The organism is Colwellia sp. KU-HH00111 (assembly GCF_040362745.1).
In the GTDB taxonomy this organism is placed as follows: Bacteria; Pseudomonadota; Gammaproteobacteria; order Enterobacterales; family Alteromonadaceae; genus Colwellia.
The window spans coordinates 1-57,671 of the sequence record NZ_BAABWO010000013.1; the positions used below are offsets into that span (position 1 = coordinate 1).

Consider the following 57,671-nt stretch of genomic DNA (forward strand, 5'->3'; position numbering starts at 1 on the left):
AGAATTGGTTGCGGGAGCCAGATTTGAACTGACGACCTTCGGGTTATGAGCCCGACGAGCTACCAGGCTGCTCCATCCCGCGTCCGAATGACCTGCTGTAAATACAAGCAAGGTAAGCCACAATAGTTTTACTTCATATTGTAAGAAGTCTCCAAGGATGTGCTCCCTGAATTCGAGGCGTATAGTAAGGATAGCGCCTAAATAAAGCAAGCCCTTTTTGAAAAAAAAACTCAGATAGATTAAATGTTCTACGTTATGGGTTAATTATAGGCTATTTAAGTAGATTAGCTTTAACTTTTGTTTATGTGTGAGTATACATTCGTTATAATCGCGCCATCGTTTATTCTGGAACCACACCATGTCAGACCCCATGCAACAATTTTTAGCCCTAACCTCACCCGGTATAGAGGTATTACTCGCCGATGAAATAAAAAACTTTGGCGCAGAGCAAGTAATACAGAAACCTGAAGGCGTATACTTTACGGCTTCTTTGGCGCTAGGCTATAAAGTTTGTTTATGGACACGTTTAGCTACACGCGTAATGCTAAAACTAGGTGAAGGCGAAGCAAAAAATAAGGATGAGCTATTTAAAACAGCCAGTACCATCAATTGGCTTGAACAGTTTACTAGTGACACCTCGTTTGCCATTGACTTTGTTGGCTACAGTGAAGAGATACGAAACAGTCAATTTGGTGGTTTAACCATTAAAGATGCTATTGTTGATCAATTCAGAGAGCAAGGCCTAGAACGACCAGATGTTGACAAAAAATCACCTCAAATCAGTTTTCAAGCACGCTTATTAAGAGATCAAGTTAGCATTTATTTAGATTTTTCTGGTCGAGGGTTATTTCAACGTGGCTATCGTGAACACTCAGGTGCAGCACCACTAAAAGAAAACCTAGCCGCAGCGTTAATTACCCGCTCAGGTTGGTTGTCTGACACCAGCAAACCATTAGTTGACCCCATGTGTGGCTCTGGCACTATTTTAATTGAAGCCGTTGCTATGGCGACCAAACAAGCCCCAGGTATCAACCGTGAAACTTGGGGATTTGCTACTTGGTTAAAGCACGATGATTGTGTATGGCAAAACCAGTTGAATAGCGCCATTGAAAGCTCAGCAACAGCGCTTGAGCAAGCTAATATTAACCGTTTAAAAGTGTTTGGTATTGATCTTGACGCTCGGGTATTAAACACAGCGCAACAAAATGCCCGAAACGCCAAATTACAACGTTTCATTGAATTCAAATGTCAAAACACCAATGATATTAATAATGTCTATGGCTCAAACACGAATAGTTCGGGTCAAGCAGGTACGATATTGTTTAACCCACCTTACGGCGAGCGTATTGGTGAGTTACCTGAGTTAGTCGAAAATTTTGTATTATTTGGTAAAAAACTAAAAGCACAATTTGTTAATTGGCGCGTTGCCATTTTAACCGCCAATATTGAATTACTAGCCATGCTGAAGCTTTCAAGCTTTAAACGTTACAAGTTTAAAAATGGTCCTATTGACTGTCAGTTAGCGCTTTATAATGTTGACGAGAAGCAACTCGAAAAAGATGCGGTTAATCCTCAATCGGCTTTTGCAGAACAAGACAGCGATTTTGCCAATCGTTTAAAGAAAAACCGTAAAAGCCTAAAAGGTTGGCTTAAATCAAATGCCATTGAATGTTACCGCCTCTATGATGCTGATATTCCAGAATATAATGTTGCTATTGATATTTATGGCGATTATTTAGTTATTCAAGAATATGCGCCACCAAAAACAGTGGACAGCGATAAGGCGACTAAACGTTTACAAGAAGTTATTTATTGGGCGCCTAAAGTGTTAGCTGTTGCTACTGATCACGTGATTTTAAAAACCCGTGCAAAACAAAAAGGCAGCAATCAATATCAACGGGTTGATAAATCTAAGCAATCTATCACTGTGAATGAGCACGGCGCATTATTTAAAATCAACTTGTGGGATTACCTAGATACCGGTTTATTTTTAGATCATCGAAAAACACGGCAAATAGTTGCTAAAAAGGCGAAAAACAAAAGCGTATTAAATTTGTTTGCTTATACTGGCTCAGTATCAGTACAAGCCGCTTTGCATGGTGCAGGTTCTATTACAACTGTTGATATGTCAAATACCTACCTTAATTGGGCGCAAGATAACTTTGCCTTAAATAAACTTAATGGTCATAAATATCAATTTGTGCAAGCCGATTGCTTAGAGTGGTTAAAAAATAACACCAATAAATATGATTTGATTTTTATTGACCCCCCGACCTTTTCTAACTCAAAACGTATGGAAGATAGTTTCGACGTGCAGCGTGATCATATCGCTTTACTGACCGATGCCTTAAAATCACTTAATCGTGGTGGTGAAATATTGTTTACTAATAACAAGCGTAATTTCAAAATGGATTTTGATGCATTAGAGCAATTAGGCTTACAGGCAACCAATATGTCAGATATCACCCGAGACAAAGATTTTGCTCGCAACAAGCATATACACAATAGTTGGTCTGTTAAACGAAAGCCACAAGAGTAATCACGTATGACTATTTATAACTTATATGGCAGCGAAGGTTGCCATTTATGTGAACAAGCGCTGAGCCTGTGTTTACAGGTGATTTCTGAACAGCAACTCAAACAAATTGATATCGTAGATCAACCCACCGTAGCACACGAAAGCAAAAACTTAGTAGAGTTATATGGTGTTCATATTCCAGTGATAGAAAAATTAAATCCTGAGAACTCAGCCTTAAATAAAAAGTTGTTTTGGCCATTCACCCTAGAACAGCTTACACAGTTAACACAATAGAGTTAAAAAACTGATGGAATTATTAAGAATAGCCAATGGCGAACTTGCTTTTGGTGAAGATAAAATTTTAGATAAAGCGGACTTAAGTGTTCAAACGGGCGAACGTATTTGTTTAGTTGGCCGCAATGGCGCCGGAAAATCAACATTAATGAAAGTATTAATGGGGTTACAAAACCTTGATGATGGCCAAATATTAAAGTCTAGCACCATGCAACTGGCTATGTTAGAGCAAGATCCGCCTGAATCTTCCGACTCAACGGTGTTTGATTATGTTGCCCAAGGCGTGAAGGAAAATGCCGAATTAATCAGACGCTATCATGGTTTGATTCATTTAATCAGCGAAGATCCTAGCGAAAAAAACTTGAACAAACTCTCCAAGGTGCAAGACGAACTTGAGCAGGCAGGCGCTTGGCAAGACGAACAGCGCATTGAACAAGCCATGAGTACTTTGTCATTAAATCCAGATTCAAAAATTTGCGATTTATCAGGTGGTTGGCTTCGTAAATTAGCACTGGCAAAGGCATTGGTGACCAATCCAGATATTTTATTACTTGATGAGCCCACTAACCACTTAGACATAGAAAGTGTGTTATGGCTGGAACAATTCCTCAAAGACTTTGCTGGCACAATTATATTTATCAGCCATGACCGTGCTTTTATCCGGGGTTTATCAACACGAATTTTAGACCTTGACCGAGGCCAACTTAAAAGCTATCCCGGTGATTACGACTTATACATCGAACAAAAACAGCATGATTTACAAGTTGAAGAACAACAAAATGCGCTGTTTGATAAGCGTCTTGCCGAAGAAGAAGTATGGATTCGCCAAGGCATAAAAGCACGTCGAACCCGTAACGAAGGTCGAGTTAGAGCCTTAGAGAAGCTGCGTTTAGAACGCAAAGCACGTCGCGAAGTACGTAACCAAAGCACCATGAATATTACCCAAGGTGAGCGCTCCGGCAAGTTGGTTTTTGAAGCTCAAGATGTCACAGTAGCATTTGATGACAAGGTGGTTATCAACAAGTTAAATTTACTGATTACGCGAAATGACCGTCTTGCATTAATCGGCGCTAACGGTACCGGTAAATCGACACTGATCAAGCTTATAATGGAAAAGCTGAAAGCAACCAGCGGCAACATGCGCTCAGGGGTTAATTTAGAAATAGCCTATTTTGATCAACACCGTGAAGCGCTTGATCTCAATAAAACTGTGCAAGAAATTGTAGGTGAAGGCAAACAAGAGGTGATGGTGAATGGTCGTTCTCGCCATGTACTGGGTTACCTGCAAGACTTCCTATTCAGTCCTAAACGCGCTCGCACTCCTGTTAGAGCATTATCTGGCGGTGAAAAAAATCGATTATTACTGGCGAGGTTATTTTTACGGCCCAGTAACTTATTGATTCTCGATGAACCAACCAATGATTTAGACATTGAAACCTTAGAGCTTTTAGAAGAAGTAGTTGCAAATTATGCAGGAACCGTTATTTTAGTCAGCCATGATCGAGATTTTGTAAATAACTGCGTGAATACCTGCTTATACTTTGATGGCACTGGGCATATTAATCAGATCGTTGGTGGTTATGATGATGTCGACAGTTATTTAGCGTTAAAAAACGAGCAGCGTCAACAGCAGCTCTCTTCGGGAAAAAACAAAGCAACACAACAAAACACCGAATCGCCAACAAAAAGCAAGCCTCAACAAGAGGTTAAAAGAAAACTTTCGTTTAAAGAAAACAAAGAACTAGACGAGTTGCCCGTGATCATTGCTAACCTTGAAGATGAGATTGCTCAACTACAAGAACAAGTAAATCAAAGTGACTTTTTTAGCAAAGAAGAGCAATACACCAAAAATATATTGAACCAGCTTAGCGAAAATGAGTCAAAACTCGACCTTGCCTACACAAGATGGCAAGAGTTAGATGAAATTTAGTCAATGAGCTTAGTATACCCCCAATAACAAACAGAAGAGTTAAGTAATAGAATGGTCAAATTAGTTAAAAATATCATAGCGTTAAGTATTAGCAGCGCACTAAGTTTAAGTTTTATTACCCATGTTAATGCGTCTACTTACCAAATTGATGATAAAGGTGAAGTAAGCAACCTAAAATACACCTATGCTCAGCAACAAAATAGTAGCGCAGACATGGTGATATCTGGCACCAATGTTTATAATTTTCCTATTCAGTTTCAATATCTTGATGATGATGATTTTACCGCGATAGAACGATTTGCTAATTATTATTATCAAGGTGTGCATTCTCTTGATGATATTGAAGATGCTGAAGCGTTAAGAGCTGGCACCCCAACAGCAAATGATTTAGCTTGGGTAGTGCGTTGGTTACAAAGTACCCTTTCAACAGGAAAAGGCAAAAATATTGAATACCAAAAAGTTGGCGACACTCTAGCTATTACTAATATAGACGGCGTTAGCCAGGATTTTTCTTTATGGGATACAACCTTTGAGGGCACAGACACATTAACACGTTCAACCACAGATATCATCAGTGGTATTACCAACACGGGTATTTTATATGGCACAGCTACGGCTCCTTATTTGCCGAGTGATGTGTTTACCAATGACGCTGGCGAAGAACATACCTATTGGCTAAGAGAGCACGGTATTAGAGGCTTCTTCGCTTTTGATCAAGGCTCACAAGTCTATCAGTTAATTCCTATTGAGTCAGGCTACGGCGGTGGCACATCAGCAATAGTAGATGCTAACGACGCTGGTGTTGCAGTAGGCTTTAGCAGTTATAAAATGACACAATCATACCTTGAAGCAATTGAAGGCAGATCTGATCCAGACAAAAGCGATGAAGACAACAAGAACAATACTTGTGCTGATCCTGATATCGTACCTGGTGATATGACACTTGAAGCATGTATAGAAAAATTGCACATTAACGCGACCAGCGCGCCATATCACTCCATGGCGATTAAAGCGACCTTCGATACCAGTGGTGCGGTGGTAATAGAACAATTAGGTTTATTAGCAACGCCACATGAAGACGATGAACGGGCTTATTCAAGCTATGCTCTAGCAATCAATAATGATGGCGTAGCAGTTGGTTATGCTGATGGTTTTTATGATGAAACAGTAACAGAGCCTAAAGTAAACGAAGCAAAATATTATCAGTATGCGGTTCTTTATAAAGGTGGAGAAGTAATCGACCTGAGTGGCGATCATTCGCTGTCTAGAAACTCTAGAGCTTATGATATCAATGATGCAGGTATTGCAGTTGGGCATATCACTAAACAAACTGATGGCAAATATATTCAAAAGTTTTTTTATGCAGACACTAGCGTGCCTAAAGAAGAAATTAACATGGTCACCCCTGATGACTATTTTTCAGGGTCAGAGAGCACAGTTCGCGCCATCAACAACAATAACTTAATGGTAGGTGAAGGCGAAATTGAAACTCATAATGAAAGCTCTAGCAACCCGCGCAGAACCGCTGCTTTTGTTTATGATATGAACGATGATTTATTCAAGAACCTTAACGACACTATTCCGTGTAATTTACGTCAAAAATACGATATATTTGAAGCTCGCGACATTAACGATGATGGTATTATTTCAGCAACAGCCATAGTTAAAGTTGAACGCCGTGATGCCAAAGGTAATATAATGTTAGATGATAATGGCACACCATTAACTGAAGATGTAGTAAGAGCCATTAGCCTAACACCATCGCCAGAAGACGGTGAAACTTGTAGTGCAAAAGAAGAAGACAAAGTGATTCGTCAAGGGGCTAGCATTAGTTTTGGTAGCCTATTGTCAGTCATGGCACTTCTGGGCTTTCGCCGGAAATTTTTTAAATAACGTTACCCAGAGGTATTTAATACTATTCCAGTTATTAGACACCTTTAGCTAAACTAATTGAAATAATTGAAAAGCACCTTGATGGTGCTTTTTTCATTTCATCCTAAAATAAATATCACTATCTATCAAAAACTTAATATATTTTTATAAAAAAATTGCGTTTTAACATTGTTTTTTAGTCATTCATTAACTACGTTTTAGTAAGAAAAGATAATAAGAAAGGAGCGTGCATCTATGATGAAAAGGCAAAAACGAGACCGCCAAGATAGGGCTCATACACGAGGTTACCAAGCAGGTATATCTGGACGCTCAAAGGAGCATTGCCCATACCAAAGCACTTCGATAAAGTCGCAATGGTTAGGTGGTTGGCGTGAAGCCATAGAAGACAAACAGCAAGGCTTGTATAAATAAACAACCTAATGATTTATTTTAAATATATGTCTTGAAATCAGCTCAGCAAAATGAAAAGCCTAGCCCCGCTAGGCTTTTTCTTACACTATTTTTGTTAGTCTTTTTTCGCTAAAGGGTTAACTCGACCACCGGTTGTTTTATCAGCTCGCCCTTCTAGCTTGGCTTTTTCAGCACGACGCTTTCTGACTTCTTTTGGATCGGCAATAAGCGGTCTATAAATTTCAATTCTATCGAGATCTTCTAACACCGTTGACAACTTCACCGCTTTATTCCAAACGCCAACTTTATTAACCGTTAAATCAATTTCAGGGAACAGCTCAAGTATTCCTGATTCACTAATAGCACACTCTACAGTGGTGCCTTGATTTACCGGTAATGACAGAAGCTTTTGCTTATGAGGTAATCCGTAAGCTATTTCAATTTGAATCGCATCAGCTTGAGGTTGTGTCGTTTTCACGTATCATTGCACTCCATAAATAATTTTAGCGCGTTGGGTAAATGCCTGAACCATATTATTGGTTAAATGATCAAACACTCTACCAAACGCTAAATCAAACATTTTATTCGAAAATTCATACTCAAGTTCTAAACTAACCTTACACGCATCTTCAGATAATGGTGTTAATAACCAATGCCCTTGCAACTTATTAAATGGCCCGTCTACTAACTCTAACTGAATTTGCTGATTAGAGATTAAAGTGTTTTTAGTCGTAAACCATTTTTTCAAGCCCGCTTTAGACACTAATAGTGATGCTGTCACTGAGTTTTCATTCTCAGCAATAATTTTACTATTACTACAATCAGGTAAAAATTGAGGGTAAGCAAGAACATCATTTATTAATTGAAACATTTGATCAACACTATACATAACCAGTGCACTACGACTTAAAGACGGCATTCTAATTTTAACCTCGACAATATTATGGCGATATCATACCAAAACATACCAACAATCACATTATTCAGATGATTTTTCTACGAATGAGACAATTTCCCATTTCAAAGCACGTTTTTACCCGTATAATACCCGCAAGCAAAAATGGAAAAGATAATGGCCAAGAAAAAATCAAAAAATAAATCGAACAGCAACACCATTGCTTTAAATAAAAAAGCAAGGCACAACTACACCCTAACCGACAAGTTTGAAGCAGGGATGAGTTTACAAGGCTGGGAAATTAAAAGTATACGTAGCGGTAAAGTCAATATTTCAGATTGCTATGTGCATATTAAAGACCGAGAAGCCTATTTATTAGGCTCGGAAATAATGCCGCTTAATGCTGCGTCAAGTCACGTTGTATGTGATCCTAATCGTGATAGAAAACTACTACTTAACCGTAGAGAGTTAGACAAGGTCATTGGCGCTGTTGAACGTGACGGTTACTCTTTAATCGCAACGGCAATGTACTGGAAAGCATGTTGGGTAAAATTAGAGTTTTATTTAGGTAAAGGTAAAAAAGACCACGATAAACGTGCCGATATTAAAGACAGAGAATGGGCTGTTGATAAAGGACGACTAATGAAAAACAAAAACCTTGACCGTTAATTGGTTAACAATTATTACGTTGTTTAATCAATAAAATCGCTGTACAATGCGCTTTATAGGCTAATTTAGTCTATAATTAAATTGAAGAACTTTGGGGCGGATCTAGGATTCGACAAGATTCATGAAACCCAAGGTGCATGCCCAGGGGCGGTTGGCCTGGTAAAAAGCCGCAAAACTATAATTGCAAACGACGAAACGTTCGCACTAGCCGCTTAAGGCTAGCCATCACCTCATAAATTGTCCTGTTGTTTCGAGGATTGATGGTCACCCCAAATAGGATAGCGAGGGAAGCACGCTTAAGGCTGAACCGCGAAATAGTATTAAGCTCACCATGACGAAGCCTGTCGATTGGCGTCTAATTGGTTAAATAAATAATCGACTAAGCATGTAGTACCGAGGATGTAGGCTTTTTGGACGGGGGTTCGATTCCCCCCCGCTCCACCAAATTGAGTACTGATGAAAGTCAGTTAAATCAAGCCATAGGCACTGGAAACAGTGGTTGTGGCTTTTTTGCACCTGATACCCAATGGGTCTCAGATAGTCCTAAATGGGCTACAGAATGGCACCGTTTTGACACTTTTTTGCCATCGTCGACAAATAACATTGGTACACGTGAATGTTATTCCTTCCGTAAAAAAATATTTGAACGTCATCCTTACTTAGAAAACGCATTAAAAAGTAACTATCTAAAACTCTATCATCAAAAAAACTTAAGAGAAGCTAACCTCTTTATACATAACATAGATAAATCACTCGTTATTCATGATTTAAACCTATCTTTTGCAACACCAAAAATTAGAAGTTTTTGCGAAAACATGTCACGAAAATGCGGGTTAACTGTTGCTGAATTTGGCGAGAATAAAACTTCATATCAAATATGTAGCGGTATCGCTAAAAAATACACTATCCAAGTTGATGCTTTTGATACTGATAAACCATTTATTCCTACATTAAACAAACTGAGTTGTGCCGATTGGTGGTTTCGTAAAATTAATAAAATACGTCTACAGCATGTTGAACAAGTACATAGAAAATTAAGCTTAGTCCATAAAGATGCAAGTTGCTATGCGAGTAACTTTGCATTAGAAAACAGGAAAACTCAGCTTATAAACTCATTTGACTATTTATCAGCTAATCAGATTGTTAATGAAGATGGTCAAACGTATACATTGCTTGATGTATATAAAAATTCAGTATCAAATCCTAGAATTCGTAAAGCCGAACTAATGACTCGCATACGTGGCTTTGAAGAAGTTGCCACACAAATGGGTCATGCAGGTGAATTTTATACCCTAACCTCACCTTCAAAGTACCATGCTTACTCAAATGGTAAAGCAAACCCAAAATTCAATGGTTCAACACCTAAAGAGGTAAATGATTATTTTAATAATAACTGGAAACTCATTCGCTCAGCTTTACAGAAAAAGAACATTCACCCTTATGGCTTTCGAGTTGTAGAACCACACCATGACGGAACACCGCATTGGCATTTATTATTGTTTATGCATCCTGATGATGTACAAACTACTCGCTCTATTTTTAGTAAATATGCTTTGCAAGAAGATGGTAATGAAAGAGGCGCTAAAGAGCATCGTTTTGATATGACCTCAATAGATCCTAAAAAAGGAAGTGCGGCTGGTTATATTGCTAAATATATTTCAAAGAATATTGATGGTTCAGACCTAGATGATGATTTATACGGGAATGATGCAAAGCCCGCAGCTTCAAAAATTGATGCTTGGTCTTCTTTATGGGGTATTCGTCAATTTCAGCAAATTGGTGGCCCCTCTGTTACCGTTTGGCGTGAACTCCGTCGATTACAAGAGACCGAACAGCCAGATGTCGTGCGAGCGTTTACCGCTGCCGACGCTGGTGATTGGGCTGCTTATGTTATGGCTATGGGGGGAGCAATACTTCCAAGACGTAACCGCCCTATTCATCCCTATTATGAAACTAAAATAAACGAAACTGTTGATATTGAAACTGGGGAAATAATCCAGAACAATTTAACTTACTACGGTGATGTTAAAGCTCCATCATTAAAAGGCCTTATCAATAAAAACGTTATCAATTTAACTCGTACTCGATTATGGAAAAGAATAACGCAACCGATGACGACTTGCGGTTCGAAGTATGAGAGCGGCAATAAGGAATTGGTAAAATTACATCCTATACCGATATAGCAATATGCTCAGGCGCGGAAGCTGCGACGACGAGGGCGAAGCCTGAGCAACGAGGAGAAGCGCGAAGCGCCCTTGGACTTGTGTAAATAACTGTACTAACCCTAATACGAAAAATGGAGACAACAAAAAATGAATATAGAAACGTTTGGCTTTGGTGACCAATTCACCTTAAACGATGCCTTTGAATTGCTTAACTGTCATGTAGTTAAAAAAGGAGATGAAAAAAAATCAGAATCAACCATTGAAGTGATTGGCTTTGTTGCAGGGGTTATAACGCTAAATGATGAAATTGAGGTAATGATTAAATTCCCTAAAGAACTGGTACAACTAACGAAATCAGGTTTTTCTGACAATATCACGCTATTGGAAATGACTTAATAGCGTTTAGCTTTTTTATAAGCTTGCTCTTTAATAATTTGGATTACCCGCAGTGAAGTATTATGACTTTTTTCTTCTAACTAGAATTTTGATTAAAATGCCGAATATATATTTGTGTGTTTTTTATACAAAAAATACACTCTTTAGCTTTGACTTTTAAAATTTGTCCACTACTATCAAGTACGAGTGTTAGAAAATTCAAAAGGAGTTGATATGAAATATACAATAATATTATTAGCCTTAGTAGTACTCGTGTCATTTAAAGCATCTTCTGAAAAGAATTGTTCATATATAGATTCTTATGGAAATTACTACTGCATATCAAGGGTTAATCTTATGGCAGTAGTTGATGCAACATTTGATCAGCAATATCAAAGTCAGTGGTGCTGGGCTGCAAGTCTTTCGAATGTATTTGATTCTTATAATCACCCTGTATCTCAACAAAGAATCGTTGAAGAAGCATATGGCGGGCTAATTAACCTGCCAGCTCAAGGCTTTCAAATAGCTCAACAGTTAAATAAAACATGGATAGATGATTATGGAAACTCTTTTAGTGTACGTTTAACAGGAGCATACGATTATTATAAAGGTGTTTATTCATTAAATAATCAAATGATAGTAGACAATCTAACTCAAAATAAACCATTAATAATTGGTACTAATGGTCATGCCATGACCTTATATGAAGTAGCTTACTATGAAACATTTAACGGGCCAAACTTTATAGGTGGTAGCGTTTACGATCCTTGGCCTAACAGGGGTTGGAGACAGCTTACAACTGCTGAATTTACTCCAATAAACCTTGGTGGGCAAATGCAATTTCTTGTTACTGCTACTTTAACTAGCATCAACACAAATAATAATAATGATTCAGTTAGCACTTCCAATGACGATAGTGGTGGCACAACTGGCGTTTTCTTTTTGCTACTCATAACGATTGGCTTAATAAGAAACAAGAAATGGTGACCCTTAGTTAACCTTTACTTCTGAGATAAGCACCCTTTTTAGTTATATGATCAAAGCTAAAAAGGTGCTCATAACGAGCTTCTTGGCACTGTCCTATTAAACGTTGATGAAATTCCTTACCACTTTGAATTACATCAACCTTACCATTACAAATAGGGCAAACGCCTTCATAAACTACCGTTCTAATTTCACGGATAGTACTACCATTTTTCCGTTTTTCTCCTGTGCTAACTAGTTCTATTTGCGCTGAAAAAGTATTCAATGTTAATAACCATTGGGGTGCTTGTACAACACTACGGTCTAACAGTTTAAAATATGGTACAAATAAATAAGCGATAAAACCAAATAATGAAAAAATGATAATTGACGGTGATAACCAAGCTTTAGATAGCCAACCTGAGATCGAAAATAACAAGCTAAGAAAAGCGATATAAGTTAGAGCGATTAACAAAGCAGGAGCCCAACGCGTCAAACCATCAAATTTAAAATTCGCAAAGGGTTTTGCTAACCATGGCGTGTCTTTTAGTTGGCTCACACGATAAATAATAGCTGTTGAGTCTGTATCCATTTCAGTTGATATATTTTCGATTAAATTCAATTGAGGGAAGTATTCATTTCTCTTTTTCCCACTTGATTCATCTGGCACAAAACATAGCCAAGAATTTGCATCAGTATCTTTAGCAAACTCCTTAAATTCAACTATGTTTTGTTCCATGAATTCTTTTAGTTTTTTAAGGTGCCTAGCTAAAAAACGTCTCGATTTATCACTATCAGTTTCATCTGATTTACATAACTGATACAAGTAAATTGCATCATAAGATATAAGGTCAGATAGCTATATCATTGATAGAACAATGCTTAGGCCAAGAGATGCAATTAATTTTGTAAACCTATGTTTAGCTGAATGTAATGGTGAAATAGAGTTAAATGAAGATATTGTTCTAGAAGCCGAAGAGAAATTTTACTCAGTAAGGAAAACAGCTTTAGCTAAGGAATGGGGAAGCATTTTTTTTCACATTGATGAATATTTGGATAGTTTGGAATTTTTGACTACTATAAACTTTAAAATAAAAGAATTAACAGTACAAGAAAAAGATAGTGTGCTAAATTATTTAATGGATAGGCCGAACATTCAACCTGACAATGAAGAACATAATAATAGAATGCTTAATTTTGATGAGCTTGTTAAAGTTTGGTTCACTGTTGGCGTTATTGGAATACAAAAATCGGAAACTTTGGTAATTTATTCGTCCTTTGAAAAGCCTGAATTAGACATTACAGATCTAACTAAGAAATTTGTAATACACCCGTTATTCTTTAGGCATTAAGCTAAATTATATTTACCTGCATTATAGATAGAAGTCTAACTCAAGTGACATGCCTGTGTCACTTTCATAAATAAGGTATTGATTAAAGTATGATTTACAAATGTTCGACTCCCCCCCGCTCCACCAAATAAAGACCTTTTTAGTCTGACCGTTATACCTAGTAACGCTTAGATTTGGCGATAAATTGATAACAATTTATGTTAAAAAACCGCTTAATAGCGGTTTTTTTATGCCTAATGGTTTTGCATGATCTAATTACAATGCGAGCAGTAATATTTCACGACTTACTTCTAAGGTAATATCATTATGTTCGCCCAGTGAAGTCATACCATGTTGCTGTAATCTGTTAATGACCAAATCAACATCTTTGCGTTGAAGATTAACATCAGATAAGCGAGTTGGTACTTGCATTTGTGTGAAAAACTGCTCGGTTAACTCGATAGCTTGGTCAATACGAGCATTATCTTCCCCTTCAGTTATCTGCCATACACGAGTCGCATATTGTAAAAGTTTTTCACGTTTTTGCTCTTTTTGTACTTTCATTACCGCAGGTAACACAATAGATAAAGTACGTGCGTGATCAATACCAAAGGCGCCAGTAAGTTCATGGCCTATCATATGAGTTGACCAGTCTTGTGGCACACCCGCTCCAATAAGACCATTTAATGCCATCGTCGCCGACCACATAATATTGGCTCTAACCTCTAGATCTTCCCTAGTCTCTGCTCGTAAGGCTTTTGGTCCTTCTTCAATTAAGGTTTGCAACAAACCTTCACTGAAGCGGTCTTGTACCTTACCATTCACACTGTAGGTTAAGTATTGTTCGATGGTATGGATAAAGGCATCAATAACACCATTACTTATTTGCCGATCTGACAATGATAAGGTCACACTAGGGTCTAGCACCGCAAATAGTGGACGAACCAAAGGACTATTGAAAGCTAGCTTATTACCATCTCGTGTTACCACTGAGTTGCCATTACTTTCAGAGCCTGTTGCTGGTAAAGTTAAAATTGCCCCCATAGGTAATGCTTTAGTGACGGTTTGCTGTTTTGCAAGAATATCCCAAGGGTCACTGTCTTTAGCACCTTCACTTTCTCCTTCTCTTTCTCCTTCATATAAGGCAGCAGCGGCAATAAATTTAGCACCATCAACCACAGAGCCACCACCAACAGCAAGTAAGTAATCAATACGTTCCGCTTTAATAATTTGCTGAGCCTGCATTAACGTGTCGTAACTTGGGTTAGGTTCAATACCTGAGAATTCAAAAAAGGTGTGTTCATCTAGCGCCTTAATCACCTGTTGATAGACGCCATTATTTTTTATGGAGCCTCCACCATAAACCAATAAAACTCTTGCATCTAACGGAATTTCTTGTGAAATAGCCTTAATTTGTCCTTCACCAAAATGGATACGGGTTGGATTTTGAAAACTGAAATTTAACATTGCGATATCCTAACGTTATTTAAATAATTTACAGGTGCGTTGTTTAAGCAGAAAGTTGAGCGAGTAATTTTTCAGCGGCTAATGCTGAACTTGCTGGGTTTTGACCAGTAATAATAAGACCATCTTGAACGGCGAAGGCATGCCAATCGTCTGCTTTTTGGTATTCACCACCACGCTTAATGAGTTCATCTTCAAGTAAAAAAGGGACTACTTCTGTTAATTGCACCGCTTCTTCTTCGCTGTTAGTAAAACCGGTAACTGCTTTGCCTTTAATGGCAAACTCACCAGATACTTGTTTTACATTTAATAAAGCTGCGCTGGCATGACAAACTGTTGCAACAGCCTTGCCTGCTTTTAGAAAGCCTTCTATCAAGCTGATTGAGTCGATGTTTTCGGTAAGATCCCACAATGGTCCATGACCTCCTGGGTAAAATACGCCATCAAAATCATCTACGTTAAGGGATGATAACTGCACTGTGCTAGCAATTTTAGCTTGTGCGGCAGCATCACTGTCAAATCGTGCAGTTGCTTTGGTTTGAAAGTCTTCAAGCGTACTTGTTGGGTCAATTGGCGCCGGTCCGCCTTGTGGTGAAGCGAGAGTTACCTCAACCCCCGCATCAATAAATACATAATAAGGGGCTGCAAACTCTTCTACCCAAAAACCGGTTTTTTGGCCGGTGTTACCAAGTTGATCATGTGAAGTTAGTACCATCAATATTTTTTTAGTCATCATCATTTATCCATATAATTGTGTCGGTTAATGTAAGCGCATTTGCGTGTGTGCTTATTTCAATAAGCTCAGTATATGCAAATATAACTTCATGAACAATGCAGATAAAACTGACAACATTGTATCAATAATTAAAACAATGTAAGGTTAAGTATGTGTTTTGGTTGATTAGGTAGTATTAGTGGATATTTCATTTGAACAGCTTAAAAGTATGGTTGTATTTGCTCAGGTTATTGACCAAGGCAGCTTAAGTGCGGCGGCTAAACATTTAGGACTATCTAGAGCCGTTGTCAGCTATCATTTGAAAAAGCTAGAAGCACAACTTGAGGTAAAACTGCTAAACCGCTCAACACGTTCAATTAATCTTACTGAAGCTGGCCAAGCCTATTATGAGCGCTGCCGCGTCATTGCCGAGCAAGCAGGTGTGGCTAAACAGCAAATTGAGAATTTCAAAAATGAACCTATCGGGTTACTTAAAATAACCTGTCCTGTCAATGTTGGCTTGCAAACTGTTGTGCCTGCACTCAATGAGTTTAAGAAAATTTATCCTAAAATTGAGCTTGATGTCATGCTAACTGATGAAGTGGTGAACATTATGAAAGAAGGAATAGACCTAGCGATCCGTGGTGCACCATTAGCTGACTCTGGTTTACAAGCAACTAAACTTGCTACCTTAGAAACGTGTCTGTGTGGAGCCCCTGAGTACTTTCTTCGTTATGGACGCCCAGAAAAACCTGCCGATCTTTGTGAACATCAATGGGTGATCTACAAGCTGACTTCCGGCGTTTTAACCTTAAAGAAAGGTAGCCGAACATTCAGTATTGTCACCAAAGGAAGCATTAGTACAAATAATGCAGCTGCACGTACCGCTTTTGTTGAAGCGGGGCATGGTTTAGGTCGCATCCCCATATACGATGCTCTGCCTAAAATAAAAGCAGGAACGTTAGAAAGGGTGCTCGGTGATTATAGCTTTAACGATATCAATGTTTATGGTGTTTTCCCTCCGGGCACAGCCAACTCTAAAAAACTTAGACTACTACTTAACTTTTTGAAAGAGTATTTTACCAGCCAAATAAGTAGAAAAGTCGCCTAAAATATACTTAGCCATAGCAATAGAGTAGCATCAATTATGGATGCATTGGTATGCTATTTATAGCAACATTAACCTTGACTAAAGCCGTTATGATACCTTTAGTTACCATCTCTCAAAAGGAGTTCTATGTTGAGTTCTGCCACAGTAGTTGACTTTATCAACAGTATAGAAAACATAAACAGCAATGATTGGCATAAGTTAAATAGTTCAACTTGTCCTTTTCTTGGTTATGATTTTTTTGATGCTCTTGAAAAAAGCGATTGTGCAACTAAAAAACAAGGCTGGCAAGCTCACCATTTAGTTGTAAAAACTAATAATAGTGTGTCAGCTGTCATGCCAATGTATCTGAAAAACCACTCTTGGGGTGAATATGTTTTTGATTGGGCTTGGGCTGATGCTTTTCAACAACACAATATTGAATACTACCCTAAATTGGTTGGGACAATTCCTTTTACACCAGTTTCTAGTAATAAATTACTCTCTTCAACACATCAGATAAATGATTTGTTTCAACCGCTAATTGAGCATTGCCAGCATAACAATATAAATAGTTGGCATATTCTATTTTGTAATGAAGTGGCAACGAGTTTGCCTGAAGACGTATATCAACGTAATACTGTTCAATTTCATTGGTTTAATCGTGATTATAAAAATTTCGATGATTATTTAAACACATTCACCTCGCGTAAAAGAAAAAACACTCGCAAAGAGAGACAATCAATTAGCCAACAAAAGATACAAACTAGGCTACTGACAAATGATGAAATTACCCCAAAAGATCTTAAATTTTTTTATTTAACCTATCAGCTTACCTACTTAAAACGAGGTCATCAGCCTCATTTGAACTATGATTTTTTTGAGCAGCTATTAAATAGCATGAGAAATAATATGTTGTTGATCATTGCCAACGATGAACAAGAAGATGTTGCCTGTGCTTTATTTTTATATGATGACTCACACTTATATGGTCGCTATTGGGGCTGTACTAAAGATTATAAGCACTTACATTTCGAGCTTTGTTATTATTTAGGTATTGAGTTTTGCATTAACAAGCATTTAACCGTTTTTAATCCTGGCACTCAAGGTGAGCACAAAATACAAAGAGGTTTTGAACCTGTGTTAACACACTCATATCATTGGATCAAACATGTAGAATTTAAAGCAGCTATTAAAAGTTTTTGTCTAGAAGAACAAAAACATATGCTATCTTACCAACAACAATGCCAACAAATGTTACCGTTTAAAAAGTAAAATTAATAACATATGATAAATAAACCTTTTTCCCAAGCATGTGAAAATAACAAGCAACCAATTTTAACTATTTTGACTCAGGTATTTTCAAGCAAAAAGCATGTGTTAGAAATTGGCTCTGGCACCGGCCAACATGCCTCTTTCTTTGCCCAACACCTTACACATTTAACATGGCAAACCAGTGATTTATTAATCAATCATGAAGGAATTAACCTGTGGTTAGAGGAGTCAAAGTGCCCTAATATAAAAAGCCCTATTGTTATTGATTTAAATAATGTATGCGCAGCCACTCTAACTAACTTACCCATTAACGTTATAGATGGAATATATACCGCTAATACACTCCACATAATTAGCTGGCCATTAGTCGTCAATTTTTTTCACGATATTGCAAAACACATAACGTCAAAAGCAAACGTTTGTATTTATGGTCCTTTCAATTATCAAGGAAAATTCACTAGCCAAAGTAACGCAAATTTTGATTTATGGCTCAAGGCAAGGGATGTAAACAGCGGAATACGTGATATTGAAGCAGTATTATCATTGGCCAACGAGGTTGGCCTTAAGTTAACTGACGATCATGAGATGCCAGCGAATAATCGTCTTTTGGTATTTTCAAAAACTTAATTTTACCACTGATTACTTTGCTTTAGCCGGCTCTACATTAAGCGCTTTCAAATGCTTAGCAATATCTTCTGCCGCGGTTTTAGTATTAATATCTTCATCTATTTTTAATATCTTGCCTTCTTTTGATATATAAAAAGTGACTCGGCTTGCAACTCTCATAATATTCAACACATCATATGATTTAGCCACTTCTTTTGATGGATCACTTAGCATAGGGAAATCTGCGCCCGTTTTCTTGGCAAAAGCTCTGTTATCATCTAAAGGATCAACACTAGCCATAAAGTAGCTGGCGTTAAATTCTCTAATTAAATGGCCATTGTCTACGAGTGATTTACATTCAAAGGTACATCCACGTGTATTAGCCATGGGGTACCAAGCTAATACAACGACTTGTTTACCTTTATAGTCACTCAATTGGTAGAAATCCCCCGTGGTTGCTTGTAGTTTAAAGTTTGGTGCTATATCACCAACGTTTAAATCAGTTGCTAATAAACGAGTACTCGAAAATACTGCTAATAAGATACAAACTAATTTGAGTGTTTTTATCATGGGTTTTACCTTTAGAATTAAATATTTGTGCATGTTACTGTACTATACCTTATTTGATCTGGTGACTGGTACTAGAATCAAACAACGATAATTAACTAAAAATGAGTAATGAACAAGCAAATATCGAACATATCCTCAGCTTTTGGTATTTCTCTGATATAATCAAGTCAGTATTAACCTGCAATTACAACAAATTAGATGAAAAACACTATAGACTATTACTTTCCGTCAAACTTTCTGTCAAAGGACTTTAAGTGAGGTGGTTAAAAGTCACAATAGCGACTTTATTAATAACTATATTATTAATAAGCTTAGTTTTTTTCGCCCGAAAGCCGCTGGTTTCCTATACCCTAAACCACTATTTACTAACAGATGAAGCTCAGCTAAGTTGTATTGATTTTCACTTAACCTCTTCCCTAAATATTGTTATCAGTAAAGCATGTATCAGCACACCACAGGCAGATATAGCCATTATAAATACGGGTGTGCAATTATCTTCAAGTTTTCAAGTAACCGCTATAAATATTGAAGGGTTGACAATTAATGCCAAGGCCAAATTGTTAGGCACAAACAACACTACCTCAACCTTGATTACAGCTGATGTTTTTCAACACTATTTAGCAAAAGTAGCACAAGTATCTTTACCTTTACCCATCACAATTGAAGAACTCACCTATCAACCTTTTTACCAACAAAAACACACCGCCACAACGCTATATTACGGACAATTAAACGCCGTGAATAAAACCATTGAGTTCGCCTTAAGAAACAGTAAAAAAGCACATATTGTCTGCGTAGAGCTGATCGCAAATGGCGATAATTTCACAGCAAAATTAAATACAGATTTATCACAGTTAACTCAATTTCTGAGTAGCCATCAACTCTCACTGCCTGCAAATATTGCGAAACGTATGGCTGTTTCAGGTGTGTTATCTACCCAACTGCAATGGCAAAATGAAACATTAACCGCCAGCAGCATACTAAATGACTTTTCACTCGATAGCCCCGAGGTTTTAGCACAAACGGGGCTAATTAATATTAACGGCATGCTTTCGTGGTTAACAACAATAACGGCCAATACCGCGGTGTTTACTATTGATGAGCAAAGCGTCATAAAAAGCAACGTTAATAACCAACAACTGCTTGACTATTTATCAACTAAAAACATTTCCGATAGTATTATTTCTTTCATTAAGGCTAACCCTATCAATGGCCTAGTGATTAATCCACAAGGGATAATAAAGGCAGAGTTTAACAAGCAGCAAGCATTGATTTCAAAGCTTGAGTTCACATTAAATAATGCAGCTAGCCCATTAAAAATAAGCGTTACTGATACCTTATTAACTTATCAAACTAAGCACAGTATTCGCCCCAAACTTAATCATTCAAATTACTCGATTGACGCAAATTTAAGGATAAAGGCCTTACAACCGCTAACAAATATGCCGGTAAAAATAACAGCACTCGGCACTATTAAAGAGAGTGATTTAGGCTGGAAAATTAGCGTATCCCCCAACACAAAATTAGAACTATCAAAGTTAGCTTTGCCATCCCCTAACACCAATTCAGCAAACACCAAGAGCCAAAAAAGTACTGCGATAAATAATATAGTCAGTATAGAAAAGCTCATTACAAACGCACAGGGAAAAGTTAGCATTGATCCGCATGGTTTAGCTGATGTCTCATTACAACTTGATAGCTACGCATCAACACTACATGTCACAAATTTAGCGTTAATTAAGCAATTGGAAGTCAAATCAAAATTCACCGGCAACCTGCAAAATATCGATATAACAGCAAATGCAATTGCCGATGGAGTTCCATTCGCCAATATAAATATCAGTGGCGATATCGCACAGCCAAAATTTGATATTAATGCTCATGACTTGGCTTTAACTGATCTGTTATCGTTAACACTTAACTTACCTATTGATATATCACTGATTGATGGCAAGGTAAGTTATCAGCTACTTGGTCAATTTACAGATAGTAGCAACTGGTTGAACAATTCGGCTAACCTTTCTCTATCAATACAAGCATTAACGGGGGAAATTGAGGACACGTGGATTCAGTCTCTTAACTGGCAACAAAGATTAGTGCTAGGAGATGGTGATCTTAAAAGTACTCACGACGACAACACCGTCAAAGATAACTTAACCATAGCTAAAATTGAAATAGCGCCACCATTAACCAACCTTTCAGCGCAAACCACACTAGATTTAGAAAATGATCAATTAAATATCAATCTCAACAAGGTTAATGCCGAGCTTTTAGGTGGTAGTGTTTTTATTGCCAATGCGCAAGTTCCGTTTTTAGATAGTCGTTCAGTTGATGTTAAGCTAACTCGTGTAGACTTAGAAGAATTACTCGCATTAGATCCAAAACAAGGCATTATAGTGACAGGCAAAATTTCAGGTAACTTACCTGTATCAACCAACGGCAAAAAGTTTACCATTTCAGATGGCGAGCTGCATAATGTTACTAACGGTATAATTAAAGTGGCAAATAACCCTGCGGTAGAACAACTAAAAAAGAACGACCCGCAATTAAAACTGGCATTTGATGCGATGCAAAACATACATTATCACCAATTATCTTCTAAGGTATCCATGGCTAATGATGGCTATATGATATTTGATACTATCATCCGAGGAAGAAATCCCGATCTTGATAATGATGTTAACTTAAACCTAAATCTTAGTTATGATTTATTAGGCTTATTAGAGTCATTAAATATAACCAAGGAATTAGAACAACAACTTATCGACCGGTTACAAAAAACTAAGGAGCATTTATGAATAAAGTACTCGCAATAGCATGTGTTGCTATTCTACTTAACGGTTGTACCCACAAAGTAGAAGTCAGTGCTAAAGAGCCCATTACCATTAACTTAAATTTAAAAATTGATCATGAAATACGCGTAAAAGTTGATAAAGAGCTTGATAGTATTTTCAGTGAAAATAGTGACATATTTTAAGGAGCAACTATGTATACATTAATAAAAAAAATTAGCTTAGCACTGATTGCTTTAAGCATAACCTTCTCTGCATGGGCTATATCGCTCAACCAAGCAAAACAGCAAGGATTAGTAGGTGAAATGGCCAATGGTTATTTAGGTGTGGTTGTTACCAGCCCTGAAGTAAGCAGTTTAGTAGAAAATGTTAACAACAAACGTAAGCAAATTTACCTTGATCTTGCACGTAAAAATAAATTAACCATGAAGCAAGTAACTGCTTTAGCTGGTGAAAAAGCCATCAGCAAAACACGTTCAGGGCATTTTATCAAATTGGCTTCAGGCGGCTGGATAAAAAAATAGCACGACACCACTGAAGATCGCTTTGCCAATGCGTTCAAGATTGACATATTGGCTGCTATTACTCTCATTCACATAGCAGCCAATGAAATGAAATAAAAAACAGAAATTATTGATATAAATCGCGACATCCTGTTGCCGATTATGTTCAACTGACTCACATCTCTTAAATTAATTAGTTTGCTTAACCTCTCAAGCAAAGAAACGTAATTCCTATGAATAAAACAGCACAAATATTATTATTAATACTGGCCACATTCTTCTTCTTTATTGGTATTAAAAGCTATCAACACTCAACTGCTTATACCGAATTAACTAATATACAAACAACTAAAGGCACTGTTTTACAATTACATTGCCCGCCTAAAGGCGCTGCGGCATTGAGTCTTAATAGCTCTGATGCTACTTATAATTTGTCGATTAAATTTAGAACAGACTATTGTGATAACGACAAACCTCAAGCGTTGGTAGGTAAAGACATCACCATGAAGTATGTGCAAGTAAATGACAATTTTTACCAAGTTTATCAACTCACAGAAAATGATCGTAAAATTCTCAGTCCTGAAGAAGTTGAGGCCGATCAATCAAGTGCCACTTTTGGCTTATTTCTCCTAGCCTTTTTAATTATTGCTTTAGTTATATATAAGCGTCGATTTGCTAAAAAGCCATAATTAAGCGCATATTTCACTTATGGTTTTTCGAAAAAGCACCAACGGGTCATTTAAATTAAGATGTTGATTGTTAACTTGGTATCTGTGCGTTTTGAATGAGCGCTTTAACCATATGCAAGTCAACATCCCCCTCCCTTCAGTCACAAATATATTATATTGTTTGTAAAGTTGGCGATAATTCGTAAAATAGCGCTGTCATTTATATCGCCTGAGCGCTGTTCAAGGAGAAGCTCTTGTTTTTTGAAGGCTCTGAAAAAAAAGCTGAAATCATAGTTAATAACAACACATTTTCTTTGTTAACCGACCTAGATGATGGCTTTTGGCAAGCATTAGTCGCGCGATGCAACGCACAAATACTTTCTTGCATTGACAATGAATATTGCAAAGCCTTTTTGCTTTCTGAGTCAAGTTTGTTTGTCTGGAACGATCGATTTTTGATTATAACTTGCGGAGTAACAACGTTAGTTAATGCGATTGATTATTTTCTTGAAAAAATTGATCAACGTCATATTCACCATGTTACCTATCAACGAAAAAATGAATATTTTTCTCACGCTCAATTAAGTTGCTTTGATGAAGACACTAAGCTATTAGCTCAGCGCATTAAAGGTAAAGCTTATCGGTTTGGTGAAATGGACAGCCATCACAATTATATCTTCCATCAAGACAATCAATATCTAATTCCTGCTGAGGATAAAAGCTATGAGTTATTGGCTTACCAGATCAGTAGCCAAGCAACACAGCTATTAACTACGCCTGGGCTCTCACCACAATGTATTAGGGATTTTTTGGGTATAGACAACTTATTACCCGGCTTTCTCATTGATGATTTTGTATTTAACCCTTATGGGTATTCTTTAAATGCAATTAGTAAAACTGAGTATTTAACTATTCATGTTACGCCACAAGCACAAAGTAGTTATGTTAGCTTTAAATCAAATATTAACTTAATCATGCTAGTCCCCCAAATTCTAGCCGCATTGCAACCTGCTTCTTTTGATTTGCTCAGTTTCAATGAATTTAATTTTGCTGACCAAATTCAAACAACCATTAATAAAGAGTATATTAGTAAGTCTCTGGTGAGTGATACACTAACAAATGGTTGTTTTGTCTGCTTTGCTAACTTTATCAAACCACAACATCATTACACTAAGCCAGTCTCCCTTGGTTTAACCCAAAACAGCCACGCACTATGATATTCAATAGAAAGTTACCAATGAATATGGATAATAAGCAAGATTCAACTCAATCAATGAAGTTTACTTGTCCTATTTATATGACTCTCATTATTATTACCTTATTCACAGTAACAAAGATTCAAGCTATTGTGATACGCCACGACGTGGATGATAAACATTACCAAACACTAGCAAAACAATATAAAAAGGCAATAACATATAATGATGGCTGCGTAGGTACTGTAATTGCGTCCAAATGGGTGCTAACTGCTGCTCATTGTGTCGCACCTGAACAAAAGCGCCCTTTTTTTATTGAGCACCTAGAGAAAAAATATCCTGTTGAATTTATCAGTATCCACCCAAAAAATGATCCGAATACAAATAACTATGATATGGCATTGCTACGTTTAAAATGGCCAATGCAGCAAGCTCAACCAGCGATACTCTACCCATATTCAGACGAGCTTGGTAAACAGGTCACTTTCGTTGGTAATGGCAACTTTGGTGACGGGATTAATGGCATCACCAATACAAAAGCAACACTTAGAGCTGCCACCAATATCATAACTGACACTAGCCAGAGTCAATTATCTTTCATTTTTGACCATCCAAAAAATGCACTGAAGCTAGAGGGTATTAGTGGGCCTCATGATAGCGGTGGCCCTGCGTTCATCGAACAAGATGGTAATATTTATATTGCTGGTGTTAGTTCTTGGCAAAAAAATCAAGGTATTGAAGGTGTTTACGGCGTCACTGAGTATTATGCCAGGGTATCAACCCAGCAACAGTGGATTACCGATACATTAATAAAGCATAAGCCTCAACCTACTAAGCCGCATTTATTATTAACAGCTGTTCAAACAGCGTCAGCAGACTCGCTCAAAAAGCAATTCTCTTTATATCCTAACTGGACAAATAACACCGCCTTAACAACGGCACTATTGCTAGAGCTTATTTATCAATTACCAGCCAATAGATCTCAAATAGTTATAGCCGCTATTCCTGAATTGGCAAAATTGACAATCAGTAACCTAAGCCTTCCTTGGTATGTTATTGAGCAGGGTAATTGGGGGTTATTTGAATATTTGATTGGTCTAGATATCAATATTAATGAGAAAAACAGTTATGGCGAATCTTACTTAGCACAGTTATTGATGTTCCCCCCTGAAGACGCAATATTCACTCAGCTTGTCAACCAGTTAATAAAAAATGGCTTAGATATTAACGCTAGAGATGAGCGAGGCAATACCGCTTTGGCATTAGCGACTTATTTAGCTAATCGAGATAATAATTTGCAACATGTGCAGTTGTTACTTGCAAACAAGGCAGATCCTAACCTCGGTGATTTCGCTAACTTTACCCCTTTGATGTACATAGCGAGTGTTGGCAATGTTGAACTTGCTGCACTCTTTTTAACACATGGTGCTGATATTAGTTTAAGAGACAGCGAAGGAAAAACAGCTCTAGAGTATGTGCAAAAGCATAACCGAGAGGAAATGTTACGATTATTAGATGGAACAACAAAAAATAAAGGGTAATAACATCGCTGCTATTACCCTGTTTATTATTCAATGTATCTGAATCTATTTAGTGATTCTCTGAGACCATATTGATGGTATGTTCACTTTAGGACAAAAATTTGTAATTTCAGTAGAGCGCCTGCTGAAATATTTAATGGCAAAACGCCTCTTGGCAAAGCTAAACTTGTAACCGCTTGGGACTATGTTTTATCTGGTTATTATTTTCCTGACTAAAAATAAGATAACTAAGTAACGAAAGTAACAATTTAACGTTCATACAGAAACCTAATTCTTTTAGGTTGAAAGTAAAAATAAACGAAAGATTGCCTATTTATCTGTAAGTTATTACCCAAATTTAATAATATTTTCAGGTTAAGGAGGAAGTTATTAGCCTATTCTGTAGAAAATAGGCTATATATCACAAATTACTAGTCCGAACGATGCGAAAGGGACATTCGACTAATTAATTGTTGATTTTTGTTATCTGAACGGAGCATTCATTTATTTTACAGGTCGTTTTCCATACCATAGAAGGTACTGGCTTAATACAATAATAATGAAGCTAAATAAATATTCTAAATTGCTTTCAGGAATATCAGACAAGATATAAAGAGGGGATACTACCATAATAAGGCCTATATATCCTTTAATGATATAAAACCACAGTATTTTTATTACAAATGGATATGACCCCATTAAATAAGCTATACAAAAAACTGTATTTAACTTTAATATTGCCGCCCACGGGTAAAATACTAATGACATGAAATAAACTACAATCGCTAATATAAACGCAATTGCAAAGAAACGTTTATTTAACTGTTTGTAACCATAAATAAACGCGATGACAGGTGAGATTAGTATGTTCAGCGTTATTTGGTTCTGGATAGTCTGAGCTTTAATTAATTCAGCCATTTCCTTAAATTCCTGTTTTGATGATTTTAACATTTTCATAACCTCATAATATTAAAATACTCTCTAGCCGAAAAGAAACGTCTTAAAGCTTATATAAAACATCAGGGTAACCTAGTGCATCGATACTTTTCTTAGCGATTCAGAATATCAAACTTTATTTCTATTTACCTAATATCAATGTTAACTAAGAGGAATATTCCTCATAATGCTCACCATAAAAATAGATAAATAGATAAATAGATAAATAGATAAATAGATAAAGTATAATAAATAATAGGCTATTGGTTCGCTTTTTCTGTTATACCAACGCCCCTCTTGTATATTGCTCCCCTGAGACCCCCATGAATAATAAGTACATATTATTTGATAGATTCTTAATTACGACGAAAAATATAAATTTTCATTCAACACGGTCATATCGGCAACTAAAACTCAAAATAAATCATATATAAACAAAATATTATCAGACCAAAGTAACTGAAAAATACTTGATAATATTTACTCCCATGTCCTTTACAATACCACATACCAAAAATAAAAATTTCCCCCTTTTTATAACCATAGTCCAGCATAAAGACTGAAAACATCAAAAGGATATAAATACCTATTTCATAAATTGCCAAAAGATTAAACATCTTACCTCCGACATGCAGATGAGTTTGCCACTACAATAGCAGCTTTTGTTGCAATTAAAGACGCATAAAGTGATATAACAGCCATCAAGGGGCTAAAAGCAATAGCAGCAAAAGAAAATAAAATGGGAATAACAAGTAAAGAGGATAAAGCCGAACAATTATGATTAATAGAGCTATAGGTTAACAAATCTATATAAAGTAGTCTCAAAGATATTATAATAGATAATAACAATGCAATTGGGTTTGCTTTTAGCAAAGTCCCTGTTGCGAAGCCTAAGACTCCCCATGTGTCATTATCTAAACCTAAAAACCCCCCATTCCCCCCGCCATTCAATTTATAGCCCCCAGCCCCCGTATCAGGATCAATAACCACATAACCTGAACCTGTCCAGCCAAATTCATTTATCGGCTCTTGATGCACAGTCACTTCTTTACCTGATGATAGAGCACTTTGAACTTCTTGACGAGCGTCTGAATCGATTGTAACTTCAGATAATAAGTTAGCATTAGAAGAAGTTAAGGTATAAATTTTTTGTCCTTGTTGACCAGCAATTGCTAGTGCTTTAACGGCGCTGATGCCATCCAGTTGATTATCTTCAGTTGAAAATAGCTGCTCAGGTATTAAATTCTCAAGATATGAGAGCATAGACCCTGTTTGTCTATTAAAATCAGACCAATCATTCCAGCAATTAGTGGTTGATTCGGCATTGTCGGCTAACTTATCAACATCCATGGCAACACCAGAAAATCCTACCTTGCTGGGTAAACCAAAATAATAACTTACCGCTAAGCTAGAGCCAAAAGTACCGTAACTTGGCTGACGATAATTAACTACTTTAGCTGCTGCAGCGGCAAGGTCACTTTGTACTTTTGTCGCTACTAAATAGCTATAAATACCCGCTTGCATAATAGAAATTTAGGCGACTGATGAGATGGACGCTCCCAATTACGGCGTCAATGCGCCAAACTGGTTATGCAAACTCAGTTAATTTAAGGAACGTCCATCATGAAAGTTAGCACAATATCAATCGATTTAGCAAAAAACGTTTTTCAGGTTATGGGATTTACATCAACAGGAGAAACTGTCTTCAACAAACGTTTAAACCGACTTCAACTTAGCCTTTTAATGCAAATGCAACCTCCGTGTAGTGTTGTCATGGAGGCTTGTTATTCTTCTCATTATTGGGGCAGAGCTTTTGAATCATTCGGGCATGCTGTTCATTTAATTCCAGCTCAACACGTTACACCTTTTGTTCGTGGTAATAAAAATGACAGTAATGATACGCTAGCAATTTTTGAAGCAAGCCATCGCCCACATATCCGTTTTGTCCCCATAAAAACTGAAGCTCAACAAGAGATATTAATTTTACACCGATTGCGTGAAAGGTTACTGAGCGCACGTACCGCAGCCAGTAATCAACTACGTGGCTTGTTAGCTGATTTCGGTATTGTTTTCCCTCTAGGAAAGGCAGCTTTTAATGAGAAAATGCAAGAATTATCTATAGATACAACATTATCAGCAACAATAGCGTGGCTAGTTACTGATGTTTACACAGAATACAAAAGCTTAACGCTACGTATTAAAGCCATTGAGAAACAATTAAACACTGAGATTGAAGCAAATCCATTAGGACAAATATTATTAAGTATTCCAGGTATTGGTTATCTCAATGCATCAGCTTTTGTTGCTTCAATTGGCAGCGGACAAGCGTTTTCCAGTGCTTAAGAATTTGCTGTTTGGCTTGGTATTACACCTAAGCAATTCGCTTCAGGCAATAAAAGCGTGATGGCTGGTATTAGTAAACGTGGTGACCAATACCTACGTAAGCAATTAATTCATGGTGCTCGTGCCATTATTAGCCATGCAGGTAAGAAAAATGATGCCTTGAGTCTTTGGATAACTCAATTACGCGCCAGAAAAACATTTAACTGCACCGCTGTAGCTACCGCACATAAATTAGCACGCATCATGTGGACATTATTACAAAAACAATGCCATTACACACCTCAACTGGTTAAGGATATGGCATGATTTATCACCCGTTTTACTATCTAGCTAAGCCTGTCTAGGACAAAGGCCATGAGCCTGTGCGACTGTTTAGGCAGCTAGATAGTACTTAATTTCCAAGGTACACCTTTTCACGACTGTTGTTTATAAGATGAAATTAAAAGGCACACGCCAACTAGAACAAAGCCTGGATAGGACATGTATCTAAAACACGTTTGACTGTAAATATTTTAAGGTACTTCTAGTTCGCAACTCATCCGGAGCATAGGGATAATCTATAGCTCGAATATATGTCAGTACAGTTTGCTTTAAGCAGCAATAGGGCCTGTCATCGAAAACAATAAAGTAAAAGTACTTAAGATCAACCGATGAAAACATAAGAGATATATTTATGTTTTTACTTAAGTTCGGCTTGATTTCTGGAGAGCGTCCATATATGTCCCCGTTAATTTCCCTAGAAAATTTGTGGGTGTCCCACTTTGTTTTCTTTGTTACTTATTTAGTGTTTTTTTTGTTGTGGTAAAAAAAGATAAAAGTATAGGCTGGGAACAATGACAATGAGAATAAAATTATATATTTCAGATATATCATAAAAAGTCTTAGCTACCATAAAAAAACCAAATATACCTGTGGTTATAATAATATGGATTGACATAGCATCTTTATTAATTAGTTCTCCCCCACATTTATCACATGCAAGATATACGTCTCGATCAAAATTTAAGGAGAACCTCTTCCATAAAGAATTATTGTGATTGCACACTCTACATAACATATTAACACCCTTTACTTATAACATAATCAGCGAGGAGACTTTCTATATATCCGAATACTAATGAAATAACAAGCCCGCCAACAGGAACAAAGAATATAGCAGTCGCGATAGCAACAGATATTAAGGTAAAAACCATAGTTAATATGATAGCATTAACTAGGGATGCACACTCAGTAAAAAATTTATAGGCATTAGTAAGAGCCGTTAATGCTTGCGCTGCCGATCCCACCAAAGCCTTAGCAACATAATTACTCTCAAGGAGCTTTCGAATAGCCCCTCCCCAAAACTTAAGATAATTAACCTTTGCTTTTGCACCATTTTCTCCACCAGTAATGATATATCCCCCAGCGCCCGTATCGGGATCAATAACCACATACCCAGATCCCGTCCAGCCAAATTCATCAATAGGTTCTTGGTGTACCGTTACTTCTTTTCCGGTTGCTAAGGCGCTTTGAATCTCTTGACGAGAAGCAGAATCAATGGTGACTTCAGTGAGTAAATTAGCATTTACAGAAGTTAAGGTATAAATTTTTTGCCCTTGTTGGCTAGCAATCGCTAACGCTTTCACCGCGCTAATGCCGTCAACTTGCTCTGTTTCAGTTGAGAATAACTGCTCCGGTATAACATTCTCCAAATAGGAAAGCATAGCCCCCGTTTGTTTATTAAACTCTGACCAGTCATTCCAGCAATTACTGGTTGATTCAGCATTATCGGCTAGTTTATCAATATCCATAGCAACACCACCAAATCCCACTTTACTGGGCACTCCAAAATAGTAACTCACCGATAAACTAGAGCCAAAGGTACCATAGCTTGGTTGGCGATAGCTCACAACTTTTGACGCCACAGCAGTGATATCACTTCGAGCTTTAGTCGCCACTAAGTAGCTGTATATACCAGCTTGCATAATAACGCCAATACTATTAAGTTCAGTAACACTATTTAATTCATTATTTTCTATGTTGTTTTTAGTGTTTTCCAGTAATACCTTAACATTCAGTAAAGCATCATCACTGACTCCATGAGTATCAATACCTATCGCTTGGTATTCACCCGCAATAAGCACACTACTTTTTTTCTCCCAGTTAAAGCGTGGAGACCAAAAGCCTTTATGGCCTGATAATTCTTGACCAAAAGCAAAGTTAGCCGTAGAGGTTTGAACTACTTCTTCATTAAGAGAAATGTTAGCCGTCACGTTAAAAGCACCGTAAGGCAGTTCGCTTGGTAATTGCTCCTCTGTTTCAATATTTTCAGGTAATAGGTCAAGTAAAGCTTGTTCATCTGATGGTGTTGCAGGAGGAAAACTTACCGCTAAACGCTTACCAGCTAACTCTGGTAAGCTACGCTCAAAGGTTAAATAACTTGTACCTGATTCATTTTTAAGCTCAAAGCCAAACTTATGTCTTAAATTATCAGGCAAATCAATTAAGCTTTCGCTAGTGATCACTTTTTCATAAGGCAACTGATTGGGTAATTGAATGGCATTGGTCGCTATGATCTCTTTACTACCAATAATGTCTTCTACCGTGGCATTAGGGTAGTTTCTATTAATGTAATCTTTAATTTGTGTTTGAATACCAGCTAGTTCAGTATCAATGGCCGTTTGATTAATATTTTGTGCCCAGCCTTCACTTTCGTTAATGGTGGCGCCAGCGGTAATATTGTCAATAATGGTTTGGCCGTTAAGGTCAATAGCACTTTTTATGTCTATCGCTTCTGTGTATTGATATTGTTTAAAGCTAGGGTCAAGCGCTGTCCATTGATCATTTTGATTAACTTCAACCCAAACATGTTCAATGTCAATTTGTTTAACTGTACCTTGTGCATCAGCAATTAGTACATTAGGTACACCGCCTTGGCTTAAAATGTTTTGTGTCGCCTCAGGGGTTTCAACGCCGCCGACCCAGTTCATTGCTTGGTTAATATCTAACGTAACAGAGCCATAAACATAACGAGCGGGGATATTCGACAAACGCAATAAGGCTATTAATAAACTGGCTTGATCCATTGCGCCACCACGTAAACTTTGTGCCGTGTAATCTGCCCCTTGAATAGAGCCATGGGCAGGAACATATTCAACATTGTTATAAACATATTGATATATGTTCACCGCATCATGGTTCAAGCTTTCTGCTAAATCAATTAAGTTACTTGTGCTTTGATTATCTACATTAAAAGTTAAATAATCACTGAGATTTTCTGCTTCAGCAGCTAAAGGCTCTGATGAGGTTGTTACACTTTCTGCCGTAACTAAACTTTTAGAGGACTTTTGAATAGCGCTTGTTTCTTGCTCAAGAAGTAACCGTTGCTTTAATTGTTCATTATTTTGCGCAGGTTTATAAACTGCAGATGATAACGGACCAAACGGCATGTTTTCACTATCATATTCATGATGTGCTTTACCAAACTTAATAGTTGAAAGTTGCTTCTCAAGGCTAGTTGCCGTTAACAATACCGCTTTATACTGACCGCGCTCGGCTTGCAAAATAGCCTCTATTTTAATGTTTAGCCTATCATATTCATTTAATAGAGCTGAGAGCTGCTTCTGATATAAAGCGGCTTGTTTTATGCTTTTGCTGTTAGTCGCTTGTAGTAAATCATCACGAATTTGTTTTTCAGAAGCATCACGGTGTTTATCCAGTAGCAAGGCTAATGCTTTAATTTTATTCTGATATATAACTGTTGCTTGCTGTCGTTGCCTTTTATCAAACTTATATTTTAAATAGTGTGCGGTCTCGGTAGCTAATTGCTGTAACTCTTCCATTAGTTGCGCAATAGCATCTAATACAATATGACTAGGTGCTTTAGCATGGGTTATGGCTTGTACTGACGGAGAATAAAACACAAACAAATAGCAACTCATAATAACAATGGCAATGTTTCGTATAAAACGGGGAGATGAGCGCCATACTTCAAGTTCAACTGATGATTGATTCATTTTAATATTCATTAAATAGTCCTTTATTATTCAGCGGTACGACAAACACGACGATTATGTTTACCCGGTGCTGTAACGGCGATATTAAAAATATGCTGTGATACAGCGCCATCACTATCCGAAACATCTACGATCACATTATGTAAACCTATATCTTCTTCAGAGGCTTGCCATGTGATTAATCCAACTTGGTCAATAGTCATATTGCTAGGCGCTGCAGCTAACATATAGTTAAGAGCCCCACCTTCTGGATCAACCGCAACCATTTTATATTGATAAAGAGACTCCGTTAGCGCTTTAGTTAACGCTGAGCTTTCAATAATTGGCGACATATTAATAGCCGGGTCGCGAACAAAAAATTCATTGTTAACGGTAACAGAGCCGTATGTATCAGTAACGATAGCCTCTAATGCATGTAACCCAACTTCTGTTGCAGTAATTTGAACTAAATAGTTTTCATCTAAAACTAAAGGATGATCATCAAGAGTTAAGCTAACCGATAATGGCGCTATAGCATTAGTGGGCACCACCTGAAGTGTGACTAACTCACCTTCAACAGCGAATTGGTCTGAGACTAAAATATCAGCTGATAAAACCACATCTTCATCTGAATTATCATCAACTATCACCGTAAAATAATTGGTGATTCTATGCTCATTACCTACTTCATCTTTAGCAATTAACATAACCGTGTATATACCAGCCTGCTCTGTATCCGCGTAAACAAACTGATCATTTAAATCTGTGGTTAACAATTGCCCGTTAACACTTAATTGGTAAGTGACTTCCCCTACTCCACCTTGCGTAAAAACAGATAAGGTAACAATTTCACCAGTAATAACTTGTAGAGGAGCTATTTGCAATTGAGCATTTAAGGGCTCTATAGGTAAAGAAACAGTTAGTGGGTATTCGTAATAAAGTGTATCAATAATATCTTGAACACGCAGCCCCACAGTATATTTACCTACATCATTTGAGGTTGGCTCCCAGCTAAGTTCGCCAGTCAGTTCATTGATGGTTAATGGTGGACGAACATTAGAACCAGCTTCATTTCTTATATAAGAAATGCCAAATTTCAATGTGTCACCGTCAAGGTCACTCATCACTAATGACGATAGATAAGTTTCGCCTACCTTGGCAAATTGTGTTGGCTCTGAAACGACTTCAGGCAAATGGTTTTCTCTTACTTCAACGGTATAACTATACGAGCTTTCTCCTCCTGCTTGATCCCATAACCTAATGGTTACTGGATGACTACCGATATGCTCTTCAGTCAAATTAACCTTTAATAGGTTGTTACACGCTGTTTGACTAGCACCAATTCTCCCACTACTTTCACCAAGTAATGAACTAATAAGCTGACAATAAGTTAACCTATCATCGGGATCTGTAAATTGAAAGGTTTCGTTATACCATCTACCAATATAAAGCACCTTATTATCAGGTACCTTCACTAATGCAGGTGGTTGATTACCCAAATAAACCTTCAGTGCAAAGGTTAGCTCTGATGTAATACCCGAACTATCCATTGCCTGAACCGTTACAGAGTGTACCCCTATATCAGCTAATGTTGGAGTCCACGTAATCGTTGAGTCATCTAATGCCATTGCCGTTGGACTATCTAACAAACTAAATTTTATCTGTTCCATTGGGTCACGGTCTATCGCAATTAGCTCATAATGATAAGGTTTATTTACTTGAGCACTAACATAAGGAGTACTAACAATCACTGGTGGTTGGTTGCCATCTCCTTGTGGGGCAAGCCAATTAACGTCAATGCTTGTTGTAACCTCACCAGAGCGAATAGTAATGGTTTCAAGACCTTCATTTAAACCATAATGACAATGCTCTGCTTGGCCAAGTACATTGGAGTAATGGTGATACAGGTTCTTCGCTGAATTTTGGCTATAAATATCAAGCCTCGCTTTTTGTAATGGGTTATTTACGTTACCCACTTGCATGGTAAAACATAATTGCTGACCAACGGAAATAGAGGTGGGATTACCGTTAAGTGTAATTTGGGTATCAGCAACATAACGACCAAGACTGATACCGCCTTGATAACCATAAGAATTATAATAGTCACCAAAGCCATAAATACTGGCCGAAAAATTGGTATCAGCTGCCAGCGTATGAGTCCCTTCAAGGACTTCTAATTGACCACCAAAAAGTGAAGTATTATCAATAGACGTAAAATCACTAATATCTATAGGTTGATCGTCAAGACGTAAAGTTGACAAGGCTCCTTTTTCTATCACTACATTAACGTAATTATTTTCAATTTCTAAGTCCGTAGTACTGAAAATATATGAACTGACATTTTGACTGGTTGGGGTCAACAACAGCATAAACGGATCACCATATTTAGGACTATAGCCATTGGCAGATTTTAACCCCCCATCAATACTCGCTCCTTGTGAAAACTGTGCCACCTGAATTGGATGACTTGCCGTAATCACCGAAGCACTTTCAAGGATATCAGTAAGCCATTCTCCTTTATCTAGCGTCATCAGGTACTCGCCATTAATCGATACCCGTGTATCATCAAAAGCGGCGACAACCTGAAATAATTCACCATAAAAGCGATTGGCAAAAGGAACACTATAATAAGTTTGCCCCCAGTATTTTACATCCTGTAATTGCTCAACCAAGTGATCACAAGCTTGAACGTTAACAGGAACGAAAGTACAGCGAGCACCAGAAAAGACTGCCACTGGTAAATTTGAATCAATATTACTACCTGCCAGCCCTTTGGCTGAGCCCCACTTGAGCGCGTTAAAAGTTTGTCCTTTATTTAGGCTGACGGTCATCACTTCGCCTTTGCTGTATTTAGTCCCTGTTTCTATCTCAGTATCTTCAGCAAAAGTTATGTCAACTTGGGTATTATCCTGTGTCGCAACGACGCTTATTTGGTCTGCACCGTAAGTCATGGCATAATGTTTCGTTCCTAAGGATTCTGTAGGTAATACTAAAAATCCGTCTGTTGTGGAAGGATAAAAATTCAAAGCATAAACCGTGACATCATCTTCACTAGTGACGTGAATTCCATTATCGACAATCGTATTGTTGTATGCGTAAGGGCTTAGTAAACTGCTAGGTAATTCAACAACGGTTACCTGATTGGCCGTAACATCATACGGAAAACTAAGATTTTGAAGTGGAGCCTCTACAACACCTGAGGTGTTAACAGGTGAAGATATATACAATAAAAGCTTAGCGCCATTAGGTTGTATATTACTGCTAAAGGTTAGCCAAAAATCATCACCTTCGTGATTACTCGCTTTTTCCAGTATTGTTATTTGGTAAACTTTGCTGGTCGCAATCTCTTCTGTAATATGAGCAGCTACTTCAACAGTATATTTACCCGCGACTACAGGTAGCCAACGGAGTTCTTCACTTGAAGTATTAAGGGAAAGTCCCTCTGGTGCAGAAAGTAAACTCAGTTCAACAGTAGCTTCTGTGGTGACCTCAATAGCATGAGTGAAATTTTGACCAACAAAACCAACCAGCTGGACTTCATCAATAAATTCAGGGTTTGCATACAGCGGCGGTTCAACGGTTACGATAAATTCACTCGTCACTAATTCAGCGCCATCTGAAACACCTACTTCAATAGCATATTGACCGACTTGTTCGACCAATGCTGTCCAGTTGAGAACACCGGATATGCCGTCAATAGTAACGCCTTCAGGTGCATTAATTACGGAATAGCTAAGTATGTCGCCATCTTCATCCGTGGCTGATAATTCTATGGTTAGATTTTGTGTAGCTTCAACGGTTTGTGTATCAACCGGGGTAAAGACAGGCGCATCATTGACATTAACTACTGTTACATTATAGGTTTGGATCTCAAACAGGCCAGCCTTATCTAGCACCTTAATACTGACTTCGACAGTGCCAACATCCTCTTGCTCTGGTAACCACTCGACCAACCCACCGGATGATATGATCACCCCTTCTGGCGCACTATTTAATGCGTAACTTATTGTATCAGCAATATCTTCATCACTAACCACTATTTGATATTGGTATTGCGCATCTTCTAAAGCCTCAAGAATAGGTCTAGAGGTAATGGTCGGTGCATCATTAACATTATTGACTACTAAAACAAAACTTTGACTTGCCGTTAATCCGCCAGCATCACTAACCAAAAGCGTGACGTTATGACTACCAACTTGACTATTGTTTGGCGTCCAGCTGATTTGACCACTGAACGCGTCGAGCACCATCCCCACTGGCGCTATATCTAAACTAAAGATTAAGGTGTCAGCAATATCAGGGTCATTAGCAACAACCTGATACAAATACACTTCATCTTCATTGCTAATGGCCATTGGTGTGCTGGTTATTGATGGAGCGTCATTCACATTAACAACTTGCAATAAGTAACTTTGCTCACTGGTTGCACCAAAAGGGTCTGCCACTTCGATTGTTATGGTATGTTCACCGAGGTGTTCAGCCGAAGGTAACCAAGTTAATTCACCTGTTGCTGAATCAATACTCATACCCTCAGGGTTTTGTAATAATGCAAAGATAGAGGGCTCATCATCAACATCAATCGCTTCAACGAGATAACGATATTGATTGTTTTCTAATACCGATAGCAAAGGGGCGCTGACAATGACGGGAGTATCGTTTTCTCCCGTGATCTCTATAGTGACGGTAGCTGTATTTGAAGTAAACTCATCATCTTTAGCTATAAATTCAAAGGAGTCATTGCCGAAAAAATTATCCACGGGCGTAAAGGTAATCTGAGCACCATTTTGTTGAACAGTTCCATGCTCAGGGGCTGACAACAACTCAAACGTCATCGAGTCGTTATTTGGATCTATTGCCGTTAATTGAATATCAATAGGTTGATCTTCAGCTGAGTTAACGGCAACGTCTTTAGCAATGGGAGCTTGATTAGCACTGATGACATTCAACTCAAAACTTTGCTCAGCAATGCCATGCTCTGCATCGATTATCTGAAGAGTTATCTCATGTAGTGATACTTGTGATTCGTTTGGTGTCCAAGTGATGGTTTCGTTGATGACTGTCATTCCTGTTGGTGCTGTAATCAATTCAACCGATGCGTTATCCCAATCCAGTTGAAGGTTCGTTGCTAACGTATATTGATAAAGCTCACCACGGATGGTTTGAGTGATAGGGGAAGAGGTAATAACTAATGCAGGAGAAGGCTCTTCACCATTGACATTTAGCTCAATGCCGCAATCGGGTTTACTCGTTAACTTAACACTTAATGTATTATTTTCTTGAAGCTCTACGTCAAAAGTTAATTTGAAGACTTGTTGGTTAAAGTCACTTTGGGAAAAAACGGTTTGCCCATTTAGTTCAATGACTGCACTCGAAATTCGGCAATATTGATGGTTTTCACCGCCATTAAATAACGTTAACTGAAAATTATCTCCCTCTTGGTAGCTAAACTGAACCGTTTCAACTTTGGGTTTTCCTTTCGCACGCACAAAAGAAGTGTTTTCAAGTAATGTAATTCTGGAAGCGAGTGTTTCAAAAGAAAGTAGGTTAAAAACGGAAAATAAAACGAGCGCACGAAAAAATGTTTTCAACATAACAATCCCTGTAATTTTTTATTATTCTTTGCTAACGAGTAGGGATTGGCTTTGAATGTACTGAAATATCCCTACTATTTGTGCAACATATCGCCAAATAATAAGAAACACAAGAGAAATTTCAATCAATAGGCACATTAATTATTAGAGATCAAGATTATACTTGATCTTACTCTCGTACATTTTAAGTACATTCAAAGTAGCCGTATTTTTACTTACTAATTATGTCTATTTTATGCTCCAAGGCTATCCAAATAGACACTTAAGTGGGAAGTTCTAGAGCCTAAACATACAGTTTAGACTGATATATGGAGAGATATGCTACATAAAGTCTATATCGTTTTTTTGGAGAAGTTAAAGAAACTTAGATTGGGTGTTCTCACATCTAAAGTGATTATTCTATAAAACTAAAGAAACTTCTGGATAACTTATCCGTTTAATTACTATCTATAGGACATTATGTCCGATAGAAGTCTTAATATTGCTTTCACCTAAAGTGATCATACAATAAAAAATGAAATTCTGAGAGTAAATTCAAAATCAATTCTATACTTCATTGATTTTATTGCTATCTTTAACTTACCCCAAAGATAACATACGATAGAGATTTTGGCCAAAACCATCTAAAATGAGAAAAGGCTATAACATCGCTGCTATTACCCTTTCTCAATCGATTCAATAGAAAATCCGTTAGTGATTCTCTGAAACCATATTGACGGTATACTTGGGAATATCAACCACTAAATCTTCATCGCCAACAATTGACTGACAACTAAGGCGTGACTCAGGCTCTAGTCCCCACGCTTTATCAAGCATGTCTTCTTCTAATTCGTCACTTTCTTCTATTGAATCAAATCCTTCACGAATAATTACGTGACAAGTGGTGCAAGCACACACTTTTTCACAAGCATGCTCAATGCCTATATCATTTTTAAGCGCTACATTAAGTATGCTTTCGCCTTTAGCAGCGTCAACAACTGCACCATCAGGACATAACTCTTCATTAGGTAAAAATATAATTTTTGGCATTTTTTAATCTCTTCTTTTCGCGACTTTATTCTCGCAACTATGTGTTATAACTTTTCGACAGCCTGACCACTTAATGCTTTATTGATAGAGCTATCCATACGGCGCTCGGCAAAGGTGTCTGTGGCTTTATCTAGTTTCTTAATCGCTGCTTCTATTGCATCAGCATTATTGCCTTGGCTAATCTCGGCCAAAAAGCTTATCTCTTGTTTTATTGCATCAATTTCATCATCATTTAACAAGTGTTTATCTAGCACTATCGCTGCCTCGATAGCTTCAATAACCCGTGCAGCTTCCACTTGTTGCTCTTTAAGCATACGTGCGTCAATATCAGCTTTGGCATGATTCATTGAATCTTTAAGCATTTGTGTTATTTGGCTGTCATCTAAGCCAAAAGACGGTTTAACTTCAATACTCGATTCTACTCCTGATGATTTTTCCATCGCAGAAACAGACAATAGCCCATCAGCATCTACTTTAAAGGTTACCCGTATATGTGCTGCACCTGCTGTCATAGCAGGAATACCCCGCAGCTCAAAACGCGCGAGTGAACGACAATCATCAACTAGTTCTCGCTCACCTTGAAGCACATGAATTGCCATAGCCGTTTGACCATCTTTAAACGTGGTAAACTCTTGCGCTTTAGCAACCGGAATAGTGGTATTACGCGCAATCACTTTTTCGACTAATCCGCCCATGGTTTCTAAACCAAGTGAGAGAGGAATAACATCAAGGAGTAACATGTCACTATCAGGTTTATTCCCGGCAAGAATATCGGCTTGAATAGCAGCCCCTATTGCAACCACTTTATCAGGATCTATTGAAGTTAATGGCGTTTTATTGAAAAACTTTTCAACTTCTGCTCGTACTAGCGGTACGCGAGTAGAGCCTCCCACCATAACTACTTCTAATACTTCTTCTGCATCAATTTGTGCATCTTTTAAACTACGACGGCACGCGCGTAGCGTTTTTTTCACTAACGCAGAACTTAAACCGTCAAAGGTTGTTTTAGTTAACTGGGTTGACCACTGTTTTTCATCATCTAGCGTTAAAGTAATTTCAGCACTCGCTTGTGTTGTTAGTAACTCTTTAGCAGCACAAGCCTGTTGCATTAATTGACGTTCTAAAGACGGAGATAGAGGGCGTATCAATTCTGCCTGAGCCACAATGTAATCGACCACGGCAACATCAAAATCATCTCCACCTAAAGCGGAGTCTCCACCAGTAGCAAGCACTTCAAATACGCCTTTATTAAGGCGTAAAATTGAGATGTCGAACGTGCCACCACCTAAATCGTATATGGCAATAACCCCTTCTTGCCCTGAATCTAAACCATAGGCAACCGCTGCGGCGGTGGGTTCATTTAACAGACGTAGTACATTAACGCCCGCCAATTTCGCAGCATCTTTAGTGCTTTGACGCTGCGCATCATCAAAATGAGCAGGTACAGTGACCACTACGCCAGTAAGTTCACCACCGAGCGTTTGCTCTGCTCTTTGAGTAAGGCTTTTTAAAATTTCAGCCGAGACTTGAACAGGGTTGATGTTGCCCTGACGAGTCACTATCTCAGGGTGATTTTCATCACCACAGAATTGGTAAGGCAACGACGGATATTTACTTTGTATGTCTGATAGCGAACGACCAATTAAACGTTTAGCTGAAACTATCGTGTTTTGTGGATCGCTAACACTAAGTGTTTTAGCATTATCACCAACTAAAATACTAGGTGATTGTGAAACCTCTTGATAGCTGACCACAGACGGTAAAATATCATTGCCTTTAAAATCTGATAACGTATTAGCTTCACCGCTTTGCACACTGGCAATAAGTGAGTTGGTGGTACCTAAATCAATACCTGCTGCTAATCTATGCTCATGAGGAACGGTACTTTGCCCGGGTTCTGCTATTTGTAATAAAGCCATAGTTTCATTGTGTTCTTTTTTGTTAATGTCGTCATAAGCGTGATTACGCCTAATTAAGTTTTTCCGCCTGCATCTCGTTAGTCATCAAACAAGCTATCCTCGAGACGTTCAACTTCAATATTAAGTTTTTGATAAAATTTCAACTTACGTAAATTATCGCACGCTTGTTCATTGGCTGCTTCGTTATTTTCAAGCATTTGTGCATGCAATAAACTAAAATGCTGTTGATATTCTTGTGCAAGCTCTTTTTGCGCCGCTTCTAGCGCAGAATCAACATCATCAGCAGACTTAACATCGTCTAGCATTTCTCTTAGTTCCATTTGCCTCATTAAAAAGCTAGTGTCGCCAAAGGTATGCTGTTCGTTAGGCAAGTCAACACCACGGAGTGTTAATATATATTCAGCACGCTCTAAAGGAAGTTTTAAGGTTTGATAAGCATCATTGATTTCTGCGGATTTTTGTACCGCAAGTAATTGTTCTTGGCTTGAGGCGTGTGCAAACTTATCAGGATGAACCTTTTTTTGTAAGGCTTGATAAGTTTGAGCTAGTTGATTTAAATCGACATCGAAGCAAACTTCGATGTCGAATAATTGAAAGTAATTCACTTGTTTACCTAAGGAGTTATTGCTCTACAATTTAAAAATTAAACGTTGAATGACTCACCACACCCACATTCACCTTTAGCATTGGGATTGATGAACTTAAATCCTTCGTTCAATCCTTCTTTAGCGAAATCAAGCTGTATACCGTCAAGGTAAACCAAGCTTTTTGTGTCTATGATGATTTTAACATCTTCAATATCAAAAACATGATCATCTTCATTTAAATCATCAACAAACTCAAGAACATAAGCCAAACCAGAACAGCCGGTTGTTTTAATGCCTAAACGTAAACCAAGGCCTTTACCTCGGTTTTCCATAAAAGACTTAACCCGCTCTGTTGCTGCTGGCGTCATGGTAACTGACATACTACTTTATCCTGTTCTCTTCAATTAAAAAGATTAACCGTTTTTGCCTTTATAATCTTCAATTGCGGCTTTTATCGCATCTTCAGCTAAAATTGAGCAATGAATTTTTACCGGTGGTAATGCTAACTCTTCAGCAATAGCGGTATTTTTAATCTCGCCTGCTTCATCAATTGTTTTCCCTTTAACCCATTCTGTAACTAATGAGCTTGAGGCAATCGCTGAACCACAACCATAGGTTTTAAATTTAGCATCTTCAATGATGCCATCATCAGAAATTTTAAGTTGTAATTTCATTACATCACCACATGCTGGTGCGCCAACCATACCTGTCGCTACCGATGGATCATTTTTATCCATTGAACCAACGTTGCGTGGATTTTCATAATGATCGATTACTTTTTCACTATAAGCCATAATATTTTCTCCTAGTAACTGCTAATCTTTTTTAATTGCTAACGTAAATGCAAAAATTAATGTGCAGCCCATTCAATTGAGTCTAAATCAATACCGTCTTTAAACATTTCCCAAAGCGGTGACATGTCACGTAAGTGACCAATAGATTTCTGTATTAGGTCAATGGCGTAGTCTACTTCTTCGCTCGTAGTAAAACGGCCAAAACTAAAACGTATTGAGCTGTGTGCCATTTCGTCATTTAACCCGAGAGCACGCAACACATATGACGGTTCTAAACTTGCGGATGTACAAGCACTACCTGAAGATACAGCTAAATCTTTCAACGCCATAATCAAAGATTCACCTTCAACAAAGTTGAAACTTACATTTAAGTTACCTGCATAACGCTTATCAAAATCACCATTAACAAACACTTGTTCCATGGCGTTTAATCCCGCCCATAGACGATCTCTCATGGCCGTTGCGTGTTCAAGATCTTGCGCCATTTCTTCTTTAGCTATACGACAAGCCTCACCCATACCTACAATTTGATGTGTCGCCAATGTGCCTGAGCGCATACCACGCTCATGACCACCACCGTGCATCTGTGCTTCTAAACGGATACGAGGCTTACGGCGTACATACAATGCACCAATGCCTTTTGGTCCGTACATCTTGTGAGCCGAGATTGATAACAAATCAACTTTTAAGTGTTGCATATCAACATTTATTTTGCCGACACTTTGCGCTGCATCAACATGAAATATAATTTTGCGCGCACGGCACATTTCACCTATTTCGCCAATATCTTGAATAACACCAATTTCATTGTTCACATGCATAATACTCACTAAAATAGTGTCTTCACGCATGGCTGCTTCAAGTTTGGTTAAATCAATCAAGCCATTATCTTCAGGGTCTAAATAAGTCACTTCATAGCCATGACGTTCTAAGTCACGACAAGTATCTAACACCGCTTTATGTTCTGTTTTACAGGTAATAATGTGCTTACCTTTTTTATTGTAAAAATTAGCAGCGCCTTTAATTGCAAGGTTATCTGACTCAGTTGCACCTGAAGTGAACACAATTTCACGTGGATCAGCATTAATTAATTCAGCTATTTGATTACGTGCAATATCAACGGCTTCTTCAGCTTGCCAGCCAAATTTGTGCGACCGTGATGCAGGGTTACCAAAATGGCCGTCGGTAGTCATGTATTGCATCATTTTTTCCGCTACACGTTTATCAACGGGTGTGGTAGCTGAGTAATCAAAATAAATAGGAAGCTTCATTGGCTTTCTTTCTCCGCTTTTTCGGGTATCTAATACCAACTTAAATTGTTAATAAGTTAGTACATTATAAGTTAATTGGAATAACAGTTTCTAACGATGACTCTGTGTGTGTACTAATTTGAATTGCATCTTGTCGTTTAGAAACCGCTTTTACGTCATTTTTCGCTACTAATTCGGCTAGGGTGATATTTTGCAAAAACTCTTCTATTCGCTGGCTTAATCCTTCCCACAAACTATGTGTTAGGCATTGCTCGCCACCTTGACAGTTGCCCTTGCCTTGACACCTTGTGGCATCAACACTTTCATTAACTGCGCTAATAATGTCTGCTACCGCTATTTTTGCTGAACACTTACCTAAACGGTAACCACCACCAGGGCCGCGCACACTAAACACTAAGCCACTTTTACGTAGTTTGGAAAACAATTGCTCTAAATACGATAAAGAGATGGCTTGCCTAGCAGAAATATCTGCCAACGACACAGGTCCATAGACCGCGTGAATTGTAACATCCAGCATTGCTGTGACTGCATAACGACCTTTAGAGGTAAGTTTCATAATTTGCTCTTTCGTGCATAAAATTCATAGTGTTTGCCAAATTAAAACGTTAGTCATTGCACGAAATTGTTGCTTAACAATTTATTTGAGCGCAATTTTACATAACCTTTTTATTTAATCAAGTATATACCTGAGTAATATAGTCAGGTATTTTACACTAAGAAAACGAAAACGAAAAGATATACTTGACTAAAATACTCAACTATTTACTTTTTTATACCTAAAATATATCGCAATTGCCTTTATTCAGATAAAAATTACAGGTAATTATTGCCTGATAGAGCTGAAACAGCGTCTAACCTTAGTTATCATGGTTAACATATAATGGGAGTTAAATTTCAGGGTCAAAACTTTCTACTTTACTCTCACGACGTTTTGCTGCGGCTTTTTCGTCGTCAACAAACTCACCGACTCTTAGCTCTGGTAAGTCTTTCGGGCAGATATCCCCGCCTAAGTTATTAACCTCTTTGCAAATGTTAGAAACGCGATCATCCATGAGATGCATATGATCTAATAAACGCCCTATCGCTTTTGCTACAGGATCAGGGTTATCAGGTGAAACCGCATAGGCATCAAACCCAAATTTTTTAGCCGCTTTATCTCGAGACTCTTTTCCTTCACTACCGTTGAGCTTTTCACCAATTTCAGCATCTAGCAAAGAATGACCTTCACTATTTTTATTATTCACAATCCGTGCAGGGATACCAACCGCTGTAGCATTATCGGGTATCCCTTTAACCACAACTGAATTTGAGCCCACTTTACCGTTTTTTCCTATAGTTATTGGGCCAAGTACTTGTGCACCCGCACCAATAACAACATTATCTTCTAAGGTTGGATGTCGTTTACCGGCACTCCAACTGGTTCCACCTAAGGTAACACCGTGATAAAGCGTCACATCATCTCCAATCTCTGCTGTTTCACCAATAACAACGCCCATGCCATGGTCAATAAAGAACCTGCGACCTAGGGTTGCTCCTGGGTGTATTTCTATGCCCGTTAACCAACGAGAAAAAGTAGAAATACATCGAGCGATCAGCTTCCAGTTTGCACGCCACAGTTTATGGCTTAACCGATGAATCCAAATAGCATGTAACCCCGGGTAATTGAGCAATACTTCAAACGTAGTTCGCGCTGCGGGATCTCTATCAAAAACACTATTAATGTCTTCTTTCATGCGGGTAAACATATTTTTTCCTTGATTGTTAAACTAATTTTTAGTGGCAGCTCTTTCAATGGAAGCTAAAATACCACGCATCATTTTAATTTCTTTGACATCAGGCCGTGCGCGGTTAAATAAGCGTCTTAATTTGGTCATAACCAAGCCTGGGTGTTTGTCACCGATAAACCCTGTACTCATTAACGCTTTTTCAAAGTGTTGATAAAAGCGCTCAGTTTCTTCTGTAACCGGATAAAGCTCATCATCATCGCTTTTAGCATTGACTGTTTTCTTGCCAATATAATTCCCGTTGCCCGTGCTACGTTCTTGCTCAGTTTCATCAATCGACAATAAATAACTAGTGCGAACCTCATAGCTTAATGTTTGCACAGCCATCGCTAAATTTAACGAACTATAATCCGGGTTTGCTGGTATCTGTACGTGAAAGTGACACAATTGTAATTCATCATTAGTTAAGCCGCTGCTCTCTCTACCAAACACTAATGCAACGGGATACTGCGTTGCCTCGGCAACCATTTTCTCACCACAACCGCGTGGTTCTAGCATAGGCCAAGGCAAAGTGCGTGATCGTGCACTGGTACCAATAACTAAGCCACAATCTTCAATCGCTTCACTTAACGTGCTTACAACCGATGCATTGGCGAGTACATCAGTAGCACCAGCTGCTAGAGCTTGAGCTTGTCCATTGGGCATTTCGATAGGGTCAACCAGAATAAGTTGGCTTAACCCCATAGTTTTCATTGCTCTGGCTGCACTACCGATATTACGACAGTCTGAAGTATTAACTAATACGATGCGCACGTTATCTAAAAGACTATTCATTGCTTTGTTGTTTTCTAAATCTGACATTTTATTCTATGCTCATGATTGGCTTGAAACCTGTGTATATGAGCGTAATTCTACCATAGAAGCATACTGCTGTGCCTAATAAAAAGCACGAAAAACCAATAAACCAAGTTCGCTTAACTTAGTTGATTTTCCTCTAAAAAACCAACACAGGCTATTTTTTGTACTATATATTGAATATCACGCTCGCTAAAATTATTAAAACTTGCTATACTCCGCGCGCTTGAATTGGACAAGGTTTATCTTAAATCTCCCTATTCAGCATCAAGTGTGTTACATCGTTCTTTTAAAAGCCATTTACAAATAGGTACTCTATTATGCATCCCATGCTAAATATTGCCGTGCGCGCTGCGCGCAATGCAGGAAAAGTCATTACTCGCTCTATGGAGCAACTAGATAAAGTTGAAGTTGAATCAAAAGGCACTAACGACTTTGTTACCAGTGTTGATATTGCCGCTGAACAAACCATTATTGAGACTATTCGTAAATCTTACCCTGAACACACTATTATAGGTGAAGAATCTGGGGTATTAACCGGCTCAGACGACAATATTCAATGGATTATTGATCCCCTAGATGGTACGACAAACTTTGTTAAAGGCATTCCTCATTTTGCAGTATCAATTGCTATCAAGGTAAAGGGTAAGCTTGACCAAGCGGTCGTATTTGACCCTATTCGCGCAGAGCTTTTCACCGCAAGCCGTGGTAAAGGCGCTCAGCTAAATGGTATGCGTATTCGAGTAAACTCTCAAAAAGAACTTGCTGGCACTTTGTTAGCTACTGGTTTCCCGTATAAAAGCAAACAGCATAGCAATGCATATATGGCAATGTTTGCCTCTCTTTTTCAAAAAACTGCTGATATGCGCCGTGCTGGCTCTGCTGCACTTGACTTGGCTTATGTTGCAGCTGGACGCGTTGATGGTTTCTTTGAAATTGGTTTAAAACCATGGGATACCGCTGCTGGCGAACTACTAGTTATTGAAGCAGGTGGTTTGGTAACTGATCTTTCTGGTGGTCATAACCACACACAATCTGGCAACATTGTTGCTAGTAATTCTCGGTTATTAAAAGAAATTTTGAAAGATGTTCGTCCTCATCTTGGTACAGCATTAAGTTAACCTCTTGGTAATACTTTTTAACTGCGAATAAGATATATTTTTTTAAAAGCGCCAATTGGCGCTTTTTTTGCTTTAATGTACTTACCAACCTTACTTATTACTATGTAGTCAATATCAAGATGAATTCCTCTCAATATATACCTCCTGGGCATAAACAGATGTTTACTAAGGGCGAAGTTGCCTTAGTTGGCGCAGGCCCCGGCGACCCAGATTTATTAACCTTGCAAGCGTTTCGCTTTATTAAACAAGCAGATGTTGCTATTTACGATCGCCTCGTTAGTGAAGAAATCATGGCATTATTACCAAGCCATTGTGAGAAAATTTATGTCGGTAAAAAACAAGCCGATCATCGTGTACCACAAGACGGTATTAATCAGTTACTGGTTGATCATGCAAAACAAAATAAAAAAGTTTTGCGTTTAAAAGGCGGTGACCCGTTCGTTTTTGGTCGCGGTGGAGAAGAAGCACAGTTTTTGTTAGCGAATAAAATTGCTTGTCATGTTGTACCTGGCATGACCGCAGCTTCAGCTTGTACGAGTTATGCTGGTATCCCGTTAACGCACCGCAAAGTGGCCCGTAGTTGCACCTTTATAACCGGCAACTTGCAAGATAATGGTGCATTAGATCTTCCTTGGCAAACATTAAATGATGCTGAGCAAACCGTGGTATTTTACATGGGGATAAAAAGTTTACCCATAATCGCTAAACAATTAATTGCTGCTGGGCGCAAAAGTAACACCCCTGCTGCATTAATTCGTAAAGGGAGCCATAAGGATCAACAGATCATAAAAGGCTGCCTCGCAACATTGGAAGCATTGGTAGTAAAACATAACATTAAGCCGCCGAGTTTAATTGTTATCGGTGATGTTGTTAATACCTTTGCTGATAGCCAACTGAAAAATATAGGCTACTTATCAGCTAATTAGAAAAATTCAAAGGGTAACATCAGTTGAAAAATTGAGATAAGCAGTGTGTAATCTAAGCACGTTTACGTGGGAAGCTTGTGACAACATTAGTTTTGCGATAATACTTCTCTTTGTAGCTTTCATTGTCTTTTCTGCGGCTTTGATTAACAACAATACCTTCGACTGACGCGTTCACTTGTTCGAGCAATTTTAACCCCTTGCGGATCTGATCTCGTTTTGTTTTATTTTCGTGAACAACAAAAATTACGCTTTCAACCAGTTTTGATATGACCAAAGCGTCACTTACCACATTAATGGGTGGCGTTTCTATAATGATCCTATCGTAATATTGCTCAAAAGAGTCGAGTAAAGAATTAAACCGTTTCATCGACAAAAAGGCTAAGGGGTTAGCTGGGCTGACCCCTGACGTCATGATATCTATTTTATGTTCGGTATTTCTAATAATACATTGATCAATTGGGTGTGTATTTGCTAACAGGTTAGATAAACCTGGACGATGAATATTCAGTTTCATTCTGGCGGCTAATGTTGGACGCCTTAAATCTGCTTCAATTAATAACACTTTTTCAGTTTCACCAAATGCGCGTGCTAAATGAGAAGCGACGGTTGACTTTCCTTCACCAGATATAGATGAGGTAACCGCAAATAGTTTCGGTACCTGTCTTACCCTGTGAAATAAAATAGCAGCTCTGAGCGCGTTAACTGATTCGGTATAACGTAAGTCATCAGTAAATAAACTATTGCTTTTTCTACTTACTTTGAACTTTGGTAATATACCAATCACGTCTGCTTCAACAAATGAGTTTTGTTTATATTGAGAATCTAGCGTATCTTTTACAAACTCACGTGCAATCACGGCCACTGAAAATGCCATCATTGATAAAACAAAAACAAGTACCATAATTAATTTTTTCTTTGGCGCTAGCACCGACTTAGGCTTTTCAGCTCGATCAATAAACCTGACATAGAGGTTGGCTTCATAGCCTTCCATAGCATCAGCTTCTTTAAAGCGAATTAAATAAGAATTATAAAGCTCTTTATTGGTTTGCACTTCTCGCTTTAATTGTGAAAACTTATTATCCAAGCGAGTTAGTCGTAAAAAATTCACTTTAGCGTCTTTTAAACGGCTTTCCTTAGCTTTGACCTTTTCTTTAATTGAAAAATAGTCTTTAACAAGCGTCTGGCTTATTTCTATGGCTTTATTACCAATACGCTCTTTAACTGAATCCAGCTCTGCTTGAATAGCAATTGCTTTAGGGTGCTTGGGTCCATAACGTCTAGATAATTCTCGTTTTTTTCGCTCAATAGTATCTTCAACACTACGCAGCTTAACAATTAAACTATTATTATTAATCTCATGCAAAGCCAATAATTTCGATACTACACCTTCATTTTCAAGAATGTATTGGTAAGTCACTTTCAGATCATCTTGTGCCCGTGTTGCACGCAGCAATGACGAGGTTAACTCAGTTAACTCCCCTGCGACTAATCCGACAACACCTTTAGTATCAACAATTCCCTCTTCTTCTCTAAATTTTTGTAACGCACTCTCTGAAACTTTTAACTTTAGCTCTAAGTCAGTTAGCTGCTCTACTAGCCATGTGGAGGTGTTTTCTTGAGATGAACGATGAAGATCGTTTTGATATTGCAGATAGGTTTCACCAATTTCATTTACGATATTTCTAGCGCGTTCTGGATCAAAAGCTACGTAAGTGATTTTTACTAATTCTGTTTTGCTAACAGGACTTATAGTTAAGCGTTGCTGGAAGATACTAATGGCGGTTTCAAAGGAGACTTTATGGGAGGTGGTTTTTATATCTAACACCGGTATTCGTTCGATATATTTATTATTATCAAATTCGTTGGTTTCTAGTAAATTTAATTTATCAATAACACTTGCGGCAAATTTTCGAGATCTCAATAGCTCAAATTGGGTAGCTATTTGTACTGAGCTTGTATTAGATTCACTAAAAACATCTTTTATTGATAATGCAGCGCCCGGTTTACTACCGCCAATTTGTAATGTAGCTGTTGCTTGATATGAAGGTTTTAGTATAGATAAGTACAAAAAAACAAAGAAGGTTAATATGACTGACAATAATACTATTTTCCAGAGTCGGTGAACTATAGGCTTAAATATTTCACTTAAGTCTAGAGCATCTCCATTCTGATTATTATTGTTATTATGTATTACTTCTGGTTTACTCAAAAAAAGCTTTGCTCAATTTTAATAATATCGTCTGGTTGTATCAAAGTAGCTATATTGGCTTTTATTGACACAGTTTTCCCTTTTATCTTCCTTGTTATTGTCCAATTCACTTTGGAGGCCCTGTTGGTTAATCCTCCTGCTAATGCAATAGCTTTATCTAACCGTAAATCTTCTTGGTATGAAAAACCTCCCGGCCTAACCACCTGACCATGAATAAAAAACGGTCGATATTTCACTATCGATACAGAAACTTGTGGGTTGACTAAGTAATCACCTAATAGTCCCTGATAAATCTTATGTTCGATTTGTTGTAGCGATAAGCCAATTACTTGAATATCATCTAAAAATGGAAAATATATCAAGCCTGAACGCGCTATTTTCACCTTTGTTGTTAGATCTGGCTCACCATACACGGTAATCTCAATCTCATCGCCGACACCAACTAAGTACTCATCGGCTAGAGCACTGCTTAGACCAGTGTATAACAATAATACTAACAAAGCGAATAAACGCATAAACCTACTCGTCATTAAAACGTTACAACAAAGCCAAATGAGGCCATTCTTAAGTCGTAATTATCCTTTATTATGGTTGAATCAAAGTTATCATAAGAGTATTGAACAAACGCATTCAACCAGTGCCGCCATCGATATTGTAAACGCATACTTGCTGAAATATGATCCTCCTTGATTAAATTGTCTAACCCAACAAATTCATCATCCATCAGTTTTGAACTGATATGTAACAAAAACCTATCGGTAAAGTCGTAATCAAGTTTGACACCATAGTAATTGGCATAGTTCACACTTTTTTCTATTTTATTGGAATTTTTAATTTCACTGCCTGAGATAAAATTGAGTTTAAGGCGTTGAATTGGATTCCATAATACACTCACTTGCCAAGCAAAACGGTTATTGCTTTTAAACAAACTATTATCAAACTGTGCTTTTTCATAACCAAATAAAAACAGTAACCGGGTCAACTCTGTTGACTGCCACTTTACTCCGGCTAAAGCCAGATATTGTTTTCGTTCGAGATCCATATTACTGTTATGACTAAAATCTTCAAGCTGCACCTTAGTGCTAAAATATGTCTTTCCTGTGATTAAATAATCAAAATTTCCTTGGAGGTAAGATGACGAATACGCTAATGGCTTGGTGATATCTTCTCGGGTGAGATAGGAAAAATCTCGGTAACCCACTAAGAACTTTGCTCTTGCCATTGAATCTTGATGCCCATACAAATAACCAACATTAACAAACTGATTACGTTTACGATCTCCTTCTGTTAGAGCGCTAGCATCGCCCAAACTTAAGCCTGTACCACGATATTCATACTTATCGTCAATAAATCCGGTTGCGAATATTTTTTGGCTTTCGGCAAATCTTAGGTGAAACTTAGATAATAATGAATAATCATAATGATCATCACCCGAGAATTCACTAAAATTAAAGTGACTCGCTTGCGCTTGCAGCTGAAATAAACTGCCATCGCCCTGAGTTTGAATAAAAAGCTCTGGTGAAAGCGCTAAGACATTAGTCGCTTGTGGTTCATTGCCACTTCGCAAAAAATTATCAATTTGACCGTAACTTGTTTTGATTTGAGGTAATAATAAATTCCCTTCTGAAAAAGAAAATTCACCATTTAAACTGTCTCTTGTACTAGAGACAGTTTCTGAAAAAGCAGTAGATGAGTAGCTAATAAAAGCTATAAACAGCAATAAAACACGCATTTATTATTATTATAATTATTAATTATATCTCCAGCTATTATGTTTTAATTTGTAACAGAAATAAACAACAATATTAACTAAAAAATAACTTTATCGGTATTTATTTGTCCGCACTACTATGAGCTCGTCTAACTCGCTTTGCCTTGGTTTTAGTTACCGAACGCTGACCATCTTTATGATCTTTCTTCGGCGTTTTAATTTCTGTTACTTTCTTAGGCTTTTTTACTTTTTTAGCTTTTAATGGCCTCATTGGGCGTGATTCGCCTAAAGCGTTCACTGGCTGAAAGGTTTCGATGACTTTACGCTCAATATGTTGTTGAATAACATGCTCAATATCCCATAACAAATTCAACTCATCTGCACACACGAGAGACACGGCTTGACCAGTATTTCCTGCCCGGGCTGTTCGACCAATTCGATGAACATAATCTTCAGGTACATTTGGTAAATCAAAATTAACAACATTAGGCAATAAATCAATATCGATACCTCGTGCAGCAATATCCGTTGCCACTAATATTTGCACCCGCCCCTCTTTAAAAGCCGCAAGTGCTTTAGTTCGTGCTCCTTGGCTTTTATTTCCATGAATGGCAGCCGCGGTTAAACCTTCCTCTTCTAAATAACGGGTTAATTTATTAGCGCCATGTTTAGTTTTAGTAAATACCAACACTTGCCGCCAGCCATTATCCTTGATCAAATGAGTCAGTACTGCTGACTTGCGTTTTTTATCTACAGGCGTTAACCATTGGGTCACTTTTTCCGCGGTTGAGTTCTCTGGATTAACAGATATTTCTAATGGCTGGTGCACTAAACCTTTAGCTAAAGCCCGAATATCCGCTGAAAAGGTAGCTGAGAATAATAAATTTTGTCGTTGCTTAGGTAATACTGCAATGATTTTTTTTATATCGCGAATAAAGCCCATATCTAACATACGGTCGGCTTCGTCCAAAATGAGTACTTCTAATTGGGAAAATTTGACCGCATTTTGATTATACAAATCTAATAGACGACCTGGCGTTGCCACAAGCACATCTACGCCTTGTCGTAAACGCATCATCTGCGGGTTAATTTTAACGCCGCCAAACACCACAGTTGAATGCAGTTTTAAATACTTACCATAAGTTTCAATACTCTCGCTAACCTGTGCCGCTAACTCTCTTGTAGGAGTTAAGATTAAAGCCCGCACATTATTTGATTGAACCCGGCTTGGTACTGTTCCTCCTTGCGATAAGCGCTCTAACAAGGGAAGTGTAAACCCTGCGGTTTTACCGGTACCTGTCTGCGCTGCAGCCATGACATCACGGCCAGAAATAACCGCAGGGATGGCCTGAGCTTGGATAGGAGATGGTGTATCATAACCTTTATCACTGACAGCTTTAAGTAATGGCTTAGACAAGCCTAGATCGGTAAATTTTGTAACAGTGGAACGCATATAAATCTCTTAATGTGAAGTTACGGAGGGCAAACCGCAAGTTATATTGAACCCGATGTGTTGATATACCCAAACCACCTCAAGGAGCCAGATAAGGGCGTGCAGCATACAGTAAGGCTATGTGTAGTGCAAAGTAATAAGGTTAAGACAAAAATAAAAGCCAAGGTGTTTTCACTCCTTGGCTTTTGTGGTTAATTTGTGCTTTACCAGTAGTTGAGTGACTATGGCATCAACATTTCGTCGTGCTCTTCACCTTCTTTTTCAACCACTTCTGGTATTAAATCTTCTCTTGATATTCCAAGCCCTAGTGCAACAAGTGAAGCTACATAAATTGAAGAATAAGTACCAACAAATACACCGAATAATAACGCAGTTGCAAAGCCATGGATCAAAGCGCCACCTTTAAAAAATAACGCAGCCAAAACTAATAATGTTGTAATTGAAGTAATAAAAGTACGACTTAAGGTTTGTGATAATGAAATATTAATCACATCTTCTGAAGAGGTATCGCGAATTTTTCTAAAATTCTCACGAATACGATCCGAAACCACAATAGTATCATTAAGTGAATAACCTATAACGGCTAAAATCGCTGCCAATACCGTTAAATCAAACTCTAAACCTAAGATAGAAAATAAACCTAAGGTCAATAGCACATCATGAAACAAAGCCACTACCGAGCCGATAGCAAAGCGCCATTCGAAACGAAAAGCAACGTACACTAGAATACAAATTAGTGCTGTTAACATGGCCAAACCGCCCTGCTCTGCTAATTCATCACCCACACTTGCACCAACAAATTCAATACGGCGCATATCAACCTGCTGCCCTGTACCTGTTTGAAGTATAGATAAAATTTCATTGCCGAGCATTTCAGCTTTTACATCTTCACGTAAACCTAGACGAATAACGACATCACGCGAGCTACCATAAAATTGTACTTTAGCATCGTCATGACCGTTATCTTCCATAAGTGTTCTAAGTTTTTGAAGATCAGCCGCTTGTTCAAAGCCTACTTCAATTAAGGTTCCTCCGGTAAAGTCTAAACCAAAGTTAAGCTTATTAACGGCAAGTGATGCGATTGACGCTATCATTAATAGTGCACTAAAGATCATCGCCATTTTGCGATACTTCATAAAAGCAACGGTATTTTTCAATTGTAAAATTTGCATTGTATTTAAATTCCCGTCTTAACTATATTGATAGCTTTTTAAGGCTTTTACCGCCCCAAATAGCATTGACAATGGTTCTTGAGCCCACCACAGAGGTGAACATTGAGGTCAAAATACCAATAGATAAAGTCACAGCAAAACCTTTTACTGGCCCTGTGCCCACAGCAAACAATATCAGCGCTGCAATTAGCGTAGTAATGTTAGCATCAATAATGGTTGAAAATGCCGCTTCGTAACCTTGGTGAATTGCTTGTTGTATAGATTTACCTTCACGCATTTCTTCACGAATACGTTCAAATATTAATACGTTAGCATCTACTGCCATACCAACAGTTAATACGATACCAGCCATACCAGGTAAAGTTAGAGTTGCGCCAGGGATCATCGACATAATGCCAACAATTAGGACGAGGTTAGCACCCAAAGCAAAGTTTGCAACGATACCAAATGCACGATAATAAATTATCATGAAAATAAACACTAAACCAAAGCCCATCATGATTGCTTGAAAGCCCAATTTTACGTTTTCAGCACCAAGAGTGGGTCCAACAGTTCGTTCTTCAACAATAGCAATTGGCGCAATTAATGCCCCTGCACGTAATAATAACGCTAAATTATGAGCTTCGGCTTGTGAGCCAGCACCGGTAATACGAAAACTTTTACCTAAACGTGCTTGTATCGTTGCAACAGAAATAATTTCCTGTTGCTTTTCAAAAACAATATTGCCTTCAGCATCTTTTTTACCCGTAGGCTTGTATTCAATAAAAACGGTTGCCATCGGTTTTCCAATATTACTTTTGGTACCATTTGACATTTTACTACCACCGGCACTATCAAGTGAAATATTGACTTGCGGACGAGAGTATTCATCAAAACCCGATTTAGCATCAGTGATGTGATCACCGGTTAACATGATCCGCTTTTTCAATAAGGTAGGTTTGCCATCTTTATCAGTCAACAGAATTGAACTGGCTGGAACACGCCCATTTATCGCTGCAGATAAATCACCTTCTGTATCAACTAATCTAAATTCAATGGTCGCAGTTGCATTAAGGATTTCTTTGGCTTTAGCTGTATCTTGAACACCAGGCAATTCGATAACAATATGCTTTTTACCTTGACGTTGCACTAATGGCTCAGCAACACCTAATTCATTAACACGATTACGAATAATAGTGATATTTTGTTGTAAAGCATATTCACGAATTTCTTTCAGTTTAACTTCGGTCATTTGCGCCGTTAGGGTTAACGTATCATCATCCGTATTCAGTAAGAGATCACGATAACGTTTTTTCAATAACGATTTTCCTTGCTCAAGATCCGTTTCATTACGGAACTTAACAACTATGGCATCACCTTCTTCTTTAACGCTACGATAACGAACTTTCTCATTACGTAAATCGCCTCGAAAATCTGTCACCATGCCTTCTTTAGCTTTGTTTATCGCTTCTTTCATGTTGACTTCCATTAAGAAGCTAACACCACCACTTAAATCTAAACCAAGCTTCATTGGCGCACCACCAATATTTGCCAACCAGTCAGGTGTATCTGGGGTTAAACTTAGTGCTACAGAATACTGTTTACCTAAATTATCATCCAAAATATCACGCGCTTTTAACTGATCTTCAGTATTTTTAAAACGCGTTAACACTTGTCCTTTTTCTAAAACAATACTGGCATAATCAATACTATTGGTACTTAAATGCCCTTTAATTGTATCGAGGGTGGCTGCAGTTGCTTCGACACCACGTAAACCTGACACTTGTACTGCAGGGTCTTCACCATATAAGTTAGGTGTGGCATAGAGCGCACCTAAAGCAACGATGAACGCTACCATCAGTGTTTTCCATAAAGGGTATTTATTTAACACAATGTGTCCTTTTTCTATTTATCATTCTTAAAATCATTCAATGTCTGGTTTTCACAAGAGAAACATTACTATAAAGACTTCATGGTGCCTTTGGGAAGTACCGCGGTAATAGCACCTTTTTGTACTGTTACTTCATTACCTTCGTTTATACTAACGACGATAAAGTCTTTCTCATCTGAAACTTTGGTGATTTTACCAACAATACCACCTTGAGTGAGGACTTCATCTCCTTTAGATAGAGCAGACATTAAGCCTTTATGGTCTTTAACACGTTTTGCTTGTGGGCGGTAAATCATAAAATAAAAAACTAAACCAAACACTGCTAACATGATGATCATTTCCATACCACCACCTGCTGGAACTGGGG

47 protein-coding genes, 1 tRNA gene, 1 other RNA gene and 1 pseudogene (1 of these 50 running past the window's edge) are annotated in these 57,671 nt (G+C 37.9%); 23 read left to right on the forward strand and 27 right to left on the reverse strand.

Features of this window, described 5'->3' with window-relative positions; all coding sequences use genetic code 11:
* Nucleotides 1–5: 5 nt before the first annotated feature.
* Nucleotides 6–82: transfer RNA gene (locus ABXG98_RS18045), tRNA-Met, on the reverse strand.
* Between the two features lie 276 nt (nucleotides 83–358).
* On the opposite strand from ABXG98_RS18045, the gene rlmKL reads away from it, so the two are divergent.
* From rlmKL to rmf, 5 genes are all read left to right on the forward strand, one after another.
* The gene (gene rlmKL, locus ABXG98_RS18050; protein ID WP_353540103.1) at nucleotides 359–2,539 is read left to right on the forward strand and encodes a bifunctional 23S rRNA (guanine(2069)-N(7))-methyltransferase RlmK/23S rRNA (guanine(2445)-N(2))-methyltransferase RlmL; all 2,181 of its coding nucleotides are present in this window, start codon (nucleotides 359–361) and stop codon (nucleotides 2,537–2,539) included.
* 6 nt (nucleotides 2,540–2,545) lie between these two features.
* Complete coding sequence (locus tag ABXG98_RS18055) at nucleotides 2,546–2,812, forward strand: glutaredoxin family protein (RefSeq protein WP_353540105.1); 267 nt, start codon at nucleotides 2,546–2,548, stop codon at nucleotides 2,810–2,812.
* Between the two features lie 13 nt (nucleotides 2,813–2,825).
* Complete coding sequence (gene uup, locus ABXG98_RS18060; RefSeq protein ID WP_353540106.1) at nucleotides 2,826–4,742, forward strand: ATP-binding cassette ATPase Uup; 1,917 nt, start codon at nucleotides 2,826–2,828, stop codon at nucleotides 4,740–4,742.
* Nucleotides 4,743–4,793: 51 nt separating this feature from the next.
* The gene (locus ABXG98_RS18065; protein ID WP_353540107.1) at nucleotides 4,794–6,635 is read left to right on the forward strand and encodes a DUF3466 family protein; all 1,842 of its coding nucleotides are present in this window, start codon (nucleotides 4,794–4,796) and stop codon (nucleotides 6,633–6,635) included.
* 237 nt (nucleotides 6,636–6,872) lie between these two features.
* On the forward strand, nucleotides 6,873–7,046 hold the full coding sequence (gene rmf, locus ABXG98_RS18070; RefSeq protein WP_353540167.1) for a ribosome modulation factor: 174 nt from the start codon (nucleotides 6,873–6,875) through the stop codon (nucleotides 7,044–7,046).
* 94 nt (nucleotides 7,047–7,140) lie between these two features.
* Here the strand turns inward: rmf and ABXG98_RS18075 are convergent, their stop codons facing one another.
* On the reverse strand, nucleotides 7,141–7,503 hold the full coding sequence (locus ABXG98_RS18075) for an RnfH family protein (RefSeq protein WP_353540108.1): 363 nt from the start codon (nucleotides 7,501–7,503) through the stop codon (nucleotides 7,141–7,143).
* Nucleotides 7,504–7,506: 3 nt separating this feature from the next.
* Nucleotides 7,507–7,944 carry a type II toxin-antitoxin system RatA family toxin gene (locus ABXG98_RS18080; protein WP_353540109.1) on the reverse strand — a complete coding sequence of 146 codons (438 nt, stop codon included), beginning with the start codon at nucleotides 7,942–7,944 and terminating at the stop codon, nucleotides 7,507–7,509.
* 153 nt (nucleotides 7,945–8,097) lie between these two features.
* Between ABXG98_RS18080 and smpB the strand changes: the two genes are divergently transcribed.
* The 5 genes from smpB (at nucleotide 8,098) to ABXG98_RS18105 (ending at nucleotide 12,116) form a co-directional block, all read left to right on the forward strand.
* The gene (gene smpB / locus ABXG98_RS18085) at nucleotides 8,098–8,589 is read left to right on the forward strand and encodes an SsrA-binding protein SmpB (RefSeq protein ID WP_353540110.1); all 492 of its coding nucleotides are present in this window, start codon (nucleotides 8,098–8,100) and stop codon (nucleotides 8,587–8,589) included.
* A gap of 93 nt (nucleotides 8,590–8,682) precedes the next feature.
* Nucleotides 8,683–9,033: a transfer-messenger RNA gene (gene ssrA / locus ABXG98_RS18090) on the forward strand.
* Nucleotides 9,000–10,772, forward strand: a complete 1,773-nt coding sequence (locus ABXG98_RS18095) for a replication endonuclease (RefSeq protein WP_353540111.1) — start codon at nucleotides 9,000–9,002, stop codon at nucleotides 10,770–10,772. The genes ssrA and ABXG98_RS18095 overlap by 34 nt, the downstream gene beginning before the upstream one ends.
* Before the next feature lie 129 nt (nucleotides 10,773–10,901).
* Entirely contained in the window at nucleotides 10,902–11,150 is a 249-nt protein-coding gene (locus tag ABXG98_RS18100; protein WP_353540112.1) for a hypothetical protein, read from the forward strand.
* A gap of 213 nt (nucleotides 11,151–11,363) precedes the next feature.
* Nucleotides 11,364–12,116, forward strand: a complete 753-nt coding sequence (locus ABXG98_RS18105) for a hypothetical protein (RefSeq protein ID WP_353540113.1) — start codon at nucleotides 11,364–11,366, stop codon at nucleotides 12,114–12,116.
* A gap of 7 nt (nucleotides 12,117–12,123) precedes the next feature.
* Here ABXG98_RS18105 and ABXG98_RS18110 read toward each other — a convergent pair whose 3' ends face one another.
* Nucleotides 12,124–12,831, reverse strand: a complete 708-nt coding sequence (locus ABXG98_RS18110) for a hypothetical protein (RefSeq protein ID WP_353540114.1) — start codon at nucleotides 12,829–12,831, stop codon at nucleotides 12,124–12,126.
* Nucleotides 12,832–12,955: 124 nt separating this feature from the next.
* Here ABXG98_RS18110 and ABXG98_RS18115 point away from each other — a divergent pair, with 124 nt between their 5' ends.
* The gene (locus tag ABXG98_RS18115) at nucleotides 12,956–13,444 is read left to right on the forward strand and encodes a hypothetical protein (RefSeq protein WP_502901574.1); all 489 of its coding nucleotides are present in this window, start codon (nucleotides 12,956–12,958) and stop codon (nucleotides 13,442–13,444) included.
* Between the two features lie 255 nt (nucleotides 13,445–13,699).
* Here ABXG98_RS18115 and ABXG98_RS18120 read toward each other — a convergent pair whose 3' ends face one another.
* A complete protein-coding gene (locus ABXG98_RS18120) occupies nucleotides 13,700–14,890 on the reverse strand; it encodes an iron-containing alcohol dehydrogenase (RefSeq protein WP_353540116.1) in 1,191 nt (396 codons plus the stop codon).
* A gap of 43 nt (nucleotides 14,891–14,933) precedes the next feature.
* Nucleotides 14,934–15,620 (reverse strand): type 1 glutamine amidotransferase domain-containing protein, encoded by a 687-nt coding sequence (locus ABXG98_RS18125; RefSeq protein ID WP_353540168.1) that lies wholly within the window; start codon nucleotides 15,618–15,620, stop codon nucleotides 14,934–14,936.
* Between the two features lie 181 nt (nucleotides 15,621–15,801).
* Here ABXG98_RS18125 and ABXG98_RS18130 point away from each other — a divergent pair, with 181 nt between their 5' ends.
* The 3 genes from ABXG98_RS18130 (at nucleotide 15,802) to ABXG98_RS18140 (ending at nucleotide 18,591) form a co-directional block, all read left to right on the forward strand.
* Nucleotides 15,802–16,713, forward strand: coding sequence for a LysR family transcriptional regulator (locus tag ABXG98_RS18130; protein WP_353540117.1), 912 nt, complete (start codon nucleotides 15,802–15,804; stop codon nucleotides 16,711–16,713).
* A 126-nt stretch (nucleotides 16,714–16,839) separates the two neighbouring features.
* Nucleotides 16,840–17,964 (forward strand): GNAT family N-acetyltransferase, encoded by a 1,125-nt coding sequence (locus ABXG98_RS18135; RefSeq protein WP_353540118.1) that lies wholly within the window; start codon nucleotides 16,840–16,842, stop codon nucleotides 17,962–17,964.
* Between the two features lie 15 nt (nucleotides 17,965–17,979).
* Nucleotides 17,980–18,591: a DUF938 domain-containing protein gene (locus ABXG98_RS18140; protein WP_353540169.1), complete on the forward strand. Its 612-nt coding sequence runs from the start codon at nucleotides 17,980–17,982 to the stop codon at nucleotides 18,589–18,591.
* Between the two features lie 12 nt (nucleotides 18,592–18,603).
* Here the strand turns inward: ABXG98_RS18140 and ABXG98_RS18145 are convergent, their stop codons facing one another.
* Nucleotides 18,604–19,140, reverse strand: a complete 537-nt coding sequence (locus ABXG98_RS18145; protein ID WP_353540119.1) for a peroxiredoxin family protein — start codon at nucleotides 19,138–19,140, stop codon at nucleotides 18,604–18,606.
* A gap of 254 nt (nucleotides 19,141–19,394) precedes the next feature.
* Between ABXG98_RS18145 and ABXG98_RS18150 the strand changes: the two genes are divergently transcribed.
* The 6 genes from ABXG98_RS18150 to ABXG98_RS18175 all read left to right on the forward strand — a co-directional run bounded on the left by ABXG98_RS18150 (nucleotide 19,395) and on the right by ABXG98_RS18175 (nucleotide 25,840).
* Complete coding sequence (locus ABXG98_RS18150; RefSeq protein WP_353540120.1) at nucleotides 19,395–21,938, forward strand: intermembrane phospholipid transport YdbH family protein; 2,544 nt, start codon at nucleotides 19,395–19,397, stop codon at nucleotides 21,936–21,938.
* Nucleotides 21,935–22,117: a YnbE family lipoprotein gene (locus ABXG98_RS18155; protein WP_353540121.1), complete on the forward strand. Its 183-nt coding sequence runs from the start codon at nucleotides 21,935–21,937 to the stop codon at nucleotides 22,115–22,117. The genes ABXG98_RS18150 and ABXG98_RS18155 overlap by 4 nt, the downstream gene beginning before the upstream one ends.
* Nucleotides 22,118–22,126: 9 nt before the next feature.
* Nucleotides 22,127–22,456 carry a YdbL family probable chaperone protein gene (locus tag ABXG98_RS18160; RefSeq protein ID WP_353540122.1) on the forward strand — a complete coding sequence of 110 codons (330 nt, stop codon included), beginning with the start codon at nucleotides 22,127–22,129 and terminating at the stop codon, nucleotides 22,454–22,456.
* Nucleotides 22,457–22,668: 212 nt separating this feature from the next.
* Nucleotides 22,669–23,124, forward strand: coding sequence for a hypothetical protein (locus ABXG98_RS18165; RefSeq protein ID WP_353540123.1), 456 nt, complete (start codon nucleotides 22,669–22,671; stop codon nucleotides 23,122–23,124).
* A gap of 233 nt (nucleotides 23,125–23,357) precedes the next feature.
* Nucleotides 23,358–24,320 carry an adenosylmethionine decarboxylase gene (locus ABXG98_RS18170; RefSeq protein ID WP_353540124.1) on the forward strand — a complete coding sequence of 321 codons (963 nt, stop codon included), beginning with the start codon at nucleotides 23,358–23,360 and terminating at the stop codon, nucleotides 24,318–24,320.
* A 20-nt stretch (nucleotides 24,321–24,340) separates the two neighbouring features.
* Entirely contained in the window at nucleotides 24,341–25,840 is a 1,500-nt protein-coding gene (locus ABXG98_RS18175; protein WP_353540125.1) for a trypsin-like serine protease, read from the forward strand.
* Between the two features lie 483 nt (nucleotides 25,841–26,323).
* Here ABXG98_RS18175 and ABXG98_RS18180 read toward each other — a convergent pair whose 3' ends face one another.
* Both ABXG98_RS18180 and ABXG98_RS18185 read right to left on the reverse strand, forming a co-directional pair.
* Nucleotides 26,324–26,770, reverse strand: coding sequence for a hypothetical protein (locus ABXG98_RS18180; RefSeq protein WP_353540126.1), 447 nt, complete (start codon nucleotides 26,768–26,770; stop codon nucleotides 26,324–26,326).
* Between the two features lie 603 nt (nucleotides 26,771–27,373).
* Nucleotides 27,374–28,279 (reverse strand): hypothetical protein, encoded by a 906-nt coding sequence (locus ABXG98_RS18185; protein ID WP_353540127.1) that lies wholly within the window; start codon nucleotides 28,277–28,279, stop codon nucleotides 27,374–27,376.
* 99 nt (nucleotides 28,280–28,378) lie between these two features.
* Between ABXG98_RS18185 and ABXG98_RS18190 the strand changes: the two are divergent.
* Nucleotides 28,379–29,404, forward strand: a pseudogene (locus tag ABXG98_RS18190) (IS110 family RNA-guided transposase).
* Between the two features lie 752 nt (nucleotides 29,405–30,156).
* Here ABXG98_RS18190 and ABXG98_RS18195 read toward each other — a convergent pair.
* The 11 genes from ABXG98_RS18195 to trmJ all read right to left on the reverse strand — a co-directional run bounded on the left by ABXG98_RS18195 (nucleotide 30,157) and on the right by trmJ (nucleotide 46,848).
* On the reverse strand, nucleotides 30,157–33,105 hold the full coding sequence (locus tag ABXG98_RS18195) for a transglutaminase-like domain-containing protein (RefSeq protein WP_353540128.1): 2,949 nt from the start codon (nucleotides 33,103–33,105) through the stop codon (nucleotides 30,157–30,159).
* A 14-nt stretch (nucleotides 33,106–33,119) separates the two neighbouring features.
* Nucleotides 33,120–38,663, reverse strand: coding sequence for a putative Ig domain-containing protein (locus tag ABXG98_RS18200; protein WP_353540129.1), 5,544 nt, complete (start codon nucleotides 38,661–38,663; stop codon nucleotides 33,120–33,122).
* 690 nt (nucleotides 38,664–39,353) lie between these two features.
* Nucleotides 39,354–39,692 carry an ISC system 2Fe-2S type ferredoxin gene (gene fdx / locus ABXG98_RS18205; protein WP_353540130.1) on the reverse strand — a complete coding sequence of 113 codons (339 nt, stop codon included), beginning with the start codon at nucleotides 39,690–39,692 and terminating at the stop codon, nucleotides 39,354–39,356.
* Nucleotides 39,693–39,736: 44 nt separating this feature from the next.
* On the reverse strand, nucleotides 39,737–41,611 hold the full coding sequence (hscA, locus tag ABXG98_RS18210; protein ID WP_353540131.1) for a Fe-S protein assembly chaperone HscA: 1,875 nt from the start codon (nucleotides 41,609–41,611) through the stop codon (nucleotides 39,737–39,739).
* A gap of 77 nt (nucleotides 41,612–41,688) precedes the next feature.
* Nucleotides 41,689–42,216: a co-chaperone HscB gene (hscB, locus tag ABXG98_RS18215; protein ID WP_353540132.1), complete on the reverse strand. Its 528-nt coding sequence runs from the start codon at nucleotides 42,214–42,216 to the stop codon at nucleotides 41,689–41,691.
* Nucleotides 42,217–42,254: 38 nt separating this feature from the next.
* Complete coding sequence (gene iscA / locus ABXG98_RS18220; RefSeq protein WP_353540133.1) at nucleotides 42,255–42,578, reverse strand: iron-sulfur cluster assembly protein IscA; 324 nt, start codon at nucleotides 42,576–42,578, stop codon at nucleotides 42,255–42,257.
* Nucleotides 42,579–42,611: 33 nt separating this feature from the next.
* Nucleotides 42,612–42,992 carry a Fe-S cluster assembly scaffold IscU gene (iscU, locus tag ABXG98_RS18225; RefSeq protein WP_353540134.1) on the reverse strand — a complete coding sequence of 127 codons (381 nt, stop codon included), beginning with the start codon at nucleotides 42,990–42,992 and terminating at the stop codon, nucleotides 42,612–42,614.
* A gap of 56 nt (nucleotides 42,993–43,048) precedes the next feature.
* Complete coding sequence (locus tag ABXG98_RS18230; RefSeq protein ID WP_353540135.1) at nucleotides 43,049–44,263, reverse strand: IscS subfamily cysteine desulfurase; 1,215 nt, start codon at nucleotides 44,261–44,263, stop codon at nucleotides 43,049–43,051.
* 64 nt (nucleotides 44,264–44,327) lie between these two features.
* Nucleotides 44,328–44,819, reverse strand: coding sequence for a Fe-S cluster assembly transcriptional regulator IscR (gene iscR, locus ABXG98_RS18235; RefSeq protein WP_353540136.1), 492 nt, complete (start codon nucleotides 44,817–44,819; stop codon nucleotides 44,328–44,330).
* Nucleotides 44,820–45,150: 331 nt separating this feature from the next.
* Nucleotides 45,151–46,008 (reverse strand): serine O-acetyltransferase, encoded by an 858-nt coding sequence (gene cysE, locus ABXG98_RS18240; protein WP_353540137.1) that lies wholly within the window; start codon nucleotides 46,006–46,008, stop codon nucleotides 45,151–45,153.
* A gap of 21 nt (nucleotides 46,009–46,029) precedes the next feature.
* Nucleotides 46,030–46,848: a tRNA (cytosine(32)/uridine(32)-2'-O)-methyltransferase TrmJ gene (trmJ, locus tag ABXG98_RS18245; protein ID WP_353540138.1), complete on the reverse strand. Its 819-nt coding sequence runs from the start codon at nucleotides 46,846–46,848 to the stop codon at nucleotides 46,030–46,032.
* A 314-nt stretch (nucleotides 46,849–47,162) separates the two neighbouring features.
* Between trmJ and suhB the strand changes: the two genes are divergently transcribed.
* Nucleotides 47,163–47,963 (forward strand): inositol-1-monophosphatase, encoded by an 801-nt coding sequence (gene suhB / locus ABXG98_RS18250; RefSeq protein WP_353540139.1) that lies wholly within the window; start codon nucleotides 47,163–47,165, stop codon nucleotides 47,961–47,963.
* Between the two features lie 158 nt (nucleotides 47,964–48,121).
* On the forward strand, nucleotides 48,122–48,889 hold the full coding sequence (cobA, locus tag ABXG98_RS18255; protein WP_353540140.1) for a uroporphyrinogen-III C-methyltransferase: 768 nt from the start codon (nucleotides 48,122–48,124) through the stop codon (nucleotides 48,887–48,889).
* Between the two features lie 52 nt (nucleotides 48,890–48,941).
* Here cobA and ABXG98_RS18260 read toward each other — a convergent pair whose 3' ends face one another.
* From ABXG98_RS18260 to yajC, 7 genes are all read right to left on the reverse strand, one after another.
* The gene (locus ABXG98_RS18260) at nucleotides 48,942–51,098 is read right to left on the reverse strand and encodes a GumC family protein (RefSeq protein ID WP_353540141.1); all 2,157 of its coding nucleotides are present in this window, start codon (nucleotides 51,096–51,098) and stop codon (nucleotides 48,942–48,944) included.
* Nucleotides 51,095–51,613, reverse strand: coding sequence for a polysaccharide biosynthesis/export family protein (locus ABXG98_RS18265; RefSeq protein WP_353540142.1), 519 nt, complete (start codon nucleotides 51,611–51,613; stop codon nucleotides 51,095–51,097). The genes ABXG98_RS18260 and ABXG98_RS18265 overlap by 4 nt, the downstream gene beginning before the upstream one ends.
* Before the next feature lie 14 nt (nucleotides 51,614–51,627).
* Nucleotides 51,628–52,830, reverse strand: coding sequence for an outer membrane beta-barrel protein (locus ABXG98_RS18270; protein ID WP_353540143.1), 1,203 nt, complete (start codon nucleotides 52,828–52,830; stop codon nucleotides 51,628–51,630).
* Between the two features lie 100 nt (nucleotides 52,831–52,930).
* Nucleotides 52,931–54,262: a DEAD/DEAH box helicase gene (locus tag ABXG98_RS18275; RefSeq protein ID WP_353540144.1), complete on the reverse strand. Its 1,332-nt coding sequence runs from the start codon at nucleotides 54,260–54,262 to the stop codon at nucleotides 52,931–52,933.
* 221 nt (nucleotides 54,263–54,483) lie between these two features.
* Nucleotides 54,484–55,434 (reverse strand): protein translocase subunit SecF, encoded by a 951-nt coding sequence (gene secF / locus ABXG98_RS18280; protein WP_353540145.1) that lies wholly within the window; start codon nucleotides 55,432–55,434, stop codon nucleotides 54,484–54,486.
* A 22-nt stretch (nucleotides 55,435–55,456) separates the two neighbouring features.
* Nucleotides 55,457–57,304 carry a protein translocase subunit SecD gene (secD, locus tag ABXG98_RS18285; RefSeq protein WP_353540146.1) on the reverse strand — a complete coding sequence of 616 codons (1,848 nt, stop codon included), beginning with the start codon at nucleotides 57,302–57,304 and terminating at the stop codon, nucleotides 55,457–55,459.
* A 68-nt stretch (nucleotides 57,305–57,372) separates the two neighbouring features.
* Nucleotides 57,373–57,671, reverse strand: partial view of a preprotein translocase subunit YajC gene (gene yajC / locus ABXG98_RS18290; protein WP_353540147.1) — the 3' portion only. Its footprint extends 37 nt past the window's final position; 299 of the gene's 336 nt are visible here — the last part of the coding sequence; the start codon falls outside the window, past its right edge; its stop codon occupies nucleotides 57,373–57,375.

What these genes read in the sequence shown, in the direction of transcription:
- ABXG98_RS18165 (WP_353540123.1), top strand. Translation starts at nt 22,669, where the DNA reads ATGAATAAAACAGCACAAATATTATTATTAATACTGGCCACATTCTTC.
- hscA (WP_353540131.1), bottom strand. Translation starts at nt 41,611, where the DNA reads ATGGCTTTATTACAAATAGCAGAACCCGGGCAAAGTACCGTTCCTCAT.
- iscU (WP_353540134.1), bottom strand. Translation starts at nt 42,992, where the DNA reads ATGGCTTATAGTGAAAAAGTAATCGATCATTATGAAAATCCACGCAAC.
- ABXG98_RS18080 (WP_353540109.1), bottom strand. Translation starts at nt 7,944, where the DNA reads ATGCCGTCTTTAAGTCGTAGTGCACTGGTTATGTATAGTGTTGATCAA.
- iscR (WP_353540136.1), bottom strand. Translation starts at nt 44,819, where the DNA reads ATGAAACTTACCTCTAAAGGTCGTTATGCAGTCACAGCAATGCTGGAT.
- ABXG98_RS18100 (WP_353540112.1), top strand. Translation starts at nt 10,902, where the DNA reads ATGAATATAGAAACGTTTGGCTTTGGTGACCAATTCACCTTAAACGAT.
- iscA (WP_353540133.1), bottom strand. Translation starts at nt 42,578, where the DNA reads ATGTCAGTTACCATGACGCCAGCAGCAACAGAGCGGGTTAAGTCTTTT.
- uup (WP_353540106.1), top strand. Translation starts at nt 2,826, where the DNA reads ATGGAATTATTAAGAATAGCCAATGGCGAACTTGCTTTTGGTGAAGAT.
- ABXG98_RS18110 (WP_353540114.1), bottom strand. Translation starts at nt 12,831, where the DNA reads ATGGAACAAAACATAGTTGAATTTAAGGAGTTTGCTAAAGATACTGAT.
- cobA (WP_353540140.1), top strand. Translation starts at nt 48,122, where the DNA reads ATGTTTACTAAGGGCGAAGTTGCCTTAGTTGGCGCAGGCCCCGGCGAC.
- rlmKL (WP_353540103.1), top strand. Translation starts at nt 359, where the DNA reads ATGTCAGACCCCATGCAACAATTTTTAGCCCTAACCTCACCCGGTATA.
- trmJ (WP_353540138.1), bottom strand. Translation starts at nt 46,848, where the DNA reads ATGTCAGATTTAGAAAACAACAAAGCAATGAATAGTCTTTTAGATAAC.
- fdx (WP_353540130.1), bottom strand. Translation starts at nt 39,692, where the DNA reads ATGCCAAAAATTATATTTTTACCTAATGAAGAGTTATGTCCTGATGGT.
- ABXG98_RS18180 (WP_353540126.1), bottom strand. Translation starts at nt 26,770, where the DNA reads ATGTTAAAATCATCAAAACAGGAATTTAAGGAAATGGCTGAATTAATT.
- ABXG98_RS18055 (WP_353540105.1), top strand. Translation starts at nt 2,546, where the DNA reads ATGACTATTTATAACTTATATGGCAGCGAAGGTTGCCATTTATGTGAA.
- ABXG98_RS18270 (WP_353540143.1), bottom strand. Translation starts at nt 52,830, where the DNA reads ATGCGTGTTTTATTGCTGTTTATAGCTTTTATTAGCTACTCATCTACT.
- ABXG98_RS18175 (WP_353540125.1), top strand. Translation starts at nt 24,341, where the DNA reads ATGAATATGGATAATAAGCAAGATTCAACTCAATCAATGAAGTTTACT.
- ABXG98_RS18120 (WP_353540116.1), bottom strand. Translation starts at nt 14,890, where the DNA reads ATGTTAAATTTCAGTTTTCAAAATCCAACCCGTATCCATTTTGGTGAA.
- ABXG98_RS18065 (WP_353540107.1), top strand. Translation starts at nt 4,794, where the DNA reads ATGGTCAAATTAGTTAAAAATATCATAGCGTTAAGTATTAGCAGCGCA.
- rmf (WP_353540167.1), top strand. Translation starts at nt 6,873, where the DNA reads ATGAAAAGGCAAAAACGAGACCGCCAAGATAGGGCTCATACACGAGGT.
- ABXG98_RS18230 (WP_353540135.1), bottom strand. Translation starts at nt 44,263, where the DNA reads ATGAAGCTTCCTATTTATTTTGATTACTCAGCTACCACACCCGTTGAT.
- ABXG98_RS18105 (WP_353540113.1), top strand. Translation starts at nt 11,364, where the DNA reads ATGAAATATACAATAATATTATTAGCCTTAGTAGTACTCGTGTCATTT.
- ABXG98_RS18200 (WP_353540129.1), bottom strand. Translation starts at nt 38,663, where the DNA reads ATGTTGAAAACATTTTTTCGTGCGCTCGTTTTATTTTCCGTTTTTAAC.
- ABXG98_RS18125 (WP_353540168.1), bottom strand. Translation starts at nt 15,620, where the DNA reads ATGACTAAAAAAATATTGATGGTACTAACTTCACATGATCAACTTGGT.
- ABXG98_RS18160 (WP_353540122.1), top strand. Translation starts at nt 22,127, where the DNA reads ATGTATACATTAATAAAAAAAATTAGCTTAGCACTGATTGCTTTAAGC.
- ABXG98_RS18275 (WP_353540144.1), bottom strand. Translation starts at nt 54,262, where the DNA reads ATGCGTTCCACTGTTACAAAATTTACCGATCTAGGCTTGTCTAAGCCA.
- secF (WP_353540145.1), bottom strand. Translation starts at nt 55,434, where the DNA reads ATGCAAATTTTACAATTGAAAAATACCGTTGCTTTTATGAAGTATCGC.
- ABXG98_RS18155 (WP_353540121.1), top strand. Translation starts at nt 21,935, where the DNA reads ATGAATAAAGTACTCGCAATAGCATGTGTTGCTATTCTACTTAACGGT.
- ABXG98_RS18265 (WP_353540142.1), bottom strand. Translation starts at nt 51,613, where the DNA reads ATGCGTTTATTCGCTTTGTTAGTATTATTGTTATACACTGGTCTAAGC.
- ABXG98_RS18135 (WP_353540118.1), top strand. Translation starts at nt 16,840, where the DNA reads ATGTTGAGTTCTGCCACAGTAGTTGACTTTATCAACAGTATAGAAAAC.
- ABXG98_RS18195 (WP_353540128.1), bottom strand. Translation starts at nt 33,105, where the DNA reads ATGAATATTAAAATGAATCAATCATCAGTTGAACTTGAAGTATGGCGC.
- cysE (WP_353540137.1), bottom strand. Translation starts at nt 46,008, where the DNA reads ATGTTTACCCGCATGAAAGAAGACATTAATAGTGTTTTTGATAGAGAT.
- smpB (WP_353540110.1), top strand. Translation starts at nt 8,098, where the DNA reads ATGGCCAAGAAAAAATCAAAAAATAAATCGAACAGCAACACCATTGCT.
- ABXG98_RS18145 (WP_353540119.1), bottom strand. Translation starts at nt 19,140, where the DNA reads ATGATAAAAACACTCAAATTAGTTTGTATCTTATTAGCAGTATTTTCG.
- ABXG98_RS18185 (WP_353540127.1), bottom strand. Translation starts at nt 28,279, where the DNA reads ATGCAAGCGGGTATTTATAGCTATTTAGTAGCGACAAAAGTACAAAGT.
- suhB (WP_353540139.1), top strand. Translation starts at nt 47,163, where the DNA reads ATGCATCCCATGCTAAATATTGCCGTGCGCGCTGCGCGCAATGCAGGA.